This window comes from Streptomyces sp. NPDC051104, from assembly GCF_040682835.1.
Lineage (GTDB): Bacteria > Actinomycetota > Actinomycetes > Streptomycetales > Streptomycetaceae > Streptomyces > Streptomyces cynarae.
On the sequence record NZ_JBFBBS010000003.1, the window covers coordinates 264,854 to 322,524 of the forward strand.

The 57,671-nt window shown below is 71.3% G+C and carries 44 protein-coding genes, 1 other RNA gene and 2 pseudogenes (1 of these 47 cut by a window edge); 20 read left to right on the plus strand and 27 right to left on the minus strand.

The genetic code is table 11. From position 1 onward, the window contains the following. Positions 1-396: 396 nt before the first annotated feature. The 6 genes from AB0N14_RS07860 to AB0N14_RS07885 form a co-directional block, all read right to left on the minus strand. A complete protein-coding gene (locus AB0N14_RS07860; protein WP_366024811.1) occupies positions 397-678 on the minus strand; it encodes an HU family DNA-binding protein in 282 nt (93 codons plus the stop codon). 392 nt (positions 679-1,070) lie between these two features. After that, on the minus strand, positions 1,071-2,498 hold the full coding sequence (locus AB0N14_RS07865) for an NAD-dependent malic enzyme (RefSeq protein ID WP_366024812.1): 1,428 nt from the start codon (positions 2,496-2,498) through the stop codon (positions 1,071-1,073). 401 nt (positions 2,499-2,899) lie between these two features. Continuing rightward, positions 2,900-5,209 carry a UvrD-helicase domain-containing protein gene (locus AB0N14_RS07870; RefSeq protein ID WP_366024813.1) on the minus strand — a complete coding sequence of 770 codons (2,310 nt, stop codon included), beginning with the start codon at positions 5,207-5,209 and terminating at the stop codon, positions 2,900-2,902. Positions 5,210-5,357: 148 nt separating this feature from the next. After that, on the minus strand, positions 5,358-6,176 hold the full coding sequence (locus tag AB0N14_RS07875; RefSeq protein ID WP_366024814.1) for a zf-HC2 domain-containing protein: 819 nt from the start codon (positions 6,174-6,176) through the stop codon (positions 5,358-5,360). Further along, the gene (locus tag AB0N14_RS07880) at positions 6,173-6,763 is read right to left on the minus strand and encodes a sigma-70 family RNA polymerase sigma factor (RefSeq protein WP_103841015.1); all 591 of its coding nucleotides are present in this window, start codon (positions 6,761-6,763) and stop codon (positions 6,173-6,175) included. The genes AB0N14_RS07875 and AB0N14_RS07880 overlap by 4 nt, the downstream gene beginning before the upstream one ends. Before the next feature lie 180 nt (positions 6,764-6,943). Next, positions 6,944-7,150 (minus strand): hypothetical protein, encoded by a 207-nt coding sequence (locus tag AB0N14_RS07885; RefSeq protein ID WP_366024815.1) that lies wholly within the window; start codon positions 7,148-7,150, stop codon positions 6,944-6,946. Between the two features lie 238 nt (positions 7,151-7,388). Here AB0N14_RS07885 and AB0N14_RS07890 point away from each other — a divergent pair. The 4 genes and pseudogenes from AB0N14_RS07890 to AB0N14_RS07905 form a co-directional block, all read left to right on the plus strand. Further along, positions 7,389-8,022, plus strand: a pseudogene (locus tag AB0N14_RS07890) (transposase); the annotation flags it as partial. Between the two features lie 247 nt (positions 8,023-8,269). Next, complete coding sequence (locus AB0N14_RS07895) at positions 8,270-9,652, plus strand: nitrate/nitrite transporter (protein WP_366024816.1); 1,383 nt, start codon at positions 8,270-8,272, stop codon at positions 9,650-9,652. Between the two features lie 141 nt (positions 9,653-9,793). Next, on the plus strand, positions 9,794-10,945 hold the full coding sequence (locus tag AB0N14_RS07900) for a uroporphyrinogen-III synthase (protein WP_366024817.1): 1,152 nt from the start codon (positions 9,794-9,796) through the stop codon (positions 10,943-10,945). A gap of 254 nt (positions 10,946-11,199) precedes the next feature. Then, entirely contained in the window at positions 11,200-11,793 is a 594-nt protein-coding gene (locus AB0N14_RS07905; RefSeq protein ID WP_366024818.1) for a CGNR zinc finger domain-containing protein, read from the plus strand. A gap of 102 nt (positions 11,794-11,895) precedes the next feature. Here AB0N14_RS07905 and AB0N14_RS07910 read toward each other — a convergent pair whose 3' ends face one another. Beyond that, on the minus strand, positions 11,896-12,945 hold the full coding sequence (locus tag AB0N14_RS07910; protein WP_366024819.1) for a LacI family DNA-binding transcriptional regulator: 1,050 nt from the start codon (positions 12,943-12,945) through the stop codon (positions 11,896-11,898). 318 nt (positions 12,946-13,263) lie between these two features. Between AB0N14_RS07910 and AB0N14_RS07915 the strand changes: the two genes are divergently transcribed. From AB0N14_RS07915 to AB0N14_RS07930, 4 genes are read left to right on the plus strand one after another with little or no spacing between them, the layout of a single operon-like run. Beyond that, positions 13,264-14,565, plus strand: coding sequence for an ABC transporter substrate-binding protein (locus tag AB0N14_RS07915; protein WP_366024820.1), 1,302 nt, complete (start codon positions 13,264-13,266; stop codon positions 14,563-14,565). 11 nt (positions 14,566-14,576) lie between these two features. Further along, positions 14,577-15,641, plus strand: a complete 1,065-nt coding sequence (locus AB0N14_RS07920) for a sugar ABC transporter permease (protein WP_366024821.1) — start codon at positions 14,577-14,579, stop codon at positions 15,639-15,641. Beyond that, positions 15,638-16,471, plus strand: a complete 834-nt coding sequence (locus AB0N14_RS07925; protein WP_366024822.1) for a carbohydrate ABC transporter permease — start codon at positions 15,638-15,640, stop codon at positions 16,469-16,471. Before AB0N14_RS07920 ends, AB0N14_RS07925 begins: the two co-directional genes overlap by 4 nt. 51 nt (positions 16,472-16,522) lie before the next feature. Continuing rightward, positions 16,523-18,196, plus strand: a complete 1,674-nt coding sequence (locus AB0N14_RS07930; RefSeq protein ID WP_366024823.1) for a glycoside hydrolase family 13 protein — start codon at positions 16,523-16,525, stop codon at positions 18,194-18,196. 69 nt (positions 18,197-18,265) lie between these two features. Here the strand turns inward: AB0N14_RS07930 and AB0N14_RS07935 are convergent, their stop codons facing one another. The 4 genes from AB0N14_RS07935 to AB0N14_RS07950 all read right to left on the minus strand — a co-directional run bounded on the left by AB0N14_RS07935 (position 18,266) and on the right by AB0N14_RS07950 (position 24,056). Further along, entirely contained in the window at positions 18,266-19,534 is a 1,269-nt protein-coding gene (locus AB0N14_RS07935) for an acyltransferase (RefSeq protein ID WP_366024824.1), read from the minus strand. After that, positions 19,531-21,723: a glycosyltransferase gene (locus AB0N14_RS07940; RefSeq protein ID WP_366024825.1), complete on the minus strand. Its 2,193-nt coding sequence runs from the start codon at positions 21,721-21,723 to the stop codon at positions 19,531-19,533. Before AB0N14_RS07940 ends, AB0N14_RS07935 begins: the two co-directional genes overlap by 4 nt. Beyond that, positions 21,723-22,835: a hypothetical protein gene (locus AB0N14_RS07945; RefSeq protein WP_366024826.1), complete on the minus strand. Its 1,113-nt coding sequence runs from the start codon at positions 22,833-22,835 to the stop codon at positions 21,723-21,725. Before AB0N14_RS07945 ends, AB0N14_RS07940 begins: the two co-directional genes overlap by 1 nt. Before the next feature lie 252 nt (positions 22,836-23,087). Then, positions 23,088-24,056 carry a LysR family transcriptional regulator gene (locus AB0N14_RS07950; protein WP_366024827.1) on the minus strand — a complete coding sequence of 323 codons (969 nt, stop codon included), beginning with the start codon at positions 24,054-24,056 and terminating at the stop codon, positions 23,088-23,090. A gap of 84 nt (positions 24,057-24,140) precedes the next feature. Here AB0N14_RS07950 and AB0N14_RS07955 point away from each other — a divergent pair, with 84 nt between their 5' ends. Both AB0N14_RS07955 and AB0N14_RS07960 read left to right on the plus strand, forming a co-directional pair. Next, complete coding sequence (locus AB0N14_RS07955) at positions 24,141-25,451, plus strand: MFS transporter (protein ID WP_366024828.1); 1,311 nt, start codon at positions 24,141-24,143, stop codon at positions 25,449-25,451. A gap of 120 nt (positions 25,452-25,571) precedes the next feature. Continuing rightward, positions 25,572-26,759 (plus strand): extracellular solute-binding protein, encoded by a 1,188-nt coding sequence (locus AB0N14_RS07960; RefSeq protein ID WP_366024829.1) that lies wholly within the window; start codon positions 25,572-25,574, stop codon positions 26,757-26,759. A 50-nt stretch (positions 26,760-26,809) separates the two neighbouring features. On the opposite strand, the gene AB0N14_RS07965 is transcribed toward AB0N14_RS07960, so the two are convergent. The 5 genes from AB0N14_RS07965 to AB0N14_RS07985 form a co-directional block, all read right to left on the minus strand. Beyond that, positions 26,810-27,130, minus strand: a complete 321-nt coding sequence (locus AB0N14_RS07965) for a hypothetical protein (RefSeq protein WP_366024879.1) — start codon at positions 27,128-27,130, stop codon at positions 26,810-26,812. Between the two features lie 98 nt (positions 27,131-27,228). Continuing rightward, a complete protein-coding gene (locus tag AB0N14_RS07970) occupies positions 27,229-27,639 on the minus strand; it encodes a hypothetical protein (protein WP_366024830.1) in 411 nt (136 codons plus the stop codon). A 405-nt stretch (positions 27,640-28,044) separates the two neighbouring features. Then, complete coding sequence (locus AB0N14_RS07975) at positions 28,045-28,980, minus strand: hypothetical protein (RefSeq protein ID WP_366024831.1); 936 nt, start codon at positions 28,978-28,980, stop codon at positions 28,045-28,047. Positions 28,981-29,195: 215 nt separating this feature from the next. Further along, entirely contained in the window at positions 29,196-29,396 is a 201-nt protein-coding gene (locus AB0N14_RS07980; protein WP_366024832.1) for a DUF397 domain-containing protein, read from the minus strand. Beyond that, positions 29,393-30,205, minus strand: a complete 813-nt coding sequence (locus AB0N14_RS07985; protein WP_366024880.1) for a helix-turn-helix transcriptional regulator — start codon at positions 30,203-30,205, stop codon at positions 29,393-29,395. Before AB0N14_RS07985 ends, AB0N14_RS07980 begins: the two co-directional genes overlap by 4 nt. A 140-nt stretch (positions 30,206-30,345) precedes the next feature. Here AB0N14_RS07985 and AB0N14_RS07990 point away from each other — a divergent pair, with 140 nt between their 5' ends. Both AB0N14_RS07990 and AB0N14_RS07995 read left to right on the plus strand, forming a co-directional pair. After that, positions 30,346-30,771, plus strand: a complete 426-nt coding sequence (locus AB0N14_RS07990) for an ATP-binding protein (RefSeq protein ID WP_366024833.1) — start codon at positions 30,346-30,348, stop codon at positions 30,769-30,771. Further along, positions 30,744-30,965, plus strand: a pseudogene (locus tag AB0N14_RS07995) (PH domain-containing protein); the annotation flags it as partial. The gene AB0N14_RS07990 and the pseudogene AB0N14_RS07995, both read left to right, overlap by 28 nt. Here the strand turns inward: AB0N14_RS07995 and AB0N14_RS08000 are convergent. The 6 genes from AB0N14_RS08000 to ftsE form a co-directional block, all read right to left on the minus strand. Next, complete coding sequence (locus AB0N14_RS08000; protein WP_366024834.1) at positions 30,932-31,912, minus strand: PHB depolymerase family esterase; 981 nt, start codon at positions 31,910-31,912, stop codon at positions 30,932-30,934. The pseudogene AB0N14_RS07995 and the gene AB0N14_RS08000 sit on opposite strands and share 34 nt — an antisense overlap. Positions 31,913-32,415: 503 nt before the next feature. Further along, positions 32,416-32,817: a transfer-messenger RNA gene (ssrA, locus tag AB0N14_RS08005) on the minus strand. 219 nt (positions 32,818-33,036) lie between these two features. Further along, positions 33,037-33,516, minus strand: a complete 480-nt coding sequence (smpB, locus tag AB0N14_RS08010) for an SsrA-binding protein SmpB (protein ID WP_366024835.1) — start codon at positions 33,514-33,516, stop codon at positions 33,037-33,039. Positions 33,517-33,585: 69 nt separating this feature from the next. Continuing rightward, complete coding sequence (locus AB0N14_RS08015; RefSeq protein ID WP_366024836.1) at positions 33,586-34,746, minus strand: S41 family peptidase; 1,161 nt, start codon at positions 34,744-34,746, stop codon at positions 33,586-33,588. Positions 34,747-34,813: 67 nt separating this feature from the next. Beyond that, on the minus strand, positions 34,814-35,731 hold the full coding sequence (ftsX, locus tag AB0N14_RS08020) for a permease-like cell division protein FtsX (RefSeq protein ID WP_200417704.1): 918 nt from the start codon (positions 35,729-35,731) through the stop codon (positions 34,814-34,816). Between the two features lie 28 nt (positions 35,732-35,759). Beyond that, entirely contained in the window at positions 35,760-36,449 is a 690-nt protein-coding gene (ftsE, locus tag AB0N14_RS08025) for a cell division ATP-binding protein FtsE (protein ID WP_103841080.1), read from the minus strand. A 264-nt stretch (positions 36,450-36,713) separates the two neighbouring features. Here ftsE and AB0N14_RS08030 point away from each other — a divergent pair, with 264 nt between their 5' ends. Then, the gene (locus tag AB0N14_RS08030; RefSeq protein WP_200417705.1) at positions 36,714-36,905 is read left to right on the plus strand and encodes a hypothetical protein; all 192 of its coding nucleotides are present in this window, start codon (positions 36,714-36,716) and stop codon (positions 36,903-36,905) included. A gap of 105 nt (positions 36,906-37,010) precedes the next feature. Here AB0N14_RS08030 and AB0N14_RS08035 read toward each other — a convergent pair whose 3' ends face one another. The 4 genes from AB0N14_RS08035 to AB0N14_RS08050 all read right to left on the minus strand — a co-directional run bounded on the left by AB0N14_RS08035 (position 37,011) and on the right by AB0N14_RS08050 (position 42,694). Beyond that, positions 37,011-37,679: a hypothetical protein gene (locus tag AB0N14_RS08035; RefSeq protein WP_366024837.1), complete on the minus strand. Its 669-nt coding sequence runs from the start codon at positions 37,677-37,679 to the stop codon at positions 37,011-37,013. 347 nt (positions 37,680-38,026) lie between these two features. After that, entirely contained in the window at positions 38,027-39,133 is a 1,107-nt protein-coding gene (prfB, locus tag AB0N14_RS08040) for a peptide chain release factor 2 (protein ID WP_366024838.1), read from the minus strand. 501 nt (positions 39,134-39,634) lie between these two features. Then, positions 39,635-40,864, minus strand: a complete 1,230-nt coding sequence (locus tag AB0N14_RS08045) for a serine/threonine-protein kinase (RefSeq protein WP_366024839.1) — start codon at positions 40,862-40,864, stop codon at positions 39,635-39,637. 159 nt (positions 40,865-41,023) lie between these two features. Continuing rightward, entirely contained in the window at positions 41,024-42,694 is a 1,671-nt protein-coding gene (locus AB0N14_RS08050; RefSeq protein ID WP_366024840.1) for a protein kinase, read from the minus strand. 557 nt (positions 42,695-43,251) lie between these two features. On the opposite strand from AB0N14_RS08050, the gene AB0N14_RS08055 reads away from it, so the two are divergent. The 7 genes from AB0N14_RS08055 to AB0N14_RS08085 all read left to right on the plus strand — a co-directional run bounded on the left by AB0N14_RS08055 (position 43,252) and on the right by AB0N14_RS08085 (position 57,450). Beyond that, complete coding sequence (locus AB0N14_RS08055) at positions 43,252-46,557, plus strand: FHA domain-containing protein (protein WP_366024881.1); 3,306 nt, start codon at positions 43,252-43,254, stop codon at positions 46,555-46,557. A 187-nt stretch (positions 46,558-46,744) separates the two neighbouring features. Beyond that, positions 46,745-48,136, plus strand: coding sequence for an ABC transporter substrate-binding protein (locus tag AB0N14_RS08060; protein WP_366024842.1), 1,392 nt, complete (start codon positions 46,745-46,747; stop codon positions 48,134-48,136). A 7-nt stretch (positions 48,137-48,143) separates the two neighbouring features. Continuing rightward, on the plus strand, positions 48,144-49,487 hold the full coding sequence (locus AB0N14_RS08065) for a sugar ABC transporter permease (protein WP_366024843.1): 1,344 nt from the start codon (positions 48,144-48,146) through the stop codon (positions 49,485-49,487). Then, on the plus strand, positions 49,484-50,392 hold the full coding sequence (locus tag AB0N14_RS08070) for a carbohydrate ABC transporter permease (RefSeq protein ID WP_366024845.1): 909 nt from the start codon (positions 49,484-49,486) through the stop codon (positions 50,390-50,392). Before AB0N14_RS08065 ends, AB0N14_RS08070 begins: the two co-directional genes overlap by 4 nt. Before the next feature lie 167 nt (positions 50,393-50,559). Further along, the gene (locus AB0N14_RS08075) at positions 50,560-52,815 is read left to right on the plus strand and encodes a bifunctional glycosyltransferase family 2 protein/CDP-glycerol:glycerophosphate glycerophosphotransferase (protein ID WP_366024846.1); all 2,256 of its coding nucleotides are present in this window, start codon (positions 50,560-50,562) and stop codon (positions 52,813-52,815) included. Positions 52,816-53,044: 229 nt separating this feature from the next. After that, the gene (locus AB0N14_RS08080; protein WP_366024847.1) at positions 53,045-55,237 is read left to right on the plus strand and encodes a CDP-glycerol glycerophosphotransferase family protein; all 2,193 of its coding nucleotides are present in this window, start codon (positions 53,045-53,047) and stop codon (positions 55,235-55,237) included. 5 nt (positions 55,238-55,242) lie between these two features. After that, complete coding sequence (locus AB0N14_RS08085; protein ID WP_366024848.1) at positions 55,243-57,450, plus strand: bifunctional glycosyltransferase family 2 protein/CDP-glycerol:glycerophosphate glycerophosphotransferase; 2,208 nt, start codon at positions 55,243-55,245, stop codon at positions 57,448-57,450. 58 nt (positions 57,451-57,508) lie between these two features. Here AB0N14_RS08085 and AB0N14_RS08090 read toward each other — a convergent pair whose 3' ends face one another. After that, positions 57,509-57,671, minus strand: the 3' end of a protein-coding gene (locus AB0N14_RS08090) for an organic hydroperoxide resistance protein (protein WP_366024849.1). 251 nt of this gene lie beyond the right edge of the window; only the last 163 of its 414 coding nucleotides appear in the window; the start codon falls outside the window, past its right edge; its stop codon occupies positions 57,509-57,511.

The following is a 57,671-nucleotide window of genomic DNA, read 5'->3' on the forward strand; positions in this document are numbered from 1 at the left end:
CCCGGATCGGCACAGCATGGAGAAGCTGATGGAGCTGGGTGCGAAGGTCGAACTGCCCGGCAACGCACTCGGCTGACCTCCCGCGGAGCGTCGCCCATGCGAAGGGGCGGTCACCCTGATCCGGGTGACCGCCCCTTTTGGCCTTGCTGGGCCCGTACGCCGTCGCGAGGAGCTTGCCGGGCTCGTCACTCGCCGTCCCGTGGCGGTACGGCCTCATCGCGCCGTCCCTGCGACGGGCGCGGCCTCGTCTCGCCGTCCTACGGCAGGTAGGGCCTCGTCACGCCGCCTGTGGCGGTCAGGCTTCGTCACACCGTCCTGCGGCGGTGCGGCGGCCTTGCTGCGCCGTCCCGTGGCGTCACGGCGTCGTACGCCGTCCGTGGCGCACGAACGGCAAGATCACTTGCCCTTGGCGGCATCCTTGAGCTTGGAGCCCGCGGAGACCTTCACGCTGTAGCCGGCCGGGATCTGGATGGGGTCGCCGGTCTGCGGGTTGCGCGCGGTGCGAGCGGCACGGTGGGTGCGCTCGAACGTGAGGAAACCAGGGATGGTGACCTTCTCGTCGCCCTTGGCGACGACCTCGCCGACGGTCTCGGCGAACGCGGCCAGCACGGCGTCGGCGTCCTTGCGGGTCACCTCGGCGCGGTCGGCCAGCGCGGCCACCAGCTCACTGCGGTTCATGTTGTTACTCCCGTGTTCTTCTTGCCGTTGAGGCGTGCCACGCGGCGGAGCCGCATGTTGGGCACGGCCAAGCCGATGCTGCCAGGGTCCTCGGTGAGTCCCCGGACCCGGGTCCGTCGTCAGACCCTCGCGCCCGAAGACGCATCCTGCCCCCACCTGCGGCGGGAAAGCCAATCCGGCACCCGTAGGAGTCGTGAGAACACCCTTGGGAGTCACACGAAGGGCGCCACCGCCGTGCCGCGGTGACGTTCCGTCCGCTTTCCGCGACAGATCGCAGGTTCTGGGGGGTCCGAGCCCGGCCGCCACCATAGAGGTCGGCCGGGCACCCGGGGTTCCACGACGCGCCGGTCGGCCACCACCGTGGCGATGGTCACAGCAGCGGCACAGAGCCCTTACTCGTCCGCCGTCGCCGAAGCGCCCGCCGCCTTCGCGGCCACCCGCACCGCTCCGGCGACCGCGCCCGCGACCTTGTCGTTGAAGACGCTCGGAATGATGTAGTTCGGGTTCAGCTCGCCCTCGGTCACCACGTCCGCGAGGGCCTGCGCGGCCGCCAGCATCATCTCCGTGTTGACCGTGCGGGACTGGGCGTCCAGCAGACCGCGGAAGACGCCCGGGAACACCAGCACGTTGTTGATCTGGTTCGGGAAGTCGGAGCGCCCGGTGGCCACAACAGCCGCCGTCTGACGGGCGATTGCGGGGTCGACCTCGGGGTCCGGATTCGCGAGCGCGAACACGATCGCACCGTCCGCCATGGCCGCCACGTCGTTGCCGTCGAGCACGTTCGGCGCCGAGACACCGATGAAGACGTCGGCGTCCTGCACCGCTTCCTTCAGCGTGCCGGTCAGGCCCTCCTGGTTGGTGTTGTCGGCGATCCAGCGCAGCGCCGAGTCCGGCGCGGCGTCCACGAGGTCCTCGCGGCCGGCGTACACGACACCGTGGATGTCGGCCACCACCGCGTTCTTCACGCCCGCCGCGAGCAGCAGTTTGAGGATCGCCGTACCGGCCGCGCCGGCGCCCGACATCACGACGCGGACGTTCTCGACCTCCTTGCCCACCACGCGAAGTGCGTTGGTGAGGGCGGCCAGCACCACGATCGCCGTGCCGTGCTGGTCGTCGTGGAAGACGGGGATGTCGAGCGCTTCGCGCAGCCGTGCCTCGATCTCGAAGCAGCGCGGCGCGGAGATGTCCTCGAGGTTGATGCCGGCGAACCCGGGGGCGATCGCCTTGACGATCTCGACGATCGCGTCGGTGTCCTGGGTGTCGAGGCAGATCGGCCAGGCGTCGATGCCGGCGAACCGCTTGAAGAGGGCCGCCTTGCCCTCCATGACGGGCAGCGCGGCCTTCGGGCCGATGTTGCCGAGGCCGAGCACGGCGGAGCCGTCCGTCACGACCGCGACGGAGTTGCGCTTGATGGTGAGGCGGCGGGCGTCCTCGGGGTTCTCGGCGATCGCCATGCACACGCGCGCCACACCCGGCGTGTAGACCATGGACAGGTCGTCACGGTTGCGGATGGGGTGCTTCGACGCCATCTCGATCTTGCCGCCGAGGTGCATGAGGAACGTACGGTCCGAGACCTTGCCCAGCGTGACGCCCTCGATGCCGCGCAGCTTCTCGACGATCTCCTGCGCGTGCGCGGTGGAGGTGGCGGCGATGGTGACGTCGATGCGGAGCTTCTGGTGGCCGGACGCGGTGACGTCGAGGCCGGTCACCGAGCCTCCGGAGGACTCCACGGCGGTGGTGAGCTGCGAGACGGCGGTTCCGCTCGCGGGCACCTCCAACCGGACCGTCATCGAGTAGGAGACGCTGGGCGCCGTTGCCATGGCCGACTTCCTCTGCTTTCACCGTGTCGCGGATATGCCGTCCGATCGTCGCACCTACCGGAGAGTACGCGGTAGTCGCCCCGGATTTGCGAACGTTTTGTTCGTCGGCGCGGGTTACGTTCGGAAAGAGACTTCCACGATACGAGAGGCAAGGGGACGGTCGCAGAGGCACGCCGTACAACGAGAGAGGTCCGCGTCACACAAGGACGCGGACCTCTCCACAAGTCAGTGACACCGACCCGCCATGCTCGCCTCGCGGCAAGTGGTCGCTCGTAGCGACTAAGGTTGGGCCCGGGGGCTTGGATCGGGCCGGTGTCACATCCAGGCTAACAAACGGATCCCGTAAGGCCATTCCCGTACCCAGAGTTCATCTTGCGTACAGGGCGGCCCCGCCCCGGGCCTCAGTCCCGCAGCAGGTCCGGCACCCCGGCCGCGTCCGGCTCGTCCCGCTGTCCCGAGACCACCGCCAGCTGCTGCGTCGCCCGGGTGAGCGCCACGTACAGCACGCGCAGCCCCGCGGGGCTCTCGTCGGCGATCTCCGCGGGCGAGACGACGACCGTCGCGTCGTACTCCAGACCCTTGGCCTCAAGGCTGCCGAGGGCCACCACCCGGTCGCCGAGGCCGTCCAGCCAGCGGGCCGCCTCCTCGCGCCGGTTCATGGCGACGACGACGCCGACCGTGCCGTCGACGAGGTCGAGGAGCCGGGCGGCCTCCTCGCGGACGGTGCGCGCCATCGAATCCCGTATCACCGTGAAGCGCGGCTGGACGCCGGTCGAGCGGACGGCCGTGGGGGCGGTGGAGCCCGGCATGGCGAGCGTGAGGACCTTCGACGCCAGGTCGGCGATCTCGGCGGGGTTGCGGTAGTTGACCGTGAGCGTGAAGCGGCGGCGCGGGCGGGTGCCCAGGGCCTCGTCGCGGGCCTCGGCCGCCTCGTCCGGGTCGGACCAGGACGACTGGGCCGGGTCGCCGACGACGGTCCAGGTCGCGTGCCGGCCGCGGCGCCCGACCATCCGCCACTGCATCGGCGTGAGGTCCTGCGCCTCGTCGACGATCACGTGCGCGTACTCGGTGCGCTCCTGCGCCAGCCGCTCGGCGCGCTCGCGCTGCGACTCCTCGCGCACGGGCATCAGCTCCTCGAGCCCGGTCAGCTGGTCGAGCGGGTCCAGCTCGCGCCTCTTCCTCGGGCGGGCCGGCAGGCCGAGGACGGCCTGGAGCTCGTCGAGCAGGGCGATGTCGTGCACGGAGTACCCGTCCCGCTTCAGCGAGCGCGCGACCCTGCGCACCTCACCGGGGGTGAGGACCCGCCGCCCCCAGCGGCCGAGCCGCTTCTCGTCGGCCATCGCCGCAACGACCGACCGGGGGGTCAGCTCGGGCCACCAGGCGTCCAGGAACGCGATGAAGGAGTCCTCCGAGGTGATGTCCTCGTCGAAGGAGGACCGCAGCTCGGCGGCCAGCTCGGGGTCGGCGTGCCGGTTCGCCGCGCCGGACTGCGCCCACAGGGCGTCCAGGAGCAGCCTGCGGGCGCGCGGACGCAGCAGGTTGACGGGCGCCGTACCGGTGAGGGCGGTGTGCCGGATCCGCTCCAGTTGCTCCGCCTCCAGCTCCAGGCGGCGGCCGAAGGCGACGACCCGCAGCCGCTCCGGTGCGCCGCTCAGCTCCAGGGCGCCGCGGGCCGCCTTCCGCAGCACCTTGAGCATGCGGGAGGAGCCCTTGGCGCGGGCCACGGACGGGGAGTCGTAGAGCGTGGCCTCGACGCCGTCGACGAGCGAGCCGATGGCGCGGATGGCGACCTGGCCCTCCTCGCCGAGCGACGGCAGGACGCCCTCGGTGTAGGCGACGAGCAGTGGGGTGGGCGAGACGATCAGGATGCCGCCCGCGTACCGGCGCCGGTCCTGGTACAGCAGGTACGCGGCCCGGTGCAGGGCGACGGCGGTCTTGCCTGTGCCGGGGCCGCCCTCGACGTAGGTCACGGAGGCGGCGGGGGCGCGGATGACAAGATCCTGCTCTGCCTGGATGGAGGCCACGATGTCCCGCATGGTGTGGGTGCGGGCCTGGCCGAGGGCGGCCATCAGGGCGCCGTCGCCGATCACGGGCAGCTCGTGGCCGTCCAGGGTCGCCTTCAGCTCGGGGCGCATCAGGTCGTCCTCGACGCCGAGCACCCTGCGCCCCTTGGAGCGGATGACCCGGCGGCGCACGACCCGCCCGGGGTCGACCGGGGTGGAGCGGTAGAAGGGGGCGGCGGCCGGTGCCCGCCAGTCGATGACCAGCGGCGCGTAGTCCTGGTCGAGGACGCCGATGCGGCCGATGTGCAGGGTCTCGGCGATGTCGGCGGTGTTGTCGGGGCGCACCGCGCCTTCGGCGGGCTCGACGGCCGTGTACGCGCCGTCGGGTCCCTTCTTGCCGTCCTTGCCGAGCAGCAGGTCGATCCGGCCGAAGAGAAAGTCCTCGAACTCGTTGTTGAGCCGGTTGAGGTGGACGCCGGCCCGGAACACCTGGGCGTCGCGCTCGGCGAGCGCGCCGGGCGTGCCGACCTGGCCGCGCTGGGCGGCGTCGTTCATCAGGAACTCCGCCTCGTGGATCTTCTCCTCTAGGCGCCGGTACACCCGGTCCAGGTGTTCCTGTTCGACGCTGATCTCCCGGTCACGGAGCGAGTCGTGCGCGGACTTGCCGACCGGGCCGAGCGCGGTTTCCTGTTGAACCTGAGCGGCCACCGGGCCCCCTTCTGACGTGCTGAGCAGCCGTCCACCGTACGCGAAGGGGGACCGGGGAGGCTACGGCCCGCCCCGAACCACGCACACGTCGACCCGCGGCATGACTCGGACGCACGCCGCGGGAAGCGCTCAGGCCGGCGGGGGACGCCTACGCCTTCACCTCCACCAGCTTCTTCCCGTCGAACGTCATGAGCTCGAAGTGGTCGATCTGGTTCGGTGTGAAGGCGGCGGCGCCGCTCACGTAGAGCGGGTTCTTCGACTGCTCCGTCTTGCCGTCGGGGATGCCGTAGCCCCACTTCGGGATGGACCAGGAGGCCAGTGTCTCGCGCTCGCCGTTCTTGCCGACGGCGACCCAGGAGCACTTGAGCGGGCCCTTGACGCCCTTCACCTCGATGGCGCCGCTGGTGCCCCAGTCCTTGGCCTGCATCGCGATCGTGGCACTGACCCCGGTGGTCGGGTCGGTCGCCGAGACCTTGTCGGTCATGGACTGGAAGGCGGCCTTGGCGGGCGAGACCGCCGCCACCGTGTGTCCGGCGTTGCTGTCGTCGCCGCCGTTCACCGCCATCACGGCGACCGGGCCGCCGATGATCAGCGCGGCGGCGGCCGCGACGAGGTAGAAGCCGCGCCGCCTCTTCTGGGCGCGCCGCTCGGAGACCTCGTCGACCAGCCGTTCGACGAGCCGTGGGCTGGGTTTCGCGGACAGGGATTCGCCGATGGCCGGGGTGCCCTGGCTGCCCGGCATGTCGGCGAGCGCGGCCAGCATCGGTTCCATGCCGGCCAGGTCGTCGAGCTGCTGGGCGCACCAGTCGCAGGTGGCGAGGTGCGCCTCGAAGGCGGTCGCCTCCGCGTCGTCCAGGATGCCGAGGGCGTAGGCGCCGACGGTTTCGTGGATGTCGCCCTGCCCCTGGGGACCGCCTCTCACGGCCCCGGGGCCACCATTGCCGAATCCCCCGTACAGGTTGCTCATGCCGTCACCCCCCGCTCCTCCAGTGCCAGCTTCATCGACCGCAGGGCGTAGAACACCCTGGAGCGCACCGTTCCGCTGGGGATGCCGAGCGTTTCGGCCGCCTCGTTGACCGTACGCCCTTTGAAGTACGTTTCGACCAGGACCTCCCTGTGGGCAGGGGTCAGGTCTTCCAGCGCGTCCGACAGTGTCATCAGCCACAACGCCTTGTCGATCTCGTCCTCCGCGGGGATGACCTCCAGCGGCGACGGGTCGACCTCCTGCGGCCGGGCCTGCCGGCTGCGGTGGCCGTCGATGACGATGCGCCGGGCGACCGTCACCAGCCAGGGGCGTACCGAACCGGTCGCTCGGTTGAGCTGGCCGGCGTTCTTCCAGGCACGGATGAGCGTCTCCTGCACGACGTCCTCGGCGCGCTGCCGGTCGCCCGCGACCAGGCGCAGCACATAGGCGAGCAGGGGTCCCGCATGTTCTCGATACAGGGCACGCATCAGCTCCTCGTCCGGCTCGGTCGAGGACGCCGAGGACGAGGTCATGCGATGTCGGGCCCTGGGCCGCTTTCGTTCATCAGCCACGGCGGAATCCTTGCGCACGCCTACCTCCGGTGTCCGGGGGTTCCCCCAGTCGGTCGCTCACATCCGGGTACGCGCGAAGGGGCTGTTGCGTTCAAAGCGACATCACAAATTTCTTGGAGAAGGTGTGGAAGCCCTTGTTCCCGGGCACCCATTTCTCCCCCAAGGGGACATACGACCGCCGGAGCAGAGAGACCCAGTTCACACCGGCAGGCGCTTCACTCCCGGACCCGTCAAGATCGCCGTGTGAAAACTTGGCTGGACTTCGGTGGAGGAATTGTCGAGATCAGGGTGCGCACTGCCCGATTTAAGCCCAATTTTTCGGTAACTCTCCTTTTTCTGCGAGCTATACGGATGGTCTCCCTTCCCGTCGTTCACCTCGGCTTCCTTTCCTTCCAGAGTGTTCATGGTGTTCAGGGCGTTCAGGGCGTTCAGCCTGTTGCCAGCAACCCCGGGGCTTCAGCCCCGGGGGAATCGCATCCTGGGGCTCGCGCCGCGCAGCGCCGCGGGTTCGCTGCGTCCGTCTGGCCGCGAAGCGGCTGGGGTGTCGTGTCCGGCGGTGCCGGTGAGAGCCGGGCCTCAGGCGCCGGGTTCACTCGGAGGGGTGACAGTTGGGGAACGTGCGGCGGTTGAGCGTACGCCGGACGTGGCGTTCACCGCCTCCCCGCAGCAGCTGGCCACCCTCGCCCTGTACCGCAGGGACGAGTCCGGCCTGGTGGGCCGGGACGGCACGTGGTTCCTGCCGGCCACCTGCGAGGTTCCCGAAGCCGTACAGAAGGGCCAGAGACATCAACCACAAGATCGCGAAGCATGTGGTGGCCGAGGCGGAACGCACCGGTCGCGGGATCGCCCTGGAGGATCTGACGGGCATCCGCGAGCGGGAACGGCTTGCAAAGCCCCAACGGGCCACCCACTCCAGCTGGGCCTTCGCCCAGCTGGGGTCGTTCATCGCGTACAAGGCCCGCCGGGCGGGGGGTGCCGGTGGTGTACGTCGATCCGGCGTACACCTCCCGCACCTGCGCGAGTGCGGCCAAACCGACAGGGCGAACCGGGTCTCGCCGGCCCGGTTCGCGTGCCGGTCCTGCGGATTCGTTGATCACGCGGACCGGAACGGCTCCCGCAACATCCGCGCACGCGCGTGGGAGTCGTGGCGACGCGGGGCCCAGTCAACGGCCCCCGCCCCACTCCTCGAACCCACGGGTGGGGCCGGACGCAAACGGCACGTCACCGCCAGTGACGCCCGCTGTGCAAGCCCTGTCACATCAGCGACGGGTAGTTGACAACGTCCAGTGGTCACGCTCGGGGAGCTCGACCCACAGAGGGCGGCACCCGGACCGCCCCCGTACGCCCACCATGGCAGACGGGACTGACAACGCCCGGCCGCCACCTCACCGCGCCCCTGCCCGCCAGGTGAGAGCAACGTTCCCTTCCGGTCACCCGGTGCCACAGGGCGGAAACGCCTCCTCCCTACCTTCGGGACTCATCACCGCGTACGACACCCGGGCACCGCAGAACCGTGGAGGCGTCATGACAGCCCCGAGCACAGCCCCCGCCGCCGGCAGGGGAGGCCGCTGGATCCAGCAGTGGGATCCCGAGGACGAGACGTTCTGGAACGAGACCGGGGAGAAGATCGCCCGGCGCAACCTGCTGTTCTCCGTCTTCTCCGAGCACATCGGGTTCTCGATCTGGACCATGTGGTCCGTGCTCGTGCTCTTCATGGGCCCGCAGTACGGGTTGACCCCCGCCGACAAGTTCATGCTGACGTCCATGGTCACGCTCGTCGGCGCCGTCGTCCGCGTGCCCTACACCTTCGCGGTCGCCGTCTTCGGCGGGCGCAACTGGACGATCATCTCCGCGAGCCTGCTGCTCATCCCGACGATCGCCGCCTTCGCCGTGATGAAGCCGGGCACCTCCTTCTCCACCTTCCTGGTCGTCGGGCTGCTCGCCGGCATCGGCGGCGGCAACTTCGCGTCCTCGATGACCAACATCAACGCCTTCTTCCCGCTGCGGAAGAAGGGGTGGGCCCTCGGCCTCAACGCGGGCGGCGGCAACATCGGCGTGCCGGTCATCCAGCTCGTCGCCCTCGCGATCATCGGCGCGAGCGGCGGGCCGCGCGTGCTGCTCGGGATCTACATCCCGTTGATCGTCGTCGCCGCCGTGCTCGCCGCCCTCTTCATGGACAACCTCGCCTCCGTGAAGAACGACACCGGCGCCGCCCGGGACGCCGCGAAGGACGCCCACACCTGGATCATGTCCTTCCTCTACATCGGCACCTTCGGCTCGTTCATCGGCTACAGCTTCGCCTTCGGGCAGGTGCTGACCAACCAGTTCGGGCGCACCCCGCTGCAGGCGGCGTACGTCACCTTCATCGGCCCGCTGCTCGGTTCGCTGATCCGGCCCGTGGGCGGCTGGCTCGCCGACCGCTACGGCGGCTCGAAGATCACGCTGTGGAACTTCGTCGCCATGGGCGCGGCCACCGCCGTCCTGGTCTTCGCGAGCATGCAGAGGTCGCTGCCGCTGTTCACCGTCGCGTTCGTCGTGCTCTTCGTGCTCAGCGGGCTCGGCAACGGGTCGACGTACAAGATGATCCCCGGCATCTTCCAGGCCAAGGCCGTCGCGAAGGGGCTCGAGGGTGAGGAGGCCGCCGCGTACGGCCGGCGGCTGTCCGGCGCCTCCATGGGTCTCATCGGCGCCGTGGGCGCGCTCGGCGGCGTCGGCATCAACCTCGCCTTCCGGCAGTCCTTCCTCTCCTACGGCTCCGGCACCGGCGCCTTCGTCGCCTTCCTCGCCTTCTACGCCGCGGCCTTCGTGGTCACCTGGGCCGTATACCTTCGCCGCCCGGCCGCGCAACCTCAGGCCAATGCTTCCACCTCCGAGGCGAAGCAGCAGCTCAGTTACGCCGAGGTGTGACGTAACACCAGCGACATGAAGCCGAACCGAGCCTGTCACGAGCCGTTGACAGGCTCGGTCGGCATGTAGGTAGGACGCGTACGACCGGTGGTCACGACCACGTGACCACCGGTATGCCGACTCGACTGCGGGACGAGAGCCATGTACGACAACCAGCAGCGACCAGAACACGGGCCCCTCGAGGGGTTCACCGTGGGCGTGACGGCCGCGCGACGGGCCGACGAGCTGGGGGCCCTGCTCCAGCGGCGCGGCGCGTCCGTGCTGCACGCGCCGGCCCTGCGTATCGTGCCGCTCGCCGACGACGGGGAACTGCTCGCCGCCACCAAGGAGTTGATCGACCAGGCGCCGGACACCGCGGTCGCCACCACCGCGATCGGCTTCCGCGGCTGGATCGAGGCCGCCGACGGCTGGGGGCTCGGCGAGGATCTGCTCGCCCGGCTGCGCGGGGTGCGGCTGCTCGCGCGCGGCCCGAAGGTCAAGGGCGCCATACGGGCGGCCGGGCTGACCGAGGAGTGGTCGCCGAGCTCGGAGTCCATGGCCGAGGTGCTCGACCGGCTGCTCGAGGAAGGCGTCGACGGCCTCCGTATCGCCGTCCAGCTGCACGGCGAGCCGCTGCCGGGCTTCGTGGAGGCGCTGCGGGAGGGGGGCGCCGAGGTGGTGGGGGTGCCGGTGTACCGGTGGATGCCGCCGGAGGACCTCGGGCCGGTGGACCGGCTCCTCGACGCGACCGTCGGCCGGGGCATGGACGCGCTCACCTTCACCAGCGCGCCCGCCGCCGCGTCACTGCTCTCCCGGGCCGAGGAGCGCGGGCTTCTGCCGGAGCTGCTCGCCGCTCTGAACCACGACGTGCTGCCCGCCTGCGTCGGCCCCGTCACCGCGCTGCCGCTCCAGGCCCGCGGCATCGACACGGTCCAGCCCGAACGCTTCCGGCTCGGCCCGCTCGTCCAGCTCCTGTGCCGGGAACTGCCCGCCCGGGCCCGTACGCTGCCCATCGCCGGCCACCGGGTGGAGATCCGCGGGCACGCGGTGATGGTGGACGGCGCCCTGCGGCCCGTACCGCCGGCGGGGATGTCCCTGCTGCGCGCCCTGTCCCGGCGGCCGGGCTGGGTGGTCGCCCGCTCCGACCTGCTGCGCGCGCTCCCGGGCGCCGGGCGCGACGAGCATGCCGTGGAGACGGCGATGGCCCGGCTGCGGACGGCCCTCGGGGCGCCCAAGCTGATCCAGACGGTGGTCAAGCGCGGCTACCGGCTCGCGCTCGACCCGGCGGCGGATTCCAAGTACGCGGACGTGTGAGCCGCCCTCCCTGGAGCAGCGCCCGGGCGAGGCAGCGCTCCCTGGGGAGCGCCCGGGCGAGGCCGGCCAGGGCGAGGGACGGCGGAAGGCCCGTACGACCTGCCGGGGAGCGCGAGTGACGTCGCCGGGACGTGCGGGCGCGTCGGCAGGCGTCCACCGTGGAGTTCGGGGGCGTACGGGGCCTTCCCGGGGGCGTGTGCGGGCGGGCACTGTAGAGGGGGCGACCGCGGCGACTCCAAGGCGGTGACAGGCACATGGCATCCGGCACGGTCACGGCCACGGCCTCGTACGCGTTGCGGTTCGACTCCGGGCGGATCTGCCTGGACCTGCTGACGACGACGCATCCCGAGGAACGCCTCGACTCGGTGGACCGGTTGCGGGCGTGGATCACCGGGTCCGGGCTGGTGCCGCCGGGTACCCCGCTGACCGGGGTGGACGCGGGCTGGCTGCGGGCGTTCCTTGAACTACGTGAGCAGATCGGCCAGTTGGTGGGCGGCGAACTGGACGGGCGTCCGGCGGACGGGGCGCTGATCCGGGTCAACGCCGCGGCCCGGGGCGCACCGCCCGCGCCGTGCGCGGTCCGTACGGAGGACGGCGCGCTCGTACGACGACTGCGCGCACTGCCCAGCTGCGAGGACCTGCTGGCGGCGGTGGCCCGCGAGACCATCGAGCTGCTGACCGATCCGAAGGCCAGGGCGAGCCTGCGCCGGTGCGAGGGGGACAACTGCCCGATCGTGTACCTGGACATGTCCCGGGGCCGACGCCGCCGCTGGTGCTCGAGCGAGGTGTGCGGCAACCGGGAGCGGGTGGCCCGCCACCGCCGACGGGCGGCGCTGGCGCGGGCGTAGACCCACCGAAACGCCGTCCGGCTGCCCGGTGCGGATCAGCCCGTGTGGATCAGCCGGTGCGGAACAGCCCGTGCGGAACAGCCCGTGCGGAACAGCCGCGGATCAGATGGAGTCCTCCCGCTCGGCCTGGGCCACGGGGGGCGCGGTGGTCGCGCGAGGGATCAGATGGGTGGGCAGGACGACGTGGCGCGTGCGGTCGGCCTCGGGGTCGTCGATCAGCTTCAGGGCGAGTTCCCCGGCCACCCGGCCCATGTCCGTGGGTGACTGGGCGACCGTGGACAGATCGAACCACTCGGCGACCTGGTGGTCGTCGAAGCCGATGACGGACATCCGCTCGGGCACCTGGATCCGCGCCGCACGCAGGGTGTGGATGACGGCGACGGCCAGCTCGTCCTGCTCGGCGAAGACCGCGGTGGGCGGCTCCCGCAGGCTCAGCAGCGCGCCTATCCCCGCGGCGAGACCCCGCTTGTCCTCGACCGACATGGTGACCACCAGCTCGTCGTCCAGAGGGATGCCGGCCTCGGTGAGCGCCTGCCGGTAGCCGAGCAGCCGTTCGCGCGAGCTGAAGGTGAAGTCGGTGGCGCCCACCGTCGGCACGAAGGCGATCCTGCGGTGCCCGAGGTTGAGCAGGTGCCGGGTGGCCTTGCAGCCTCCGGCCACGTCGTCGACGTAGACGCTGGGGCGGCCCTTGGTGTGCTGGCTGACGTAGATGACCGGCATCCCGAGGTCGTCCAGCCGCGTCGTCTCCTCGTCGGTGAGGTCGAAGCCGAAGACGAGGAGCGCGTCGGCGTTCCGCCGGGCCGGGAGGTGCTCGAAGAACGAGATGCGTTCGGCCATGTCCGGGATGACGTAGACGTTCAGCTCCATGCCGGCCGCGCGCAGCAGCGGGCCCAGGCTGGACAGCGCCGACCCCATGAACCACGAGTTGAGCGTGGGCACGAGCACCGCGACGACACCGGTCTTCCCCGTGACCAGGCTCGCCGCCTGCCGCGAGACCGCGAAGTTCAGCTCGCGGGCCGCCTGTTCGACGCGCGCGCGGACGTCCGCCGAGACGGACGTCAGTCCGCGCAGGGTGCGGGAGACCGTGGACGCGGAGACGCCGGCCCGTTCGGCGACGTCGGCCATCGTGGGGTGCCGCTGAGCTGGTGACATGAGCGGAAGTTAGCACAGAAGCGGACGTTTGACAGCTGGCTCGTGAAAGCGCTGCCACACCTCCACGGTAGAGGTATATGCCCGTTCTGCGGGGGAAATAGCTGTGGTAACCACCTAAAACTGGCTGAACTATCGGCGACTTACGGATTGACTTCCCCTAACTGCGCTCCTAGCGTGCAAGCGTTGTCACAGCGGCACGCAAGATGCTTGCCCGTAGCCGACCTTGAGGGCCTCGACCTGCGCTTTTGAAGGAACACCGCGCCGTGACAGCACTGTCAGCCACGCCTTCGGTTTCGCACGACCAGGAGATGGACAGTGATGACCAGGACCACCAGAGCCCTTCAGTGTTCGGCGACGCTCGCCGCCGCCGGGCTGCTCCTCACCGCCTGCGGCTCGTCCGGGGGCAGCGGCGGCAGCTCCGGGCAGGACGCCCAGAGCATGTCGTTCAAGGGCCGGGGCCCCATCACGTACGTGGCCGGCAAGGACACCACCGGCACCATCCAGACGATCATCGACCGCTGGAACAAGCTGCACCCGAAGGAGAAGGTCACCTTCATCCAGCTGCCGACGGACGCGGACTCGCAGCGGCAGCAGATGATCCAGAACGCGGAGACGAAGTCCGACGCCTACACGGTGCTCTCCCTCGACGTCGTGTGGACGTCGGAGTTCGCCGCCCACCAGTGGATCGACCGCCTGCCCGACAACCGGTTCCCGCTGCAGAACATGCTGAAGCCGGTGGTGGAGACCGCGAAGTACCGAGGAGGTCTGTACGCGGTCCCGGGCAGCTCCGACGGCGGCCTGCTGTACTACCGCAGCGACCTGCTGAAGAAGGCCGGCATCACCAGCCCTCCGGCCACCTGGTCTCAGATGACGGCCGACTGCGCCAAGGTGAAGAAGCTGCCCGAGGCCAAGGACATGTCCTGCTACGCCGGGCAGTTCCAGAAGTACGAGGGCCTGACCGTGAATTTCTCCGAGGCCGTGAACTCCGCGGGCGGCGTGGTCACCGACGCGAACGGCAAGCCGGACGTCGACACCCCGCAGGCGAAGAAGGGCCTGGACTTCCTTGTCGACTCCTTCAAGGGCGGGACGATCCCCAAGGAGGCCATCACCTACCAGGAGGAGGACGGCCGTCAGGCGTTCCAGTCCGGCAAGCTGGTGTTCCTGCGCAACTGGCCGTACGTGTACGCGCTGGCCCACAAGAGCCCGATCGGGGGGAAGTTCGCGGTCGCGCCGCTGCCCGGCCTGAACGGGACCGGCTCCTCCAGCCTGGGCGGTCACAACCTGGCCCTGTCGTCCTTCGCCAGGAACAAGGCGACGGCCCTGGACTTCATGAAGTTCTTCAGCAGTGAGGAGAGTGCGAGCTACTTCCTGAAGAACGCCTCCCTCGCCCCGCCGTACACGAACCTGTACGACGACGCTTCGCTGGACAAGCAGTATCCGTACCTGCCCGTCCTCAAGCAGTCCATCCTGCATGCCGTGCCGCGCCCGCGGGTCGTGCAGTACGGGGACGTGACGTCGGCGATCGAGAAGGAGGCCTACGCCGCCCTGTCCGGCAGCAAGAGCAGCGCGCAGGCTCTGAAGGATCTGCAGGCGGACCTGCAGAAGCTGACGGCGCAGTGAGGACACGGGTCATGGCCGACACCAAGATCCCGTCCGGAACGGCCGGGCGGGAGCCCGGGGCGGTCGACCGCCCCGGGCGGCCCTCCGCGCTGCCGAACCTCCGGCGCACACGGGCCCGCGCGACCGCCGGTACGGGCCGGCTTGCGGCGCTGCTGGTCTCCCCCACGCTCCTCGTGCTGACGATCGTCGTGATCTATCCGACGCTCATGGCGCTCAACGAGTCGCTGTACGGGCCGAAGGGACTCGACCCCGAGACCGGCTTCATCAACAACACCGAGCCGTTCGTGGGCCTGAAGAACTACACCGACATCTTCACCCGGGCCGGAGACCGGTTCTGGAACGCCTTCTGGAACACCACCCTCTTCACCGTCGTCACGGTGCTGCTGGAGACGGTGATCGGTGTGGCCATGGCACTGATCATGCACAAGGCGTTCCGGGGCCGGGCCGTGGTGCGGGCGAGCATCCTCGTGCCCTGGGCGATTCCCACGGCCATCTCCGGCCTGCTGTGGCGGTGGATCTTCAACGCCGACGGAATCGCCAACGTCCTCGTCGGGCACCAGGTCCTGTGGACCGCCGACGGCTTCTCGGCCAAGATCGCGGTCATCATCGCCGACGTGTGGAAGACCGCCCCGTTCATCGGGCTGCTGGTCCTGGCCGGCCTGCAGGTGATCCCGAAAGAGGTCTACGAGGCGGCCCGGATCGACGGGGCTGCCGCCTGGGGCCGGTTCCGGCACATCACCCTGCCGCTGGTGAAGCCCGCGCTGATGGTGGCGGTGCTGTTCCGGTGCCTGGACGCGCTGCGGATGTTCGACCTGCCCTACATCCTCATCGGCGCGCAGAAGAACTCGGCGGAAACCCTGTCCATGCTCGCGCAGAACGAGGCGTCCAACGTCCGCTTCGGACCGGCCTCCGCCTACGCGGTGCTCCTCTTCCTCTACGTCTTCCTCATCGCGCTCGCCTTCGTCCGGCTGCTGGGCGCCGACCTCGTCGGCGACGGCGGCGTCAGTACCAGGCGCGAGCGCCGGTCCGGGCGCCGGGGCGCCGTGGCGCTGCGCCGTGCGGAGGTGACGGCATGACCCTCACAGCCACCTGGCGTCAGCGGCTGCCCTACGTGGGTGTCGCCGCGGTGGTCGCCTACTGCCTGGCCCCGTTCTACTGGATGATGGTCTCCAGCCTGCGGCGCGACGACGACATCTTCAGCACCTCACTGTTTCCCACACGCCTGTCGTTCGAGAACTACCGGGCGGTGTTCAACCCCTCCCAGGGGTTCTCACGCGCGCTGCTCAACAGCCTGATCGTCGCCGGCATCACCACGGCACTGGCGCTGCTGCTGGCCACGTTCACCGCGTACGCGATGGCCCGGCTGGACTTCCGCTTCAAGCGGCTGATCCTCACGCTGATCATCGCCACCTCCATGTTCCCGGTGGTGTCGATCGTGGTTCCGCTGCTGAAGCTGTTCACGGACATCGGCTGGATCAACACCTACCAGGCCATGATCGTGCCGAGCATGTCCTTCGCGCTGCCGCTGGCGGTGTGGAACCTGACCACGTTCTTCCGCCAGATGCCGGACGAGCTGGAACACGCCGCGATGGTCGACGGCTGCACCCGCGGCCAGGCGTTCCGCAAGGTCATCATCCCGCTCGCCGCGCCCGGCATCTTCACCACCGCGATCATCACCTTCATCGCCGCCTGGAACGAGTTCCTCATCGCCCTGTCGATGACCAACAAGCCCGGCATGCAGACCGCGACGGTGGCCATCTCGAAGTTCTCCGGAGCCACGACCTACCAGACGCCGTTCGGCAGCCAGATGGCGGCAGGCGTCATCGTCACGATCCCGCTGGTGATCATGGTGCTGCTCTTCCAGCGCCGTATCGTCGCCGGACTCACCGCAGGCGCGGCCAAGTAGGCACCGGCGCCGCGCCACCCCTTCCCGACGTCCAAGGAGTAACGCACTCGTATGTCCGGTACCGCACCGTGGTGGCGCAGCGCCGTCATCTACCAGATCTACATCCGCAGCTTCGCCGACGGAAACGGTGACGGCGTCGGCGACATCGCCGGCATCCGCTCCCGTCTGCCGTATCTGAAGTCGCTCGGGATCGACGCCATCTGGATCAACCCGTGGTACAAGTCGCCGATGGCGGACCACGGTTACGACGTGGCGGACTTCCGTGAGATCGACCCGCTGTTCGGCACGGTGGCCGAGGCGGAGGAGCTCATCGAGGAGGCACACCGGCACGGGATCCGCGTCATCCCCGACATCGTGCCCAACCACACCTCCGACCGGCACGCCTGGTTCCAGTCGGCCCTGGCGGCGGGGCCGGGCAGCCCCGAGCGGGAGCGCTACGTCTTCCGGCCCGGCCGCGGACCCGACGGCGCCGAGCCGCCCAACGACTGGGTCTCCTGCTTCGGCGGCCCCGCCTGGACGCGGCTGCCCGACGGGGAGTGGTACCTGCACCTGTTCGCCCCCGAGCAGCCCGACCTCAACTGGGAACACCCGGAGGTGAGGGCCGAGTTCGAGTCGATCCTGCGGTTCTGGTTCAGCCGGGGCGTGGACGGATTCCGTATCGATGTGGCGCACGGACTCGTCAAGCACCCCGAGCTGCCCGACCTGCCGCCCCGCACCGATCCGGCGGTGCTCGGACCGCTCTCCCGCCGCGACGAGGCGGAGGAGCGGATCCGGCAGCACGTCGACCACCCCCACTGGGACCGCGACGAGGTCCACGAGATCTACCGCGGGTGGCGCAAGGTGGCCGACGAGTTCCCCGGCGACCGGTCGTTCGTCGCCGAGGCCTGGGCGGACACCCCCGAGCGGCTCGCCGCCTACGTGCGCCGGGACGGCCTGCACACCGCGTTCAACTTCGACTTCCTGATGGCGAGCTGGGACGCGAAGGACCTGCGCGCGGTCATCGACGACTCGCTCACCATGCTCGCCGCGGTGGGCGCACCGGCCACCTGGGTGCTGTCCAACCACGACGTCATGCGCCACGTCAGCCGCTACGGCCGCAGGACCGTCAAGCGGTGGCTGGCCAACGAACGCTACGAGCCCGAAGGCCCCCTGGACCTCGAACTGGGCATCAGGCGCGCCCGGGCGGCCGCCCTGCTGATGCTCGCCCTGCCCGGCGGTGCCTACATCTACCAGGGCGAGGAGCTCGGCCTGCCGGAGGTCGAGGACCTGCCCGAGTCCGTCCTGCAGGACCCGATCTGGGAGCGCTCCGGGCACACGGACCGCGGCCGTGACGGCTGCCGGGTGCCGATCCCCTGGTCCGGGCCGACCGCGCCGTTCGGCTTCAGCTCCGAGGGGGCCTCGGCCGCGCCCTGGCTGCCGCAGCCCGCCGACTGGGGCGAGCGCAGCGTGGAGGCGCAGACCGGCGACGAGACGTCGATGCTGGAGCTCTACCGCCGCGCCCTGCGCGTGCGCCGCGAGCACCCGGCGCTCGGCGACGGCACTCTGGCATGGCTGGACGCTCCCGCCGGAGTCCTCGCCCTCCGCCGCGAACCCGGCTTCGTCTGCGTGGTCAACCTCTCGTCCGAGGCGTACCGGCTGCCCCACCACACCTCGGTCCTCCTGACGAGCGGCCCCGTCGAGGACGGCCTGCTGGCACCGGACCAGGCGGCCTGGCTGGCGGTGTAGCCGTCCATGAGAGACCAGGGCCGTCCGGTGCGTCCCCGCTCACCGGACGGCCCTGGTTCTGCCCGGGTCTCACACGGCCCCGGCCCGCCTGCGTCCCGCCGTCCCGTTCCGTCCCGCCCCGTTCGGCCACAGCCTCGGGCTCCGCTTGGCCGCCCTGTCCTCGATCCAGCCGAACGCCACGATCGCCAGGCCGATCAGCGGCCAGACCAGCACGAACATCCAGAGTGTGTACGTCGCGTCCAGCACCGCCACCGCGCTGTCGGCCTGCAGGAAGGGGAGCTTGTAGAGCTGGTCCAGGATCGGGACCGTCGCCATGATCAGCATGTTGTGCCACAGGTAGATGGTGACCGCGCGGTTGTTGGAGAGGATCACCAGCTTGTCCCAGCGGCGCAGCCGGCCCGGGAGTTCCTGCCAGGACGGGGAGTACTGGAGGAGGATGACGACGAACCCGAAGGACCAGGTCGCCTGGGCCAGCGGGATGTCGTTCAGGTCCCACCCGTCGGGGCCCTGGTGGCCCGACGCCCACCACAGGCCGAACGCCATCAGCAGGGCCGAGCAGGAGACGGCGACATAGCGGGGCACGCGGGCCAGGAGGCCCTCGTGATGGGCGAAGCCGAGGACCCAGCAGCCGCCGTAGACCGCGAAGTCCGTCACCGCGTTGCCCGTCTCGCCGGGGATCGGGACCAGGCCCGTGCCGACGACCGCCGTCAGGCCCAGCGGCGCCAACAGCGTCGGCCAGGGAGCCCGCCTGAACGCCCACAGGAGCAGCGGCGAGGCCACCACGAACCACAGGTACGCGCGCAGGTACCACAGCGGCCCCACCGCCTGCACCGCCCAGGTGTCCTCCAGCAGCCCCGACTTGGCGCCCAGGTGCCAGGGGAAGGGCGGGGCGCCGACCGGGATCACATAGTCGACCAGGCCGAGCAGGCCCCAGGTGCCGCCGTGGTCCCGGTCCTTCAGCGGATTCCAGCCGCCCGCGAACATCAGCATCAGGACCACCGCGCTGAACGCCCACAGGGGCGGCAGCAGCCTGCGCACGCGGCTCCTGATCACGCTCGGCGCCGGGCGGCTCAGGGAGCGGGCCATGAGCGAGCCCGCCAGCGCGAACATCACGCCCATCGACGGGAACAGCACGGTCAGCCAGGCCCAGCCGAAGAGGTGGTAGACCACGACCCGGACCAGGGCCAGGGAGCGCAGGAGGTCCAGGTAGCGGTCGCGGCCCGGTGTGCGGTCTTCGGAGCTCTTCTTCTCCGCCTCCCGCTGCCTCGGGATCCCGTACGCCGACGTCGGCTCCGGGCCCGCGCCCGTGCCCGTGCCCGTGGTGTAACCGTGGGTCATGCCACGGGCCTCCGATCACTGTGCGGCCGCGGGTGCGGCATGGGGCCGCCCGGTGCCTCCACGACACCGGTGCGCCGCAGCTTCTGCCAGCGCAACCGGCCGCCGGTGAGCGCCGTGATCCAGGACTGGAGCAGCACGACGTACATGAGCTGGCGGTAGAGGATCTGCTGCAGGGGCAGCGAGAGCAGGTGGGTCATGCGTTCGCGGTCGAGGCGGAAGGCGTACGCCGCGCAGGCGGCCTGGATGGCCAGGACGCCCAGCCACGCCACGACCGTCTTCTGCGTCGGGCCGAACACCACGCCGTACAGCAGGAAGACGTCGATGAGCGGGGCCAGCAGCGGGGCCACCACCATGAACAGGGAGACCAGCGGAAGGCCCACCCGGCCGAAGCGCCCGGACGGACCGCGCTCCAGCAGCGCCCCCCGGTGCTTCCAGATCGCCTGCATGGTGCCGTACGACCAGCGGTAGCGCTGGGACCACAGCTGCTGGACCGTCTCCGGGGCCTCCGTCCAGGCGCGGGCGTTCTCGGCGTACACCACCCGCCAGCCGTCGCGGTGCAGCGCCATGGTGATGTCGGTGTCCTCGGCGAGCGTGTCGTCGCTCATGCCGCCCACCCGTTCCAGCGCGGACCTGCGGAACGCCCCGACCGCGCCGGGGATCGTCGGCATGCAGCGCAGGATGTCGTACATGCGGCGGTCGAGGTTGAAGCCCATCACGTACTCGATGTGCTGCCAGGCGCCGATGAGGGAGTTCCTGTTGCCCACCTTCGCGTTGCCCGCCACCGCGCCGACGCGCGGGTCGGCGAAGGGCTGGACCAGTTCCCGGACGGTGGCCGGTTCGAAGACCGTGTCGCCGTCCATCATCACGACCAGGTCGTAACGGGCGTTCGCCACACCGCGGTTGAGGGCGGCCGGCTTGCCCGCGTTGAGCTGCCGTACGACACGCACGTTGGGCAGGCCCATCGCCTCCACGATCCGGGCCGTGCCGTCGGTCGAGCCGTCGTCGACGACGACCACCTCGATGGGGTGCTCGCTCGCCATCAGCGAGCGGACGGTGTTCTCGATGCACTTGGCCTCGTTGTACGCGGGCACCAGCACCGACACCGCTTCGGTGACCGGCGGGCCCCAGCGGAAGCCGCGGCGGCGCACCCGGCGCGCGTGGAGGCCGGAGAGCAGGAGCATCAGCGCAAAGCGGCAGATGACGAGGCTGCCGACCACCGCGAGGCAGACCACCAGGATGTCGGTGACCTTCTCGGAGGCCTGGACCAGGGAGATCCACGCCTTGCCCTTCCACGCGTCGACGCCGGTGACCGGGGTGAGCGCGCTGGGCGCGCCGAGCGCCTCGGTGAGGTTCTGGAACCGGTAGCCCTCGGCCTGGAGTCCGGGCAGGAACCGGTCCAGCGCCTGCACCGTCTGGTGGCGGTCGCCGCCGGAGTCGTGCATCAGGACGATCGCGCCCTTGCCGCCGTGCGGGGTGGCACGGCGGACGATCTCGGCGACGCCGGGCTTCTGCCAGTCCTCGCTGTCGGTGTCGTTGACGACGGTGATGTAGCCGCGGCTGCCGATGTACTCGGTCACCGGCCAGGACTTGTCGTCCATGGCGTCGGCGAAGGAGGAGTACGGCGGCCTGAAGAGGGAGGTGCGCACACCGGCCGCACCGCTGATCGCGAGCTGGTTCGTGGACAGCTCCCAGTCGATGCGGCGCTTCGACTGGTAGGACAGGTCGGGGTGGTTGAAGGTGTGCAGGCCGACCTCGTGGCCCTCCGCCACCATGCGGGCGACGAGGTCCGGGTAGCGCGAGGCCATGGTGCCGGTGACGAAGAAGACCGCGTGCGCGTGGTGCTTCTTCAGCACGTCGAGGACCTTGGGCGTCCAAGTGGGGTCGGGGCCGTCGTCGAAGGTGAGGACGAGGCGGTGGTCCGGCAGACGCATGGTGCTGGTGCGGCCGCTGCGGGTGTCGATGACCGGACCGCCGTCCAGGATCTTCTCCGGGACGTGGCCGGTGGCCGCCTCGGGCCGGATGCGGTGGTCGGCGAGGATCTCGCTGTGCACGAAGCCGCGCAGCATCAGCATCGTCACGAGGGCGACGAGGAGCAGCGTGGGCAGCAGCAGGCGCAGGGGCACACGGCGGCGCCGGGCGCCGTCGAGGGCGCCGGTCGCGGCGCCGGGACGGCGGGTGCGGGATGCCATCAGAGGACGTACTCCGGGGAACGGGAGGGCGAGGAGGAGGACCCGGCGGCGTCTTCGGCGACGGGCGTGGCTGTGCGCGGACCCTCGGCCACCGGCATCGGCGTGCTCGGGCCGTCGGCGAGGCTGCCCATGCCCGTGCCCGTGCTGCCGCCGTCCGGGCTCGGCGACGGCTCGGGCGAGGGGTCGCCGCCCGCCGAGGGGCTCGCGGTCGGCGGGATGGAGACGGGCACCGACGGGCGCAGGCTCGGTTGCGTCATGCCGGATCCCGGGTTCCCGGTGGGGCTCGTCGCGGACGGTCCGGGATCGGCGGAGGTGCCCGGCCGTCCCGGGCTCACGGAGGCACCGGGCGCGCCGGCGCTCCGGCCCGGCGACGGTGTCGTGGCGTCGCTCGCCGACGCGGTCACGCCCGGGGCGGGGCTGCCCGACACGGACGGCTGCGCGGACTGTGAGGGCAGCGGCGAGCTGTCGACCTTGCTCGCCGGCACGTCCTCCTGCTCCCTCGGCACCGGCAGCCAGGGCGCGGCGGAGTTGCCCGACAGCAGGGTGGCGACGATGACGGCGGCGTAGGCGGCGCAGGCGACACCGAGGGCGATGCCGATACGGCGCAGCCGGCGCCCGCGCCGTCCGGACTCGTCCACGAAGACCGGGCCCTCGGAGCCGTCCCGGCCGCCCGGCTCCCCGCGCTCGGACTGCGGTCCGGCCTCGAGCCGCCAACCGGTGCTGTCGAGCTGGACGGTCACCTCGTGCGGGTCGTGGGCGTGCTCGGTGTCGGCCGAGCCGTGCCAGGCGCCCCGGCGAGCGGCACCGCCGCGCTGTGCGGGAATGCCCTGCGTCCCGGCCGGGTCCGGCAGGCCCGCGCGACCGGCGGCCCTGGGAGGAAACCCGGTCTCGCTGACGTCCGGAGGACGCGCGCCTGCACCGGCCCTGAGAACGGCCTCGGCTTCGGTGACGCCCGGGAGTCCCGCGCGCCGCGCGGCCCTCGGAAGGAGCTCCGTCCCGGTGAGGTCCGGCAGGCCCGCACCCGCACCGGCTCGCGGCAGGACCTCGGTCGCGTCCACGCCCGGCAGGCCCGCACCCGCGCGCAGCGTCTCCGTTCCACCGAACTCCGTCAAGGAACGGATGTCATGCCCGCCGACTGGGACTTCTCGGGTCGCCGATGCGGCATCGGGCCATTCCGGTTGGGCGTCTTCCCGCCACTTTTCCACGCGCGCACATCCCCCCACGGGACAGTTCCGGGCGCGCCTACGGCCCCGGGCACCCGTCGACCGGACCAGGCCCCCACCTGGCCCGAGCGCCCCCCCTTTACCAAGTCCTTGCCCGGGCCATGAATGTAGCGCATGTGGGGGATGCGTGGTTCCGATGCGCTAATTCCGTGCGCGCATGACCTCCGCGTCCTTGGCCGGAATCCATCCATCGACGGGCCGCCGCAGCCATCCCTCCGCGGCGGCGACCTCGGCCGAGGCTCGTCGAAGCGCATCGAGTCCCGGATGCGTCAGCCCTTGTCGCCACACCAGCGAGACAGGCGAGAGCGGTACGGGATCGACGAGCGGACGCCGCACCGTCCCGGGCAGCGCGGGGAAGTCCACCACCGCGAGAATCGGATGACCCGTCCTCGCCATGATCCGCTGGAACTCCTCGTCCCCGACGGCCAGCGGGACCGGTGGCGCGACCCGGATGTCCCGCCCGTCGAACAGACGGTGCGCGAGGTCGGTCCACTCCGGCGTGCGCGGGTTCCCGGCGCCCGCGTACACCGTCTCCCCGGCAAGCGCGGACAGCGGCACCGCCTCCAGCGACGCCAGACGGTGGTCCTCGGGCAGGAGGAGCGCCATCGGCTCGTACCGCACGGGCTGCTGGTCGAGCCCGGCCCGCAGCGCCGGGGGAAGGCCCGCGAACCGGCCGAACGACGCGTCCAGCCGACCCGCGAGCACTTCGGCCGCGGCATAAGTCAGACCGCTCTCGTAGCGGGCCATCAACTCCAGATCGGGGACGAGCGCACGGGCCCTGTGCAGCACCCGGCGCCCGGTGGCCAGCCCCGGGGAGTTCAGGTCCGCCAGCAGCGGCCGTGCCTGCCCGAAGGCGGCGAGGAGTTCGTCCTGCGCGTCCAGCACCCGGCGCGCGTACGGCAGCAGGCGCTCGCCCTCGGGGGTCAGCGTGACCTGCCGTGTCGTACGGACGAACAGCTCGGTGCCCAACTCCCGCTCCAGCCTGCGGATGTCCCGGCTCAACGCCTGCTGGGCGACGTACAGGCGGGTCGCGGCTCGGGTGAAGTGCAGTTCCTCCGCGACGGCGAGGAACGCGCGGAGCAGACGGGGGTCGACAGCGGGGGCGGGCATCCGGCGAACTTACAACTCAGTTGTGTCAATCGCCACGGAGTAAGTGTTGGACCCCAGGTCACGGGCCGGGCGACGCTTCCCTGCATGCCGCAGCCCTCCTCCCGCAGACCACTCCTGCTCACCGTCACCCAGGACGCCCTCGTCGCCGTCGACTTCACCCCGCGCACCGCCGGCGGGGCGCCCGCCCCGCGCAACCCCTACCGCCGGCTGTTCACCCACCGCGGCACCCGCGCCTTCACGATCGGGAACCTCATCGCCCGGCTCCCCATCGGAATGTTCAGCGTGAGCTCGGTCATCATGATCGCCGGTTCCCGCGGCTCGTACGCCCTCGCCGGTGCGGTCACCGCCACCGGCCTCGTGGCCACGGCCGCGGTCGCGCCCTGGGTGGCGCGGCTCGTCGACCGCCACGGCCAGGCCCGGGTCGCCCTGCCCGCCACGCTGTTCGCGCTGCTCGGGAGCCTCGCACTGGTCCTGTGCGTGCACTACGACGCCCCCGGCGGGACCCTGTTCGCCGCCCAGGCGGCCACCGCCACCACCCCCAACATCGGCGGCCTGTCCCGCGCCCGCTGGGCCCATCTGTTCCGGGAGGCCCCGGACGCCCTGCACACGGCGAACTCCTTCGAGCAGGCCGCCGACGAACTGTGCTACCTGCTCGGCCCGGTGCTCGCCGCCTTCCTCTGCACCCGGCTCTTCCCGGAGGCCGGCACCCTGGCAGGCGCCTTCCTGCTGCTCACCGGCATGCTGATCTTCACCAGCCGGCGCGCCACGGAACCGCCGCCGAGCCGCCGCCCGGGCACCCGGCCCCCGCTGCGCGCCCCCGGTATGCCCCCGCTCCTGCTCGGCCTGCTGGCCACCGGCGCGGTCTTCGGCGCGATGGAGGTCGTCACGGTGGCGTTCGCGGACGCACAGGGGCACAAGGCGGCTGCCGGCCCGGTCCTCACCCTGCAGGCCGCCGGTTCGTGCGCCGCCGGACTGCTCTACGGCGCACTGCGACCCACCGGTCCCGCCGAGCGCCGCTTTGTGTGGTGCCTCGCGGCGATGACGGCCCTCATGACCCTGCCCCTGCTCGCGGCGCGGACCACCGGTTCCCTCGTCGCCCTCGCGCCCGCCCTGCTGCTCGCGGGCATGGCGACCGCCCCGACGATGGTCACGGCGATGCTGCTGGTCCAGCAGCGCACCCCCGAGGGCCGTTCGAACGAGGGCATGACCCTCGCCGTGACGGCTCTGCTCGGGGGCGTGGCCTGCGGTTCCGCCATCGGCGGCTGGGCGGTGGAACACCTGTCCCCGACCGCCGGTTTCGCCCTCCCCACGACCGCCGCGGGCCTCGCCCTGGCGATCGCCCTCGGGCACAGGGCGGTCGAAGGAATCCGCACCGATTCCTGCGCCCCCCATTGACGCGATCACAACGCCCCCATACCTTCCCCCGTCGAAGCGCTTCGACATCACGCATCGAAACGATTCAATGAACCCTGTGTGATGGCTCCGACACCCATCCGACTCCCCCGGAGGCACTGGATGTTGACAGCACGACGGCGTGTGGTGGCGACGGCTGCGGTGGTCCTTTCCGGATCCCTCCTCCTGGCCTCCTGCGGTGGCTCGGACAGCGGCTCTTCCGACGGCAAGACGCTGAAACTGTGGCACTACGAGGGCCCGGACAGCGCGATGGGCGCCGCCTGGAACGAGGCCATCAAGGAGTTCGAGGCCAAGCACCCGGGCGTGAAGGTGAAGTTCGAGGAGAAGGGCTTCGAACAGATCCAGAAGACCGCGCCCATGGTGCTCAACTCCTCCGACGCGCCCGACATCATGGAGTACAACAAGGGCAACGCGACGGCGGGCCTGCTGTCCAAGCAGGGACTAACCTGGTACCGCTCGGAGTCGGACCTGCCGTCGATCCTGGACTACGACATCCTGAAGTCGAACCGGACGTACCTCTACTACAAGGGGCAGCCGCTCTACCCCTTCGGCTACGGGCTGTCGTACACGACGTTCCGCTACGGCGGGCTGAAGCGGGTCTCCGACGGCTACGAGGTGAAGGTCACCAACACGGGCCGCCGGGCCGGTGACGAGGTGGTCCAGCTGTACGTCCACCAGCGGGAATCCCGCGACAAGCAGCCGCTGAAGCAGCTGAAGGCGTACGAACGGGTGTCGCTGAAGCCGGGCGAGACGAAGACGGTCCGTCTGAGGCTGCCGGATTCGGACCTTGCGCACTGGGACGTCACGCGCTCGAAGTGGGTCGTGGAAACGGGGACGTACGACGTGATGGTCGGCGCGTCGTCGACGGACATCCGCGCCCGGACATCGCTGCGGGTACGGGGCGAGACGATCCCGCCTCGGGACCTGTCGGAGGTGACGCGGGCCGAGAACTTCGACGACTACAGCGCGATCAGCCTGGTCGACGAGTCGAAGGCGAGCGGGACGGCGGTGTCGGCCACGGCGGAAGGGGCGTGGCTGAGGTTCGCGGACACGCGGCTGGGTTCGGGCGCGTCGGCGATCACGGCGCGGCTGGCGGGCGCGCCCGGAACGCTGCAGGTCCGGCTGGGCTCGCCCACGGGCAGGCTGGTGGGCACGGCGCGCTTCGACGGAACCTCGTCCCCGTACACGTACGACACGGTGACGGCTCCACTGACGGGAGCGAAGGGGCGTACGGACGTGTACCTGGTCCTGAGCAAGGGGCTTCGGCTTTCGACGTTCACGCTTCGCTGACGCATCGGACCGCGTACCGGCTCACCCGAGCCGGTACGCGGCGCACCGGTTCACCCGGCGCCCGGATCCTCGAGGAACCGAAGCAGCACAGCGGCCTCCGCTCTCAGCTGCGCGGCCCGGTCGGCATGCCCAGGAGCGGTCAACTGGTCCGCGGCCTCGAGTCGCTCAGTTGCCTCGGCCCGCACGATGTCCGCCACGCTTCGCTCGCTCAGCTCACGACGCTGTGCCTCCGCGACGCCGACACCGACCGGCGACTCCTCAAGGGCTGTGCCGCGCAGCTCGGCTTCGCCCACCGGCACCGCCTCGGCATTGTCCAATGCGGCGAGCGTGGCGCGCAGGGCGCTCACCGCGACTTTGTCGCGGGCGCGCATCGCTTCCGGGAGGGCTTGTCGCATGCGAAGGCGTAAGGTCATGCCGCTGACCGTATGGCCTGGCTCCTGGGCCGACAACAGGATATCCACGAGCGGGGTCAGCGGCGGATGACCCAGGCGAGAGGGCGGCGTCCGCAGATGTCGGAGCCGTACCAGCCGTCGTCGTCGGTGCAGTCCATCCAGGGGTGGTACAGGAGCCGGTGCACGAACCAGTGCATATGACGGGCGGCGTTGCCGAAGGCGATCAGGCCGCCCGCGACAGCGGCCAGGGGCCACAGGACGAGCAGGGCGACCCACAGGATCGCCAGGCCGACGAGGACGTGGCGATTGCAGTCGATGTCGTCGGCGTCCTCGTCACCGTCTCCGAGGATGTCGCCGGGAGTACAGCCGATCCCGGTGAGGAGGGCCATGCCGAGTGCGAGGTAGGCCAGAGTACCGAGGAGCAGTGCGGACGCGTTCAACCGTTCCTCCCGCTTGCCGTGCCGCTGGGGCGCCCGGTGTGGTTCCATGGTGGGGAGGCACCCGCCCGGACCGGCATCAAGCGGGGACCCCTTTCATCGGTCGGAATGATGACCGGGAGCCCTCAGCTGGTGTGAGGACTGCCGGTCACCGACCGTTGAGCCACCTCCAGAACTCCCGGATCACCGCGGCGATCCGTTTGCGCAGAGGCTTCTTCTTCGGCTTTTCCTTCCGGTGGCGCCCCATCGGCGCCCTCCTTCCAGACGAGGCAGCCAAGATCCCGGTGACTGCCGCCTTCAGGCTCGGGCCGGGCCCCGAAGGTGTGGGGCCCGGAACGTCCTTGGAAGGAGGGCGCGTTCAGTGCGCCCGCTGATCGTATCGCCATAACTCCCGTCATATGCCAGCCAGTTCACACTTAGCAGACATGTGCGATATATGACGGTTTCGCGATGACTTCACATCCGCTGTGGCATGCGGATCGAGTCGCGTACCTGAGCGACCCGGGCGCGCACCGTCGCGTGCCGCATTCGGGTGGAGCCTGGACGCGCACTGCGGTCCCCGCCACGGCAGGCGCGGCAGAGACCGCCGAGCAGGGCCTCCGGGCGGCCGGGGACACCGCAGTCGGTGCACTCCATAAGGATGCGGGGCGCGCGGGAGGGCGGGGTGGGGCGCTCGGGCGGCATCTTGTCGATCAGTCTGCGCCGGACGAACGCCCGGGGCGAATACACCTGCTCGGGCAGGTCGGCGAGGAGGGCCTGCGTGAGGTACTCCGGAGTCGTGCCGCGGGCCAGCCAGTCCTCGGCCAGCTGTTCCAGCTGGGAGCAGTCGCCGGAGGAAAGGGCGAGGCGGGGGTCGCGGAGACCGAGTCCGGCGAGAGCGGCGTGGGCGGCGGAGGGCCGGCCCACCGCCTGCGGGTGCGACAGTTTCGGCTGGAGTGTTGCAGTGGGGGTGACCCCGGGTTCCGAGGTCCCCTGGGGCGCCGTGTCACCGTCGAGGAACCGGACCCACCAATCGTCGTCACGTGCGGTGCGCGACCAGTAGGTGTGGAAGACCCAGCGGGTGCCGGTGGCGGTACCACCTTCGCCACCGAGGTCGACACGACGGCGCACGCGACGCAGATGTCCGGCCTTGCTGAGCTCGTTGAGCGTGGATCGGACGGCCTGTTGCCCGTAGAGGGGCTGGAACTTGGCGATGGTCTTGGCGTCCATGGCCGCGTTCTCGGGGAGCCGGTCGAGGAGTCTCGCGATGTACGCCTCGCGGGCCGGGAGATGCTCGAAGTCCCCGGCTCGGGACGGCAACTGGTCGGGCGCGGACCGCTTGCCGTAGCCGGGCTTGGCCATGGGATGCGCTGCGGGCGCGGGCAGGGCAGCGCTAGAGTTTTCGTAAGCCACGAGATCGTCCTTACCGATCTTGGGGTGAGACCCCGGCGGGTGTTGGTAGCACCCGGCCGGGGTTGTTTGTTGTTGCGCACGCTAGAGGGTCGCGACGGCGAGTCGCAAGCTGCTCACGAAAAGTGACACGGCCTGGTATGGGCGGGTGGGTGGGTGAGCCTTACCGCCCATTCCTTGGAAAAGGGGCTCGGACCTCGACGCCCGAAGCCCGGGGCTCAGGCCTCGCGGGAGGCGTAGGCGAGGAACGCGTTCCAGGCGTCGGCGGGCACGGCGAAGCGGGAGCTTCGAGCTCCGAGCTTCGAGTCGCGGACGTGGACAGCACGGCTCGATTCGCGGTAGGCGTGGGCGACTTCGAGGCACTCGCCGCCGCCACTGTTGCTGTAGCTGGACTTGAACCAGATCAACTCAGTGCTCACAGCTCCTCCGCCAACTTCGAGATGAACCGGGCCGACTCCTCAGGGCTGAGAGCCTGCCGAAGGATCATGGCATGCCGCTGAACGATGGCGCTGACCTTATCGGGGTCTGCGTAGAGCCTCCCTGTCTCATGCCCTTCTTCGTAGACCAGCAGCTCGTGTTCGGCGGTTTCCAGTAACACAAAGGGGCCGTCCACACCCGGTCCGGCGCCGACGAACGGTAGTGCCTGGATTGTCACGTTGCGCGCTTCTCCAGCCTCAACCAGGCGGAGTAGTTGCCGCCTGTGCGGTTCGGGGCCTCCAACCGGGTTGCGCAGCGCGGCCTCACCGATCACGAAGCTGAACGCCCTGGTTCGCCTGTCCAGCAGCGCCTGCCGTTCCAGTCGGCCGGCGACTCGTTCCTCGATCGTCTCGTCGTCAAGCGGAGGCAGGTATGCGTTGAGCAACGCCCTGACGGTCTCCTCGGTTTGGAGCAGGCCAGGGATGTGCAAGGGCTGATACGAGCCCAACGAGATCGCCTCGGACTCGTACCGCACGTAATCCTCGGCGTACGAGAGGAACCTCTCCGGCTTCAGGAACTCGTGCGCGGCCACCAGCTTCCCCCGCGCCCCGCACATCTGATCCGCAACCTGCAACAACCGCAGCGTCGGCCGCCGCCTCCCGCACTCCATCGACTTGACGTACTCGTAGTCGTAGCCGGCCTCCTCGGCGAGGGCCTGGCGGCTGACCCGGGCCTCCTCCCGCCACAACTTGACCTGCACACCGCAGTACCGCCAGTTCTGCTGCGCTTGCTGCGACTCCCCCGAAGCCACGACACCCCCCAGGTCTCCCGCCGACACACCGTGTACAGCCACGCTGTGTACCCACTCCGCCACTCCCGGAGGCTACGCGCCAACCACCAGCCTGGCCTCACCAAATGACGGAGAATCACACGCAAAGAACCACCCGCCGCATGCCTGACTCCCCCTCCGCAGTCCCGAAGGACATCGAGTGGCGCCTCCCCCGCCACGCCCGCAGCGTGAGCCGGGCCCGTACCCTCCTCCGCGAACAGGCCGCCTCCTGGAAGCTCCCCGACGAGGTGACGGAAACGGCCGTACTCCTGCTCAGCGAGCTGATGACGAACGCGTACCGCCACGCGAAGGTCCCCGCGGGCCGCGAGATCCGGGCCCGCTGCGTCCTGAAGGCAGACCGCCTCCACATCTCGGTGACGGACGCGAACGACACGCTGCCCAGCCCGCGCGACGCGTCACCGGACGACGAGTCCGGCCGGGGTCTGACCCTGGTGGCGTCACTGGCGGACGCCTGGGGCGCAGAACCCCGCTCCGGTGGCATCGGCAAGACCGTCTGGTTCGAGCTCCCGTCGAACGACTCACCGTGAAGAACGTGCGGCGCGCCCGGGGCGACGACGGCGACACCGTCCCGAGCAGCTGGCACATCGCCGAACTCGACGACGCGGGCAGGCCGGTCCGCCTCGCGGCGGCCCCCGCAGACCTGACCCGCATCGTCCGCGAGCTGGACCGACAGGGTCTCGCACCGGCTCAGCCGAGCCCCCAGGCCCGTCCGAGCCGGTAGGCGGCGCACAGGTTCACGTCGAGGAAGTAGGAGCCGGCCGCCCCGCACTGCTCGCTCCCGGTCCCGGGGTCGACGGGTTGGCCGTGCCCCATGCCGGTGATGCTGTACGTCTCCACGACGGCGTTCCCGGCCGGGTCCCGGAAGACCTGGTGCGGGTATCCGGCGACGGTGTCGCTGACATCAGCCGTCTGGTCGGCGCCCTGCACATCGGTCCACTGCCTCATCAGATCGGTCATGTTGACGGGCTTGACGGTGTAGTCGGCCGTCCCCTGGAAGACCGTGAGCGTCGGCCAGGGCCCGCCGTACCCCGGGCGGGCGGCCCGCACCCGGTCGCCCCACTGCTTGGGGGTCTGGGTGGCCCCGACGTACATGCACACGTACGGCGACCCGGCGGCCTGCGCACAGCCGTACGGCAACCCGGCGACGACCCCGCCCGCGGCGAACTTCTCCGGGTAGGTCGCCATCATCACGGCGGTCATGCCGCCTCCCGCCGAGAGCCCGGTGACGTACACGCGCGCGGGGTCACCGGAAACGTCGGCTAGCTGCCGGTCGACCATCTGCGCGATCGACGCGGCCTCGCCCTGGCCGCGCTCGATGTCACCGCTCTGGAACCAGTCGAAGCAGTTCGAGGGGTTGTTGCTGCTCTGCTGCTGCGGCAGGACCACGGAGAACCCCCACCGGTCGGCGAGCTGGATCCACCCGCTTCCGGTGCCGTACCCGGCGGCGTCCTGGGTGCACCCGTGCAACGCGACGACGACGGGCCGCCCGGCGGGAAGCCCACCGGGGACGTACCGGAACATGCGCAGCGCACCGGGGTTGCTGCCGAACCCGGTGACTTCCTGGAGGGAGGCCGCCGCGGCTGTGCCGGGTGTGAGGAAGGCGGCGAGAAGAGCGACCAGGAGACTCGCCAGGACGAAGAAGCGACGTGCGGCTCTGGTATGCGTCATGCCGGGGACCGTAGGAACAGACGCCCCCCACCGATATAGGACGGGACACCACAACAAGCGCACTGCCTGTGTGCGGGCGGGCGCCCGGCCCTGTACAAACCTCATGTCTCTGAGTCGACCCGGGAGACGACCTGCTCCAGTGCTTCCACGACGGCGGTTCCGGGAATCTCACGCCCATAAGGTCGCACGATCCTGTCCCCCAAGTGCGCGCCGGCGGAGGGGTCAGGTCCGCGGAGACGCGACGGTCACCATAGACATGCCAAGACGGACGAGGACAAGATCCCGCGCGAGGCACGACCAAAAGCCGACCACTCGGCCGAGCGTGGTGAAACGGCGCAGAACCTGTGTGCCACCTGTGAAGATCGCGGGCGCGGCAGGGCTCCCGGCACCGCCCGAAGTTGGCCGGAACGCGCCTCCCCTGTCCTCCCACGGCAAAGGCCCCGCCGCTCGAAAGCGACGGGGCCTTGCCCACATGGGGTTCAGGAAGCCGACAGGCCTCCCGATCGTGGAGATGGCGGGAATCGAACCCGCGTCCAACGGTGAAGAATCAGGGCTTCTCCGTGTGCAGTCCGCTGTGCTTTTCTCGGCCCCGGAGATCACGCGGACAAGTCTCCGACGGGCCCAGTCACTGTGTGATTTCCCTCTTCACCCCGTGACCGGGATCAAGGTTTAGTTCCCTAGCTGATGCCAGGATCCGGGTCGGGAACACCCCCGGGCTGACACTCCCTTTAGTAGGGCAGCTGCAGCTCGCTACCTAGATCAGGCAGCGAGGGCCAGCTGGCCCTGGGAGAGATCGCTCTTGGAATTGGCGATTATTTTTTTCGGCCTGTGGTTTACGAGATCATGGCCGCTTCCTCGACACGCTTCCCCTGCTTCGACAGCCGCTGTCGAAACCGATCATCCCCATGTTGATTTTTCAATCAGCGCCCCTCGCGGAGAGGGACTCGCACCGGCTACGCGGTGCGGTTGCCATCGTACGGGATCAACGCATCCCGCCGCCAGCGTATTCCCGGCGGTCACCCCGCCGTGGTACCGGGTTCAACACCACCGGGTGCCCGGTTGTTCCCGGCCCACACCGGTGTCCTCGCTCACGCCCCTCTTCCCGCTCACGCCCCTCTTCCCGCTCACGCCCGCTGCCGGCGACGCACCGCGGAGATCGCCCGCTCGGCCTCGCGGCGGTCCTGCTTCTCGCGGAGCGTCTGCCGCTTGTCGTACTCCTTCTTGCCCTTCGCCAGCGCGATCTCGATCTTGGCGCGGCCGTCCTTGAAGTACAGGGACAGGGGCACGATCGTGTGCCCCGTCTCCTGCGCCTTGGACTCCAGCTTGTCGATCTCGTCGCGGTGCAGCAGCAGCTTCCGCTTGCGGCGGGCGCTGTGGTTGGTCCAGGTGCCCTGGCTGTACTCCGGCACGTGCACGTTGTACAGCCACGCCTCGTGCCCGTCGAGCTGCACGAAGCCGTCGACCAGCGACGCCCGCCCCTGGCGCAGCGACTTCACCTCGGTGCCCATGAGGACGAGACCGGCCTCGTAGGTGTCGAGGATGTGGTAGTCGTGCCGCGCCTTCTTGTTCTGCGCGATCAGCTTGCGCCCTTTTTCCTTAGCCATAGTGCCGACCATTTTCGCACTACAGGGGGGTGTGCGGGGAAGTCGATTACGTGGCGTCGGGGCGCGTCGCTACGAGGCGTCGCCCAGGCCTCCGAGCACCGTCTCGGCCCGCTGGAGCGCCCCGTCGTCGGCCTCCAGGTCGGGGGTGATGCCGCGGCCGTCCACGCTGCGGCCCGCGGGGGTGCGGTAGTGGCCGACGGTCAGCTCGGCGACGGAGCCGTCCGGGAGGCGGCTCGGCATCTGGATGGAGCCCTTGCCGAAGGTGCGGGTGCCCACCACCACCGCCCGGCCGCGGTCCTGGAGGGCGCCGGTGAGCAGTTCGGCCGCGCTCATGGTGCCGCCGTCGACGAGCGCGACCAGAGGTCTGGCGGCGTCGCCGCCGGGCTCGGCGTGCAGGACGCGCTGGTCGCCGTCGACGTCGTAGGTGCCCACCAGCCCGCCGTCGAGGAAGGCGGACGCGGCGGTGACGGCCTCGGCGACGAATCCCCCGGAGTTGCCGCGCAGGTCGAGCACGATCCCGCCGCCCTTGGGCGCCCGGTCGACGGCGTCCCGTACGCGGTCCCCGGAGCCCTTGGTGAACGCGGTGACCTTGATCAGGGTGATGCCCCGGGCGAGCCGGCGCACGGTCACCGAGTCCGTGGACAGCCGGGCCCGGCTCAGCACCTCGCTCCAGGTGTGCGTGCCGCGCTGCAGTCGGAGCCGCACACGGGAGCCGGCCCCCGCGTCGTCGGCGTCGCCGCGCAGCAGGGAGACGACCTCGGTGACGGGCCTGCCGGTGACGTCCTCGCCGTCGACGCCGCGCAGCAGGTCGCCCTTGCGGATCCCGGCGCGGGCCGCGGGCGAGCCGGGCTGCACCCGGGTCACCTCGATCCGCCCGTCGCTCTCCCGCCGGGCCGACAGCCCCACGCCGGTGTACTGGCCGTCGAGGGCCTCCTCCAACTCCTCGTACTCGCCCTGGGAGTAGACGGCGCTCCACCGGTCGCCGCTGCGGCTGACCGCGCGCTCGGCGGCCTCCATCGGGGACTTGCCGTCGGCCATCGCCCGCTCGGCGGCCTCGGTGACGTCGTCGTGGCCGGCCGGCACCACCGACTCCGTGGAGGGCTGTTTCGCGTCGCTTCCGCCGAACGAGCCGGTCGCGGCACCGGCGACGAGGACGCTCGCGAAGACCAACGTCAGGGCCGCCCCGTGGCGGATGCGACGGGGCTGACAGAACAGGTCACGGCCTGACATGCCGGTGAGTCTAGGACAACGCAAGGGGGCGTACGGGCGGTTGCCCGTACGCCCCCATTGGCATGCGTCACACCTTCAGGTACTTGCGCAACGCGAAGAACGCGGCCAGCGCGGGCATCAGCAGGCTCGTGGCGAGTATCAGCGGCAGCTTGGTCAGTACGGCGTCCCAGCCGATGAAGTTGATCAGGTTGAGCTTGTGGGACAGGTCGAGGCCGTGGTCGATGATGAAGTACCGCGCGATCAGCAGGAACCCGCAGGCGACCGTGCCGCCGATGAGCCCGGCGACCGCGGCCTCCATGATGAACGGCGCCTGGATGTAGAAGCCGGAGGCGCCGACCAGACGCATGATGCCGGTCTCACGACGACGGCTGAAGGCCGAGACCCGCACCGTGTTGACGATCAGCATCAGCGCGACGACCAGCATCATCGCCATGACCGCGCGCGCGGCCCAGTTCATGCCGTTGAGCAGACCGAAGAGGTTGTCCAGGATGCCCTTCTGGTCCTGCACCGACTGCACGCCGTCGCGGCCGTTGAAGGCGGACGCGATGACCTGGTACTGCTCCGGGTTCTTCAGCTTGATGCGGTACGACTCCTGCATCTGGTCGGGGGTGAGCGAACTGGCCAGCGGGGAGTCGCCGAACTGCTCCTTGTAGTGCTTGTAGGCCTCGTCCTGGGACTCGTAGGTGACCTTCTCGACGACCGACATCTTCTTCAGGTCGGAGAGGATCTGGTCCTTCTGCTCCTGGGTGACCGCGCCCTTGGAGCAGTTGGGGTCGGACTCCGCGTCGCTCTTGTTGCAGAGGAAGATCGAGACGTTGACCTTGTCGTACCAGTAGCCCTTCATCTGGTTGACCTGATCGCTCATCAGCAGCGACCCGCCGAACAGCGCCAGGGAGAGGGCCACCGAGACGATCACCGCGAAGGTCATCGTCAGATTGCGGCGGAGACCGACACCGATCTCCGACAGAACGAACTGCGCGCGCATGGCGTCTGCTCAAGCCTTTCCGTGGAACTCAGTGCTGGTAGCCGTAGACGCCGCGCGCCTGGTCGCGGACGAGGCGGCCCTTCTCCAGCTCGATGACGCGCTTGCGCATCTGGTCCACGATGTTCTGGTCGTGGGTCGCCATCACCACGGTCGTGCCCGTCCGGTTGATCCGGTCGAGCAGCTTCATGATGCCGACGGAGGTCTGCGGGTCGAGGTTGCCGGTGGGCTCGTCGGCGATCAGCAGCTTGGGCCGGTTGACGAAGGCCCGCGCGATGGCCACGCGCTGCTGCTCACCGCCGGAGAGCTCGCCGGGCATCCGGTCCTCCTTGCCGCCGAGCCCGACGAGGTCGAGCACCTGGGGCACGGACTTGCGGATCTCGCCGCGCGACTTGCCGATGACCTCCTGCGCGAAGGCCACGTTCTCGGCGACCGTCTTGTTGGGCAGGAGCCGGAAGTCCTGGAAGACCGTCCCCAGCTGGCGGCGCATCTGCGGCACCTTCCAGTTGGAGAGGCGGGCGAGGTCCTTGCCCAGGACGTGCACCTGCCCGGTGCTGCACCGCTCCTCGCGGAGGATCAGCCGCAGGAAGGTGGACTTTCCGGAGCCGGAGGACCCCACGAGGAAGACGAACTCGCCCTTCTCCACCTCCAGGGAGACATCCCTGAGTGCGGGGCGGGTCTGCTTGGGGTAGACCTTGGAGACGTTGTCGAATCGGATCACGGATGCACCACGGGCCGTTGGGGGTATGTGAGCGTGACCATACGCGAACCGGGTGCAGGAGCGCAGTCGCCGGTCATCGTTACGGGAGAGTTGCACGTTTTGTCATAGCCCCACGGGGTACGGAGGCGCGCTGTGACGCCCTCCACGGCCGCGGGACTGGCGGAGCCCGCGCAGCGGCTCGCGGAACCTGGCACAGTGGAGTGGGAACTGTTGCGTTCCCGGAGACGTTGTGTACGTGTAAGCGGCACGAGGAGGGCGAGGCGCATGACGTACGACCGATTGGTGTGCGCGAACTGCGCGGCGCCCGTGAGCGAGGGCCGCTGTCCCGTGTGCCGCGCCAGCCGGGAGCGCCTTCAGCAGGAGAACCCCTGGTCAGGGCTGACACCGGCGGCGCTGATCGCCCTGGTGGCCGTGCTGATCGCGGCGGTGGCGCTGCTGGCGCACCAGACGGCGTAGCGGAGCGGGGAAGAGACGGGTGTACGGGAAGGGCCCGGGGCGATGCCGCCCCGGGCCCTTCTCACGTCGGTCTCACGCCTGCGGGTGAGGCTGTGCGCCTCTCGCTCAGGCGGCGGCCCCGCCGCGGCCGTTGATCAGGCGCGGCATCACACGGAACCCGATACCGCCGGCGATCATCGTGGCGGCGCCGACCAGCAGGAACGCGGTCTGGCCGGCACCCGTCTCGGCCAGCTGCTTGCCGCTGCCCTGGGCGGAGGTGTCGGTGGTGCCGCTGTCGGAGCCCGTGTCGGTCAGGACCGAGGAGCCCTTGCCCTGCTCGACGGGGCTGTTGCCGCCGCCGTCGGGGTTGGTGTTGTTGCCGCCACCGTCGTTGCCGTGGCCGTTCCCGCTGCCGTTTCCGTTGCCGCCGCCGTGGCCGTTCCCGGTGGAGGGAGGTGCCTCCGTGGGCTCGGTCGGGTTCCCGGTGGGCTGCTGCGGGTCGGTCGGCTCGCCCGGGATGGTGGGCGGGGTCGCCGGGATGGTGGTGGGCGGGGTCCCCGGGTCGGTGGGCGGGGTCGCCGGGGTGGTGGTCGCCGGGGCGGTCGGGATACCGGTGGTCCCGTCGGTCGGGGCGTCGTTGACGCTCAGGCCGGCACCGATACCCGTCTGGTCGACGCTCGCGCCGATCTTGATGTCGAGCGCCGAGGCGGCACCCGCGGCGGTCAGCGACGCACCGGCGGCGATCACCGCACCGGCTGCTATCCGCGCCACCCGGATCCGCGTCTTCTTGGTCATCAGGCTGCTACCCCCAGTAGCTGATCGTCATTGGAGCAGCGTCCGGGGCGACGGCACCTCGGGGACGGCTGTGCTTTTGAGCGAGCCCCCCGGTTCACATGCGCCCCAGAGATACGCATGCCGCGCTTTACCCTTCCGAGTTTTCACAGCAACGTCAAGGTCGTTGCGGGCGCGATGTCCAACAACGAGCCTTTTACGGGAGAAGCCGGACTGTGAGAGTGATGTAAAACCCAGACATCCGGAGACGGACAAGGCAACTGCCCCTGGACGAGATGCAGTTGCCTTGTCGACAAAACGCTGTTTTCGCGGCCGGTTTTTCCGGCGGCGTCGGGCCGAGCGCGGCCGGTTTACTTCTCCTGCTGCTTGCGCCAGCGAATTCCGGCTTCGATGAAGCCGTCGATCTCGCCGTTGAAGACGGCCTCGGGGTTGCCGACCTCGTGCTCGGTGCGCAGGTCCTTGACCATCTGGTACGGGTGCAGGACGTACGAACGCATCTGGTTGCCCCAGGAGTTGCCGCCGTCGCCCTTGAGGGCGTCCATCTTGGCCTGCTCCTCCTGGCGGCGCCGCTCCAGGAGCTTGGCCTGCAGGACGTTCATGGCGGTGGCCCGGTTCTGGATCTGGGACCGCTCGTTCTGGCAGGTGACGACGATGCCGGTGGGCAGGTGCGTGATGCGGACCGCGGAGTCCGTCGTGTTCACGCCCTGGCCGCCGGGCCCGGAGGAACGGAAGACGTCGACCCGGATCTCGGACTCGTCGATCTCGACGTGGTCGGACTGCTCCACGACGGGGAGGACCTCGACGCCGGCGAAGGAGGTCTGGCGACGCCCCTGGTTGTCGTAGGGCGAGATGCGGACGAGCCGGTGGGTGCCCTGCTCGACGGAGAGGGTGCCGTAGGCGTACGGCGCCTGGACGGCGAGGGTCGTGGACTTGATGCCCGCCTCTTCGGCGTACGACGTCTCGTAGACCTCCGTCTTGTAGCCGTGCCGCTCGGCCCAGCGCAGGTACATGCGCTGGAGCTTCTCGGCGAAGTCGGCCGCGTCGACGCCGCCGGCCTCGGCGCGGATGTTGACGAGCGCCTCGCGGGCGTCGTACTCGCCGCTGAGGAGCGTCCGCACCTCCATCTCGTCCAGCGCCTTCTTGACCGCGACGAGCTCGGCCTCGGCCTCGGTGCGGGTGTCCGGGTCGTCCTCGGCCTCGGCGAGCTCGAAGAGCACACCGAGGTCGTCGATCCGGCCGCGCAGGGCCTCGGCCTTCCGCACCTCGGCCTGGAGGTGGGAGAGCCTGCTGGTGATTTTCTGCGCCTCGTCCGGGTTGTCCCAGAGGGACGGCGCGGCCGCCTGCTCCTCGAGCACGGCGATGTCTGCCCTCATCTTGTCGAGGTCCAGAACGGCCTCGATCGACTCCATGGTCGAGGAGAGGGACTTGAGCTCTTCGGATACATCGACGACTGCCACGCATCCAGCGTAACGGCTCCGCCAAGCGCGCCATGCCGGGTGACCGCGCGGTTACCGAGGCACCGGGAGCCGGGGCCCGCCCCTGGGGGCTGCGCCCCAGACCCCCGCTGTCGGCCTACGGCCTCGTCCTCAAACTCCCCCAGGCTCTTCGAGCAGGGGGACCCCCGGACGGGCTGGGTGTGCCGACCGGCGCTGACACATCAGCCCCGGAAATTCAGCCCCTCCGGCGTTTGAGGAGCGGGGGTTCGGGGGCCGGCCCCCGAACGGGGTCTGGGGCAAAGCCCCAGCGGGGATCCAGGGGCGGAGCCCCGTAAGGGTCCCGCGAGGAGTGCAGGGGACGCAGTCCGCGCCCGGGGTTCCTGAGGCGGAGCCCCTGGTGGGGTTGAAGGGGCGGAGCCCTGGAGGACGGGAAGGGTAGGGGCGGCGGGGGCGAGGACACCGGGGCAGCGACCGGCGCCCGAACGCAGCCGACGCCACACCCCAGCCCCTCCGGCCCCGGGCCTAGGGCGACGCCGGAGCCGAGTTTCCCGAGGTCGGGGGTGGAGCCCCGGTGTCGTCCCCCGAGGTTGCCCACCACGCGCCCACGCCGATCGCCGCCGCCAGTACCGCCGCCGCCACGCCCAGGGTGATCCGGCGGCGCCGGGCCGCCGCGCGGTGGCGGGCCGAGCCCGGGCGGGGGGCGCCCGGGGTACGGGGCGCACGGGCCGTGCCGCGGGCGCCGCCCGCCAGCTCGTCCGGGCCCGGCACCCGCATCGAGGTATGCGTGTCCCGGTTCGAGTCCGGCTTCGCCCCCGGCACCAGGGGCACCGCTCCTCGCCGCGCCCGTGCCACCGCCGGCTCCCCGGGCGCCTCGTACGGCTCCTCGACCGGCTCCGCGTCCGGTTCGTCCACGTCCAGCGGCGGCATCCCCGCCAGCAGCGGCAGCTGCTCCCGCAGCCGCGCCGCCAGCTCCGACGCCCGCAGTCGTGACGCCGGCGCCTTCGCCAGGCACTGCACCATCAGCTGCCACAGCTCGTCCGGGATGCCGGGCAGGGGGACGACCGTCTCCGTGACATGGCGGCGCAGGACCGCGCCCGGGTGGCCGCCGCCGAACGGCGTGAAGCCCGCGAGGAGCTCGTACAGCACCGTGGCCAGCGCGTAGATGTCCACCGCCGCCCTCGGCGGCAGGCCCTCCACAATCTCCGGCGCCAGATAGTCCGGGGTGCCGATGATCTTCGTGGCCTTGCTCCGCCTCGGCGAGTCGATCAGCTTCGCCACGCCGAAGTCCGTCAGCAATGCCGGGTGCGCCCCGCCGGGGCCCAGCGGCCCCTGCATGTCGAGCAGGATGTTCTCCGGCTTCACGTCCCGGTGAACGATGCCGGCCGCGTGCGCCGCCGCCAGCCCCTCCGCCACGTCGGCCACGATCGCGACCGCCGCCTCGGGCGCGAGGCGCCGCTCCCGGTCCAGACGGGTGCGCAGATCCGTGCCGCGGACCAGGTCCATGACGAGGGCCAGGTCGTTGCCGTCGACCACCAGGTCCCGTACGGACACGACGTGCGGATGGTCCAGCCCCAGCAGCGCCGTGCGCTCCTGGACGAAGCGGCCCACGAGCTCCTGGTCGGACGCGAGGTCCTCCCGCAGCAGCTTCATGGCGACGGGCCCGTCAGGCCCCTCGCCCAGCCACACCGTGCCGGCGCTTCCCCGCCCCAGGATCTGGTTGGCGGTGTACCGGCTGCCGATCTTCCGTGCCAAGTCTGCTCCTACTGGGGACGCGTGTTGCCGACCCTGCGCCGGACCCCGATCGACAAAACTACGCGTCCGAAGCGGCAACCTTCACCGCCGAGCGGGAAATCACCCGTCGGATGTCGACAAAACCCCAAGCTCGCCGCGCACGAGGCCATCCGGAGCCCGTTACTTGTTGCCCAGTTGCCCGATCCAGTCGGCCGCGGTGGAGAACCAGTCGCTCAACTGCTGCCAGTACGACTTGGTCGTCCCGATCCACTGCTGCAGCGGGCTGAACTCCCACACCAGCCACCCCGCGACGAACAGGATGACGATCGTGAACAGGCACCCCTTCAGGCAGCCGAGCCCGGGGATCTTCATCGGGTTCGCGCTGCGCTGCCGCGGCGGCCGGGGCTCACGCCCCGGACGGGGCGCCGGCTGCTGGGGCTGCTGAGGCGCGGGCGCGTACCGCTGCGGCTGCTGCTGCGGTGTGGGCGCGTACTGCTGCCGCTGGGGCGCGTACTGCTGGGGCTGCCCCTGCGGATAGCCGTACCCCGGCCCGGGCTGCTGCCGCTGCGGCGGGCCTTGCTGCGGACGCTGCTGGGGCCGCGCCACCTGCCGCTGCGGGCGGCGGCGCAGCGGGTCCTCGCCGGGGTCGAGGTACGCCTGCACCTGCGTCTGCTCGTTGCGGTCGCGGGCCGCGCGCAGCTGGCTCTGCCAGGGGTGCGGCTCCTCCTGTCGGGGCTGCCCGCCGGGCCCGTGCGGCGGCACGGGCGGCATCACGGCCGTCGGGTCGGCTGCCCCGTTGGTGGGCAGGACGGCGGTGGGGTCGGCGGAGCCGGGCGGGGTGTGCGGCAGAACGCTGGTCGCCGCGTTCGGGTCGTACGAGGACGCCGGGCCCTGCGACAGCACCTGCGTGGGGTCGGCGGAGCCGGGGACGGTCGTCGGGGCCGGGTCGGGGCCCAGCAGGGCGGCAACGCCCTCCGCGGCAGCGATCTGCGCGGAGTTCGCGTGCACGCCGACGCCCTCGGCGACCACCCGCAGCGCCCGCGCCAGGTTCTCGGCGCTCGGCCGGCCCTCCGGGTTCTTGCGCAGGCAGCGCTCTATCACCGTCCACAGCGGGTCGGGCACCGTGGACGGGCGGCGCGGATCGGCGCTCAGGTGCTGGTGGAGCACCTCGAGGGCCGAGCCGCCGGAGAACGGCGGACGCCCGGTGACCAGCTCGTACAGCAGGATCCCGGCGCCGTAGATGTCCACGGCGGAGGTCTGCGGGCGGCCCTCGGCCGACTCCGGGGCGACGTACGCGGGCGTGCCCACGAACTCGCTCGTGCGCGTGAGGCCGGGCGAGTCGGCGAGCCGGGCGATGCCGAAGTCGGTCAGCATCGGGTGCATCTGCCCGTCGTGCTGCGCGAGCAGGACGTTCGCGGGCTTCAGGTCACGGTGGACGACGCCGTCGGCGTGGCTCGCGGCCAGCGCGTCGGCGATCTGGGCGGTGAGCAGGGCGGCGGCGACAGGGGTGAAGGGGCCGTTCTCCCGCAGGTAGCGGTGCAGGTCGGGGCCGTCGACGAGGTCCATGACCAGGGCCAGCAGATCACCCTCGACCACCAGGTCGCGGACCCGCACGATGTTCGGGTGGGTCAGCCGGAGCAGGACGGACCGCTCCCGCAGGAACCGCATGACGACATCGGGGTCGCTCGCCAGCTCCTCCTTGAGGACCTTGATCGCCACGGTCTCGCCGGGCCGGCCCGCGACGGCCGCCTCGGCGCCCGCGGTCTCTCGCTGGCGGGCTCGCCAGACGGTGCCCGTGGCGCCGCGTCCCAGCGGCTCCTCAAGGAGGTACTTGCTCCCTACCGGCCGCACGTCATGCGCTCCCTGTTGCTTGCTCTTCCGGTCGTCCACCGCGCTACCGGTGTTCCGCCCACTGTAGTGCCGAGCTACCTGGCACCGAGCTGTCGACGGCCTGTGGGTCACGTGCCCCGCATGGATGAGGTACGTATCCGGCTCCCGCACCTGTTCGATGACAAGACGCTCGCTTCGGTTCAGTTGGTTGCCCGATCCGGGCGTGACCGATCTCAAGCGGGCACCTGCCGGGCACTGGTCAGGCACTTTTACGGGCAGAGCCGACCAATCAAGATCATTTGACGGTGGAGGGCGGGCGCGCTGTCAGTGGCAGGTGCGAGGATGCATCCCGTACTGGCCGATGTGCTCGTGTGCGGTGGGGGAGTCCGCGGTGGGGGACCGTCGCACGGCTCCTTCCCCGTCCTCGGGCGCCCGCACGCGCGGGAGCCGAAGGGGCGCGTCGGTGTCGAGGGGGCGAGCGCGCGGGGCCCGGTGGACCGGGCGCGGTCGCGGTCCCGGCACCGGCTGTGCGCCTCGTGGGCGACCGCGGACGCAGACAGAAGGGACCGCTGACGGCGATGCAGATCCGGCTGACCGTCGTAGCCCCACCGGCCCCGCCCACGGAGTCACGGGCCCGCGCCGCGTGCTGTGACGTACTGGTCACCGCGCCCGCCGGGACGGCGCTGGCCGCGGTGGCGTCGGGCCTGGCCTCAGCGGTCGGCGGAGAGGGGGGTCCCTCCCAGCCCGAGCGAAGCCGGGAGCCCGGGACAGGCTCGGTGGTGCTGTACGCGGGCACGGAGCGGCTCGACCCGCAGCGCTGCACGCTGGGCGAGCCGCCGCTGCTGGACGGCGCGGTGCTGACCCTGGGCGCGCCCGCGGAGCCGGGCCCCGAGCCGGACGAGGGCGCGGCCCAGCTGCACGTGGTCGCGGGCCCGGACGCGGGCGGCGTCCATCTGCTGCACGGCGGGGTGATCCGGATCGGCCGTTCCGCCGACGCCGACGTCCCGCTGGACGACCCGGACGTCTCCCGGCTGCACTGCGCGGTCACGGTCGCCCCGGACGGCCAGGTCTCGGTCGCCGACCTCGGCTCCACGAACGGCACGGTGCTGGACGGCCACCGGGTGACCGACCGCCCGGTGCGTTTCACCCCGGGCGCGCTGCTGCGGCTCGGCGAATCGGCCCTGCGGCTGGTCCCGCCCGGAGAGGCGCTGTCCGTGGGGACGGCGCCGGACGGGGAGGGGCACGTACGGGTGCGGCGGCCGGAGGGCCCGGAAGAGCCCACGGATCCGGCGCGGCAGACAGACGGCCCGGGCGAGCCCACGGACCCGACGCGGGCCGCGGCCGGGGGGGACGCGCGCGCCGAGAGCGCCGCCGCCGGGGACGGCCGCACCGGCGGCACCTCTCCGGAGGGACACGCCTCGGGCTCCGCTTCCCGGGACGGGCGGACCTCCCCCGACAGCGACACGCACCACGGCTTCGGCGTCACCGGGTGGGGCGCGTCCGGCGGGGTGATCCCCGGAGCGCAGGAGCACGATTCCGCCGAGCCGCCCCTTCCGGCGCACGCCGTACCGGGGCGGGGCGCGCCGGGCGAGAGCACGCGCAAGGGCACCCCGCTGCGCGGCACGGACGTTCCGCCCGGGCTGCGCAGGCGCGGCGGGCTCACTGCATGGGCACGCCGGCTGACCGGGGGCCGCGGCGAGCAGGGCGGCACCGGACGCGCCGCGCACGAGGAGGGCGGGGACGCCTCCGCGCCGGCGGCCCGGGCGCCCGAGAAGTGGCCGGACCCGGCGGCGCTGCTGCTGACCGCGCTCGGCCCGGGTCCGCGGCTGTGGGAGCGCGGCCCGGGGCACCCGGAGGCGCTCACCGTGCGGCTGGGCACGGCGGACCGGGCGGCACCGGACGGTGCGGGACTGCTGCCGGCGGTGCCGGTGATCGCGGGGTGGCGCGAGGTGGGCGCGCTGGGGCTCGCGGGGCCGCGCGCCCGGCTGGCCGGGCTGGCGCGCGCGGTGGTGGCGCAGCTGGCCGCGCTGCACTCCCCCGACCTGCTGGAGCTGGTCCTGATCAGCGCCGACCGCGCGCGCCCGCTGCAGGAGCGCACCGCCGACTGGTCCTGGCTCGGCTGGCTGCCCCATCTCCGTCCGGCCCACGGCCAGGACTGCCGCCTGCTGCTGGCCTACGACCGCGAACAGGCGACGGCACGCACCCAGGAGCTGCTGCGCCGCCTGGAGGACCAGCTGACGGACCAGGACGGCCCGCCGCCCGCCCCACCGGAGGACCCTTCGCCACGCGGGGCCACCCACCGCCCCTCCTGGGCGCGGGACGACGCCCACGCGGGGCCGTACTCCGTGGTGGTCGTGGACGGTGACCCCGGTGGCGCCGATGTGCGGGCGGCCGTGGCGCGGCTGGCCCGGGAGGGGGCGCGGGCCGGGATCCATGTCGTCTGTCTGGCCGAGGCGCCGGCCGCCTCGCCCGCGTCGCCGGTGGCGGAGACGTACGAGGCGGCGTGCGCGGCCTCGCCGGTGTTCCGTGAGTGCGGGGCCGTCGCGCTGCTGAGCGGCGATGTGGCCACAGCGCTGCGGCTGCTGCGGGTCGCTCCGGGGCAGGGCGCGGACGGCGCGCGCGGACCCGTGGGGCACGGCACGGTCGCCGCCGTGGACGCGGTGTCGGCGGCGTGGGCGGAGCGGTTCGCCCGGGCGCTCGCCCCGCTGCGGACGGACGGCGGCGGTGAGCGGCACGCGCGCGTGTCGGCCCCGTTGCCCCAGGCGGCGCGGCTGCTGGACGAGTTGGGGCTGGCCCGGGCCACCCCGGCGTCGCTGATGGCGCGTTGGGCGGACGCGTCGGACGACACCGCGTCACCAGGCGGGCGCGCCTGGGCGGTGCTCGGCGCCGGTCCACGCGGTCCGGTGAGCGTGGACCTCGCCGCCGAGGGACCGCATCTGCTGGTCGAGGGGCCGCCCGGCAGTGGTCGCACGGAGCTGCTGCGCGCCCTCGCCGCCTCGCTGGCGTCGGCGGAGCGCCCGGACCGGCTGAGCATCGCACTTGTCGACGGCCGCGACTGCGCGGCGCACGGCAGCGCGGGCGGGGACGGCCTGCGGGTCTGCACGGATCTGCCGCATGTCACGACGTACCTGGCGGCCAACGACCCGGTCCGCATGCGGGAGTTCGCGCAGTCACTGAGCGCCGAGCTGAAGCGGCGGGCGGAACTGCTCGGGCGGCTCGGTTTCGCCGAGTGGCACACGCGGCAGGAGGTGTCGAGGCGGATCGGACCGCAGCGGTCGGGAAGCACGGAGTCGGGGGACCTCGACAGCCCGCCGAGTGTCACGCTGCGGCTGCGGCCGGCGGCGGCACGGCAGCGGGCGGAGGCTGGTCCGCCGTTGCCGCGGCTGGTGGTGCTGGTCGACGACCTGGACGCGCTGCTGTCCCCGGCGCTCGGCTCCCCGGGCCGCCCGGCGGCCGGGTCGGTCGTACGGGCGCTGGAGGCGGTGGCCCGGGACGGGGAACGGCTGGGTGTGCACCTGGTGGCCGCGTCGGCGCCCGGTGGGCGGACGGCTCAGTGGGAGCCTGCCCGGGCGGCCTCGCTGCGGATCGGCCTGGAGGCGGTGACCGCAGGCACGGACGAACCGGGGCCGGGGCGTGGCCGGTTGACGCGGGCGGACGGCAGGGGCACGCCGTTCCAGGGCGGGCGGATCACGGGGCGGATTCCCCGGACGGCGACCGTGCGGCCGACGGTCGTACCGCTGGAATGGCACCGCATGGGTGACCCGCCGGCACGGCGTCCCGTGCGGGAACTGGGCAACGGGCCGACGGACCTGGCCTTGCTGGCGAGCGCGCTGGAGCGGGCGGCGCGGTCGGTGTCGGCGGTGGAGGTGCCTTCGCTCTTGTGACGCCGTCTCCTCCGGCCCCGCCGACTGCCGAGCAGCACCGGCACCTCACCTGACCGTACGTCACAACGAGATCACAATCGGCCACTTGACAGTGCAGGCGCTCTTGCCGCCCCGTACCTCCCCGCGTAGACCAGAGCGCACGGACAGCAGCTCGAACGTTCGACGAGGGACGGAGAACGGGGCAGTGATGCGCAGCACGAGCAGCACCATCCGGACACTCAGGGCCGCCAGGACCGCGGCCGCGGTCATCGCGGGAGCACTGGCGCTCACGCTCACCGCGTGCGGCGGAAGCGACGACGACAAGGGCAGCAGCGACAAGAGCAGCGGAAGCACGCAGACCGGTGGCGCGACCGTCACCCTCCCCAAGCTGGACGGGCAGCATCTGGAGGTCGCCGCCGTCTGGACCGGCGGCGAGCAGAAGAACTTCAAGACGGTCCTCTCCGAGTTCGAGAAGCGCACCGGCGCCAAGGTCACCTTCGTGCCCGCCCAGGACCCGATCATCAACTTCCTCGGTTCGAAGATCGCCGGTGGTCAGCCGCCGGACGTCGCGCTGCTCCCCCAGCCCGGCGCCATCAAGCAGGCCGTCGACAGGAAGTGGGCCAAGCCGCTCGGCGCCGAGGCGCAGGCGGAACTCGCCAAGAACTACTCGCAGGGCTGGCAGGACATCGGCAAGGTCGACGGCAAGCAGTACGGCGTCTACTACAAGGCCGCCAACAAGTCCCTGATCTGGTACAACGCGAAGGTCTTCGAGGGGGCGAACGGCAAGGAGCCCAAGACCTGGCAGGAGTTGCTCACGGCGGTGCAGAACATCTACGACTCCGGTGTCACCCCGTTCTCCATCGGCGGCGCGGACGGCTGGACCCTCACCGACTGGTTCGAGAACGTCTATCTCTCACAGGCGGGCCCGGAGAAGTACGACCAGCTCGCCCAGCACAAGATCAAGTGGACGGACCCGTCCGTCAAGCAGGCCCTGACCACGCTCGCCCAGATCTGGGGCAAGAAGGACTACATCGCGGGCGGCCCGAACGGCGCCCTGCAGACCGAGTTCCCGGCCTCGGTCACCCAGACCTTCACCGGCGGCGACCAGCCGAAGGCCGGCATGGTCTTCGAGGGCGACTTCGCGCAGGTCAACATCGGCGAGACCAAGGCGAAGATCGGCACGGACGCGAAGGTGTTCCCGTTCCCGGCCGTGGGCGCCCAGGCGCCCGTGGTCACCGGCGGTGACGCGGCCGTCGTCCTCAAGGACTCCAAGGCGGCCCAGGCGCTGGTCACCTTCCTGGCCTCGCCGGACGCGGCCACCATCCAGGCGAGGCTCGGCGGCTACCTCTCGCCGAACAAGAACGTCCCGGACTCCGCGTACCCGAACGCGGTGCAGCAGAAGATGGCCAAGGCGCTGCTCGCGGCCGGTGACAGCTTCCGCTTCGACATGTCGGACCAGGCCCCGCAGGCGTTCGGCGGCACGCCCGGCAAGGGCGAGTGGAAGGACCTCCAGGACTTCCTGAAGAACCCGACGGACGTCGCGGGGGCCCAGGCGAAGCTGGAGAAGGACGCGGCGGCGGCGTACGGGAGCGGGAGCTGATCCGGCGATGACGTCGGCCACGGCGGCAGGGGCCCCGTCGGCCCCTGCCACACCCGAGAGTCGCAAGAGCGTGACCGGCACCCGCAGGACCGTGGCAGCGCTGTTCCTGCTGCCCGCGCTGGTGCTGCTCGGCGCGCTCGTGGTCTACCCGATCGGGTACTCGGTGATCCGCAGCTTCCTCGACCGCTCCGGTGACTCCTTCGCGGGATTCGACAACTACAAAGCCCTCTTCACGGATGACGGCATCCGCACCGCGCTGAAGAACAACATCATCTGGGTGGTGTTCGCGCCGACGGTGTCGACCGCGCTGGGGCTGGTCTTCGCGGTGCTCACCGAACGGGTGCGCTGGGGGACGGCGTTCAAGCTGGTCGTCTTCATGCCGATGGCGATCTCGATGCTCGCGGCCGGGATCATCTTCCGGCTGGTGTACGACCAGGACCCGGACAAGGGCGTCGCGAACGCGGTGTGGGTGGGCATCCACGACACGTTCGCCCCGTCGTCGGCGTTCCCCAAGGCGCACCCCGGCCGCGAGTCGCCCCTCAAGCCGGACCAGGGCGGCTTCATCACGAAGGCGACCGTGCACACGGGCGAGTCCGTCGCGCTCCCGCTGGTCGGTGTCGCGCCCGATCAGATGCCGAAGAGCGCGAAGCGGGCGGTGCGGGCCGAGGCCGAGCCGGGGAAGATCACCGGCACGGCCTGGCAGGACTTCACACGCGGCAGGGGCGTGGGGAAGCTCGGCGCGGTGGACCCCTCCGAGCAGGGTTACGCGGGCATGCGGATCGAGGCGGTGAAGAACGGCAGGGTCGTCGCCTCCACCAAGGCGGCCGGCGACGGCACGTTCACGCTGCCCGCAGCCGCGGACGGAGCACAACTGCGCCTCCCCGCGAGCAACTTCACAGAGCCGTACAACGGCGTCGACTGGCTCGGCCCGGCGCTCGTCACCCCGGCGGTCATCGGGGCGTACGTGTGGATGTGGGCCGGTTTCGCGATGGTGCTGATCGCGGCGGGGCTCGCGGGCGTGCCGCGGGAGCTGCTGGAGGCGGCGCGCGTGGACGGCGCGAACGAGTGGCAGGTGTTCCGCCGGGTCACCGTGCCGCTGCTGGCGCCCGTGCTGGCGGTGGTCACCGTCACGCTGATGATCAACGTGCTGAAGATCTTCGACCTGGTCTTCATCATCCCGCCGGGCTCCTCGCAGGACGACGCCGACGTCCTGGCCCTGGAGCTGTACCGCAAGGGCTTCTCGGAGGACCAGCCTGGCGTCGCGAGCGCGATCGCGGTGTTCCTGCTGCTGCTCGTCATCCCGGTGATGCTGTTCAACATCCGTCGGCTGAGGCGGGAGGTACGGCGATGACCACGCAGGTCGGACGTCCGGCCAAGGCGGCCCCGGTCACCGTCGTCAAGGCCAGGCGGTTCCTCGGGGCGCGGATCGCGGAGGGCGTCGGCGGGGGACTGCTGCGCGTCTTCCTCATCCTCGTCGGGCTGTTCTGGCTGGTGCCGACGATCGGTCTGCTGCTCGCCTCGCTGCGCAAGCCGGAGGACATGAACGCCTCCGGCTGGTGGACCGTCTTCAGCAAGCCCTCGCAGCTGACGTTCGACAGCTACCAGAAGCTGCTGGAGAACAGCGACATCACCAACTCCCTGCTGAACACGGTCCTGATCACCGTCCCGGCGACGATCCTGGTCGTCGTCATCGGCTCCCTCGCGGGCTACGCCTTCGCCTGGATGGAGTTCCCTGGCCGTGACTGGTGGTTCCTGGGCGTGGTCGGCCTGCTGGTCGTGCCCGTACAGGTGGCGCTGATCCCGATCGCCGAACTGTTCGGGAAGACAGGCCTGTTCGGCACGGTGCTCGGCGTGATCCTCTTCCACACCGGATTCGGTCTGCCCTTCGCGGTGTTCCTGCTGCGGAACTTCTTCGCGGAGATCCCCCGGGAGCTGCTGGAGGCGGCCCGTCTCGACGGCGCCGGCGAGCTGCGGCTGTTCGCCCGGGTCGTGATGCCGCTCGGCGGCCCGGCGATCGCGAGCCTCGGCATCTTCCAGTTCCTGTGGGTGTGGAACGACATGCTGGTCGCGCTGGTGTTCACCAAGTCGGGCACGCAGCCGATCACGGTCGCGCTGCAGACCCAGGTCCGCCAGTTCGGCAACAACATCGACGTTCTGGCACCCGGCGCGTTCATCTCGATGGTGATCCCGCTGGCGGTGTTCTTCGCCTTCCAGCGGCAGTTCGTGTCCGGCGTCATGGCGGGCGCCGTGAAGTAGGGCGATCCGTAAGGCGGTTCGTGGGGTGGACCGGCAGCGCGGTCCACCCTTCGCCGTTCACCGGGGGTTTCCCGCGGCGGTCCCCCACATGCCGCACCGGGCGTAACCAAACCACTCCATCGGACGTTTTCGGGCAGGTTGACCGCGCCGATCCCCATGGATGCCCTTTGCCCAGGTTCAGTGTCATCGTCCCCGCGTACAAGGTTCAGGCGTACCTGGAGGAATGCCTCACATCCGTGCTGGAGCAGTCGTTCACCGACGTCGAGGTGATCGCCGTCGACGACAGCTCGCCCGACGTCTGCGGGGCGATCATCGACGAGTTCGCCGCCCGTGACACCCGTGTCCGCCCCCTGCACCTGCCCCGCAACGTGGGCCCCGGGCCCGCCCGTAACGCGGGCCTGAAGGAAGCGCGGGGCGACTACCTGCTCTTCCTGGACGGCGACGACACCCTGACCCCGCACGCCCTGAGGGAGATCGCCGACCGGCTGAAGGAGACGTCCGACCCGGACGTCCTGGTCTTCGACCACGCCCGCACGTACTGGACCGGGAAGACCGTCCGCAACCAGCTCGCCGGCCTGCTCACCGAGCAGGGCCCGGCGCCCTTCCACCTGGACGATCGCCCCGGCGTGCTGTCGCTGCCGACGGTGGCCTGGAACAAGGCGTACCGCCGGGAGTTCGTCGAGCGGGAGGGCTTCACCTTCCCGCCCGGCTCCTACGAGGACACGCCGTGGACGTTCCCGGTGCTGCTGGCCGCCGAGACGATCGCCACCCTCGACCGGGTCTGCGTCCACTGGCGTCGGCGCCGCCGGGGCGGCACCCTCGGCACCACCAGCCGTCGGCACTTCGAGGTCTTCGACCAGTACGACCGGGTCTTCGCGCACCTGGACGCGCACCCGGACCTGGCCCGCTGGCGGCCGGTGCTGTTCCACCGCATGGCCGACCACCTGGCCGCGATCCTCGCCCGGCGCGGCCGGCTGCCGGGCACCTGCCGCGCCGAGTTCCTGCGCCTGGCCCGCGCCCACTACCGCCGCCACCGCGTCCCGGGCGCCCCGTTCCGGCTGCGCCACCTGCTGATCCGCTTCGGCAGCCACCGCATCCACCGCCTGCTGTCCCTGGCCTCCCGCCTCGCGCGCGTGGCCCGGCGCACACTCGCCAGGTCGGGCCGCCGCCTCGCCGCCGCCGCCCTCCAGACGCACTACCGCATCCAGCTCCGCCTGCCCCTGCGCGCCGACCGGGCCGTCTTCACGCGGGACGCGGGCGGCCGCTACGGCTGCAACCCGGCCGCCCTGGAGTCGGCGTTCCGCAACCTGGTCCCGCAGATCCGCACCGCCTGGATCGCCCGCCCCGAGCACCACCACACCGTCCCGGTGGCCACCCGCCGGCTGCGGCCCGGCTCGGCCGCGTACTGGACGGCGCTGGCCCGCTCCAAGTACCTGGTCCACAACGCCGACTTCGACCCCCGCATGGTCAAGCGCCCGGGCCAGATCCTCGTCCAGACCCGGCAGGGCACCCCGCTCAAGCGCATGGGCCTGGACCTCCAGGACCGTCCGGCCGCCGCCCGCGACACGGATTTCGCCCGGATGCTGCGCACCGCCGACACCTGGGACTACGTCGTCTCCGGCAACCGCCACTCCACCCTCGTCTGGGAGCGCGTGTTCCCGTCCGGCTTCACCACGCTGGAGTACGGGCAGCCCCGCAACGACGTCTTCGCCCGGGCCACCTCCGCGGACGTGGCCCGGCTGCGGCAGACGTTCGGCATCCCAGAGGGCTCGGTGGCGATCCTGTACGCGCCGACGTACCGCGACTACCGCCGCGGCCACCGCCCTGGTCTCGACCCGGAGCGCCTGCTGCGCCGGCTGGGGCCGCGGTTCGTGCTGCTGACCCGCGCGCACCCCGCCTGCGGCGGGCCGCCGGCGCGGACGGTGAAGGGGCGGGTCATCGACGTCACCGGTCATCCGAGCGTGGAGTCGGTGTGCCTGGCCTCGGACGCCCTGGTCACCGACTTCTCCGCGCTGATGTTCGACTACGCCAATCTGGACCGGCCGATCATCGTGTACGCGGACGACTGGGAGGCGTACGAGGCGGCGCGCGGCACCTACTTCGACGTCCGCGCCTTCCCTCCGGGCCCGGTCGCCCACGACGAGGACGAGCTGATCGACGTCTTCGCGACGGGCCACTGGTGCGGCTCACGCTCCGAGCAGCGGCGGGCCGCGTTCCGCAAGCGGTTCTGCCCGTACGACGACGGACGCGCCGCCGAGCGGATCGTGCGCCGGGTGGTGCTCGGGGAGAACGCCTGGCAGCCGGCGGTCGTACCGCTGTCACACCGCCACCCGGTCCCGTCCGCCGCCGCGGGGCTGCCGGCCCCGCCGCTCGCCTCGGTCTGGGTGCCCGGCCACGGTCTGCCGGTCACCGAACGCCTCTGATCCCCCTGCTCCCGGAGTTCCCCATGCCGCGCAGGCCCGCCCCCAGCCTCCCCCAAGTTCTCGGCTTCTCCCCCACTCTCGACTTCGCTCGAGCGGGGGGGGACCCCCACGAACAGGGCGGACCCCCGTCACCACCTGGCGCCCCGCCGGACGGCCGGGGCGCTGACGCTCCCGTACACCGACGCACCGGCCCCGCCGCGGAAAACCGGAGCCCGAGAGAAAGAGCAGAATGCCCCGCTTCAGCATCATCGTCCCCGCCTCCGGTGTCGCCGGCCGTCTGTCCCAGGCGCTGGACTCGGTCCTCGCCCAGGCCTTCGGCGACTTCGAGCTGATCCCGGTCTGCGACGCGCCCGACTCACCCGCGGGGGTGGTCGCCGCCGCGTACGCCGAGCGGCACAGCAGGGTCGCCCCGCTCACCTCGCCGCCCTCCGGCGGCCCGGGTGTGGCCCGCACGGCCGGGATGGGGGCGGCTACGGGGACGTATCTGCTGTTCCTGGACGGTGACGACGTCCTGGTGCCCGGCGCGCTGGCGGCGATCGACGCGCGTCTGAGGACGACCGGCGACGTGGACGTCCTCTATTTCGCCCACGAGCGGGCGCACTGGTGGGAGCCCGAGACCTCCACACCACCGCTCGGCCGGGCGCCGGACGGGGCGTTCGCCCCCGGGCGGGCGCCGGAGCTGACCGGGGTGGCCGTGCCCGTGTGGAGTGCCGCGTACCGGCGGGCCTTCGTCACCGGGCACCGGCTCGCCTTTCCCACCGGCCACTTCACCGACATCGGCTGGGGCGGACTGGTCACCCTGGCCGCCGAGCGCCTGGCGGTGCTGCGCACGGTGTGCGTACGGCATCTGGTGCGCCGGCAGGGCAGCCGGCCGCACACCCCCGGCGAGCACCCGTTCGATCTGCTGGACCAGGTGGAGCGGGTGCTCGTACGGGCCGCCGAACTCCGTCTGCCCGCCGACCGGGCGCGACCGCTGTTCGAGCAGCTGTTCTCCGCGGTACTGCGGACGGCCGCGCATCCGGAGCTGCTGCCCGCGCACCGCCGACGGGCGTTCTTCCGGCGGGCGGGTCGTCTCCACCGACGCCACCGCCTGGCCGGGTTCCGGCCGCCGGCGGGGAGCCTCGGCGTACAGCACCGGCTGCTCGCGTCCGGCGCCTACGGCGCGTTCCGGGCGCTGCGCGCCACCAACCAGGGCGCGGCGAAGGCCACCAGGAAGGCACCCCTGCCGCACCGGCCGCGCACCCGCGCCCGCTACACACTCCAGCTGCACCGCCCACTCGATCCGAACCTCGCCGTGTACTGCGCCTACTGGGGCCGCGGCTACGCCTGCAACCCGGCCGCGATCCACGCCGAGGCCCGCCGACTCGCCCCGCACATCCGCTCGGTGTTCCTGGTCGAGCCGGATGCGGTCGGCAGCGTGCCGAAGGACGTCGAGTACGCGGTGATCGGCAGCCGCGCCTACTGGGACGTGCTGGCCCGCGCCAAGTACCTGATCAACAACGCGAACTTCGCCGACGGCGTGGTCAAGCGCCCCGGCAGCGTGCACCTGCAGACCCAGCACGGCACCCCGCTGAAGAAGATGGGCGTCGACCAGTCGCCGTACCCCGTGGTCGCGGCGTCGACCGGCAGCTTCGCCAAGCTGCTCGCGCGCGTGGACCGCTGGGACTACAACCTCTCCTCCAACCGGCACTCCACTGAGATGTGGGAGCGCGCGTTCCCGGGCGCGTACGAGACGCTGGAGTACGGCTATCCGCGCAACGACGTCTACTACACGGCGACCGCCGACGACGTCGCCCGCGTCCGCCGCGAACTCGGCGTCCCGGAGGGAAAAACGGCCGTCCTCTACGCGCCGACGCACCGCGACCACAGCAGCGGATTCGACACGGCGCTCGACCTGGAGGCGTTCTGCGACGCCGCCGGCGACGACTTCGTGGTGCTGCTGCGCGCCCACTACTTCTACGACCGGGGCGCTGCCCAGGCCGCCGGCCGCGTCATCGACGTCACCCGGCACCGCTCCTCGGAGGACGTCTGCCTGGCCGCCGACGCACTGATCACCGACTATTCGTCGATCATGTTCGACTACGCCAACCTGGACCGCCCGATCGTCGTGTACGCCGACGACTGGGACGTCTACCGGGAGATCAGGGGCGTCTACTTCGACCTGATGGAGGCGCCGCCGGGCCGGGTGGTGCGCACGCCGGAGGAGCTCGCGGCCGTCTTCCGCGACGGCTCGTTCGCGGACGCGGAGGCCAGGGCCGTGCGCGCCGCCTTCCGGCAGCGTTTCTGCCAGTTCGACGACGGGCGCGCCGCCGAACGCGTCGTGCGCCGGGTGCTGCTGGGCGAGCCGCCGGCTTCGATCCCGCCGGTGATCCCGCTCGCCGAGCGCATCCCGGCCCCGGCCCCTGCCCTGGTGAGGAGCTGACCGCCGTGCCCCGCTTCAGCGTCATCGTGCCCGTCTTCAAGGTGCAGGGCTTCCTGCGCGAGTGCCTGGACTCGGTACTCGCGCAGTCGTACACCGACTTCGAGGTGATCGCCGTCGACGACCGCTCCCCCGACGGCTGCGGGGCGATCCTCGACGAGTACGCCGCCCGCGATCCGCGCGTGCGGGTGCTGCACCTGCCGGACAACGTCGGCCTCGGCCAGGCCCGCAACGCCGGACTGCCGCACACCGGCGGGGACTTCCTGCTCTTCCTCGACAGCGACGACACGCTCACCCCGGGCGCGCTGCGCGCGATCGCCGACCGGCTGGAGGAGACCCGGGACCCGGACGTGCTGGTCTTCGACTACGCCCGCACCTATTGGTGGGGCGGCACCCGCCGCAACGTGCTGGCCCGGATCCTCGCCGAGAGCGGCGAGGGCACCTTCACCGCGGCCGAGCGGCCCGAGATCCTCGAACTGCTGATGGTGGTGTGGAACAAGGCGTACCGCCGGGACTACGTCACCGAGCGCGGCTTCGCCTTCCCGCCGGGCTACTACGAGGACACGCCTTGGACGTTCCCCGCCCTGCTCAGCGCGCGGCGGATCGCGACCCTCGACCGGATCTGCGTCAGCTACCGGCAGCGCCGCCGGGGCAACATCCTGTCCACCACCAGCCGCAAGCACTTCGACGTCCACGACCAGTACCAGCGGGTCTTCGCCTATGTCGACGCCCATCCGGAGCTGGCCTCCTGGCGGCCGTACCTGCACCGCAAGATGGGCGAGCACTGTCTGGACATCCTCGCCAAACCGGACCGGCTGCCCGCCTGCGACAAGGCCGAGTTCTTCCGCCGTACCGCCGACCTCTTCCGCACCCACGGCACGGGGGAACCGGTCCCGGCAGAGCTGCGCGTGCTGGAGGGGAGTTACGCCGGCTACCTGCTCCGGCAGCGGGCCGCCGCCGTGGGCGACGGGCTCGGCCGGCGCCGTCGGCAGGCACGCGCGGTGGCGGCCCGGCGGGTCAAGCGCGGCTGGTCCTGGGCGTACGAGCGGCGGCCGCTGGATCCGGACCTGGCCGTCTACTCGGCGTTCTCGCACCGCGGCGTCCTCGGCGACCCGGCCGCGATCCACCGCGCGGCACGCGATCTCGCCCCGCACATCCGCGGCGTGTGGGTGGTGCGCCCGGACCAGGCGGAGCACCTGCCGCCGGACATCGAGTACGTCCTGCCGGGCTCCCTCGGCTATCTGCGGGTCACCGCGCGGGCCACGTACTTCGTCAACAACGTCAACTGGCCGGGCACCCTGGCCAAACGCCCGGGAAGCGTCCACATCCACACCCACCGGGGCACCCCGCTGAAGTACATGGGAGCCGACCTGCGGGACAAGCCGGGCGCCCGGCTGGGGGTGGACGTGCCGCAGATGCTGCGGCGCGCCGACCGCTGGGACTACAGCCTGGTCGCCAACCGCCACTCCGAACTGGTGTGGGACCGCGCCTACCCCTGCGGCTTCACCTCGGTGCGCAGCGGCAGCCCCCGCAACGACGTCCTCGTGGACGCCAAGCCCGGCGACGGGGCCGGGTTCCGGTTCCGGCACGGCATCCCCGAGGACCACACGGTGGTGCTGTACGCGCCGACCCGCCGCGAGTACGTCCGCGGCGGTCACATCGACCGCTTCGACCTGGCCCGGTTCGCGGAGGACCTGGGCGAGGGCCACACCCTCGTCGTACGGCTGCACCCCTCGCTGGCGAACGGTCCGGCGCGCGGGACGGGCCTCGCCGAGCTGCACCGGCGGCGCGTGCTGGTCGACGCCACCGACGAGCCGCACGTCGAGGAGGTGATGCTCGCCTCGGACGCCCTGGTCACCGACTACTCGGCCCTGATGTTCGACTACGCCAATCTGGACCGGCCGATCGTCGTGCACGCCGACGACTGGGGTGCGTTCCGGGCGAGCCGGGGCGCCTACTTCGACCTCATGGAGAACGCGCCGGGGCATGTCTCACGCTCGTACCGGGAGCTGGCGTGGCTGTTCGCCTCCGGGTGCTGGCGGGACGAGGACTCGACGCGGCTGCGGGCGGACTTCCGGGCGCGGTTCTGCGCGTTCGACGACGGGCGCGCGGCCGAGCGCGTGGTGCGCACGCTGATGCTGGGCGAGCCGGACGTCCAGGCGTCGGTGCCGGCACCGGCGGCGGGCGACAGCGAGGCGCTGACGACGTCGCCGTGAACGCCCGCGGCCTCGTACGCCGGGGAAAGTGCGTACGAGGCCGCGGGCGGGGCCGGGGTTACTCGATGACGAGCTCGACAGGGATGTTGCCGCGGGTGGCGTTGGAGTAGGGGCACACCTGGTGGGCCTGCTCGACCAGCTTGCGGCCGGTCTCCTGGTCCACGGTGTCCGGCAGCTCGACGCGCAGGGTGACCGCGAGCGCGAAGCCCTCGCCCTGCTTA

Bases quoted from the DNA above. Each gene is read 5' to 3' on its own strand.
- AB0N14_RS07860 (WP_366024811.1), bottom strand. From the start codon at position 678: ATGAACCGCAGTGAGCTGGTGGCCGCGCTGGCCGACCGCGCCGAGGTG.
- AB0N14_RS07865 (WP_366024812.1), bottom strand. From the start codon at position 2,498: ATGGCAACGGCGCCCAGCGTCTCCTACTCGATGACGGTCCGGTTGGAG.
- AB0N14_RS07875 (WP_366024814.1), bottom strand. From the start codon at position 6,176: ATGAGCAACCTGTACGGGGGATTCGGCAATGGTGGCCCCGGGGCCGTG.
- AB0N14_RS07885 (WP_366024815.1), bottom strand. From the start codon at position 7,150: ATGAACACTCTGGAAGGAAAGGAAGCCGAGGTGAACGACGGGAAGGGA.
- AB0N14_RS07895 (WP_366024816.1), top strand. From the start codon at position 8,270: ATGACAGCCCCGAGCACAGCCCCCGCCGCCGGCAGGGGAGGCCGCTGG.
- AB0N14_RS07900 (WP_366024817.1), top strand. From the start codon at position 9,794: ATGTACGACAACCAGCAGCGACCAGAACACGGGCCCCTCGAGGGGTTC.
- AB0N14_RS07905 (WP_366024818.1), top strand. From the start codon at position 11,200: ATGGCATCCGGCACGGTCACGGCCACGGCCTCGTACGCGTTGCGGTTC.
- AB0N14_RS07910 (WP_366024819.1), bottom strand. From the start codon at position 12,945: ATGTCACCAGCTCAGCGGCACCCCACGATGGCCGACGTCGCCGAACGG.
- AB0N14_RS07915 (WP_366024820.1), top strand. From the start codon at position 13,264: ATGACCAGGACCACCAGAGCCCTTCAGTGTTCGGCGACGCTCGCCGCC.
- AB0N14_RS07920 (WP_366024821.1), top strand. From the start codon at position 14,577: ATGGCCGACACCAAGATCCCGTCCGGAACGGCCGGGCGGGAGCCCGGG.
- AB0N14_RS07925 (WP_366024822.1), top strand. From the start codon at position 15,638: ATGACCCTCACAGCCACCTGGCGTCAGCGGCTGCCCTACGTGGGTGTC.
- AB0N14_RS07930 (WP_366024823.1), top strand. From the start codon at position 16,523: ATGTCCGGTACCGCACCGTGGTGGCGCAGCGCCGTCATCTACCAGATC.
- AB0N14_RS07935 (WP_366024824.1), bottom strand. From the start codon at position 19,534: ATGACCCACGGTTACACCACGGGCACGGGCACGGGCGCGGGCCCGGAG.
- AB0N14_RS07940 (WP_366024825.1), bottom strand. From the start codon at position 21,723: ATGGCATCCCGCACCCGCCGTCCCGGCGCCGCGACCGGCGCCCTCGAC.
- AB0N14_RS07950 (WP_366024827.1), bottom strand. From the start codon at position 24,056: ATGCCCGCCCCCGCTGTCGACCCCCGTCTGCTCCGCGCGTTCCTCGCC.
- AB0N14_RS07955 (WP_366024828.1), top strand. From the start codon at position 24,141: ATGCCGCAGCCCTCCTCCCGCAGACCACTCCTGCTCACCGTCACCCAG.
- AB0N14_RS07960 (WP_366024829.1), top strand. From the start codon at position 25,572: ATGTTGACAGCACGACGGCGTGTGGTGGCGACGGCTGCGGTGGTCCTT.
- AB0N14_RS07965 (WP_366024879.1), bottom strand. From the start codon at position 27,130: ATGCGCGCCCGCGACAAAGTCGCGGTGAGCGCCCTGCGCGCCACGCTC.
- AB0N14_RS07970 (WP_366024830.1), bottom strand. From the start codon at position 27,639: ATGGAACCACACCGGGCGCCCCAGCGGCACGGCAAGCGGGAGGAACGG.
- AB0N14_RS07990 (WP_366024833.1), top strand. From the start codon at position 30,346: ATGCCTGACTCCCCCTCCGCAGTCCCGAAGGACATCGAGTGGCGCCTC.
- AB0N14_RS08000 (WP_366024834.1), bottom strand. From the start codon at position 31,912: ATGACGCATACCAGAGCCGCACGTCGCTTCTTCGTCCTGGCGAGTCTC.
- smpB (WP_366024835.1), bottom strand. From the start codon at position 33,516: ATGGCTAAGGAAAAAGGGCGCAAGCTGATCGCGCAGAACAAGAAGGCG.
- AB0N14_RS08015 (WP_366024836.1), bottom strand. From the start codon at position 34,746: ATGTCAGGCCGTGACCTGTTCTGTCAGCCCCGTCGCATCCGCCACGGG.
- ftsX (WP_200417704.1), bottom strand. From the start codon at position 35,731: ATGCGCGCGCAGTTCGTTCTGTCGGAGATCGGTGTCGGTCTCCGCCGC.
- AB0N14_RS08030 (WP_200417705.1), top strand. From the start codon at position 36,714: ATGACGTACGACCGATTGGTGTGCGCGAACTGCGCGGCGCCCGTGAGC.
- AB0N14_RS08035 (WP_366024837.1), bottom strand. From the start codon at position 37,679: ATGACCAAGAAGACGCGGATCCGGGTGGCGCGGATAGCAGCCGGTGCG.
- AB0N14_RS08055 (WP_366024881.1), top strand. From the start codon at position 43,252: ATGCAGATCCGGCTGACCGTCGTAGCCCCACCGGCCCCGCCCACGGAG.
- AB0N14_RS08060 (WP_366024842.1), top strand. From the start codon at position 46,745: ATGCGCAGCACGAGCAGCACCATCCGGACACTCAGGGCCGCCAGGACC.
- AB0N14_RS08065 (WP_366024843.1), top strand. From the start codon at position 48,144: ATGACGTCGGCCACGGCGGCAGGGGCCCCGTCGGCCCCTGCCACACCC.
- AB0N14_RS08070 (WP_366024845.1), top strand. From the start codon at position 49,484: ATGACCACGCAGGTCGGACGTCCGGCCAAGGCGGCCCCGGTCACCGTC.
- AB0N14_RS08080 (WP_366024847.1), top strand. From the start codon at position 53,045: ATGCCCCGCTTCAGCATCATCGTCCCCGCCTCCGGTGTCGCCGGCCGT.